Origin of the sequence: Rhizobium sp. BK591, assembly GCF_014195045.1 — a bacterium.
GTDB classification, from domain to species: Bacteria; Pseudomonadota; Alphaproteobacteria; order Rhizobiales; family Rhizobiaceae; genus Rhizobium; species Rhizobium anhuiense.
Window position 1 is genome coordinate 610890 of sequence record NZ_JACIAZ010000004.1, and the last position, 57303, is coordinate 668192.

At 61.2% G+C, this 57303-nt stretch carries 57 protein-coding genes (2 of these 57 running past the window's edge); 41 read left to right on the plus strand and 16 right to left on the minus strand.

The genetic code is table 11. The features are described from left to right. The 4 genes in view from FHX10_RS21165 to FHX10_RS21180 are tightly spaced (at most 21 nt apart) and all read right to left on the minus strand, a layout consistent with a single transcriptional unit that may run on beyond the window. Positions 1-1014 carry the 5' portion of a VOC family protein gene (locus FHX10_RS21165; protein ID WP_184390143.1) on the minus strand. 606 nt of this gene lie to the left of the window's left edge, so only the first 1014 of its 1620 coding nucleotides appear in the window; it begins with the start codon at positions 1012-1014; its stop codon lies off the left edge, out of view. 21 nt (positions 1015-1035) lie between these two features. After that, on the minus strand, positions 1036-2631 hold the full coding sequence (locus FHX10_RS21170; protein WP_097595994.1) for a response regulator: 1596 nt from the start codon (positions 2629-2631) through the stop codon (positions 1036-1038). Positions 2632-2635: 4 nt separating this feature from the next. Beyond that, positions 2636-3061 (minus strand): response regulator, encoded by a 426-nt coding sequence (locus FHX10_RS21175; RefSeq protein ID WP_028755581.1) that lies wholly within the window; start codon positions 3059-3061, stop codon positions 2636-2638. Beyond that, positions 3048-5186, minus strand: coding sequence for a sensor histidine kinase (locus FHX10_RS21180; RefSeq protein ID WP_184390146.1), 2139 nt, complete (start codon positions 5184-5186; stop codon positions 3048-3050). Before FHX10_RS21180 ends, FHX10_RS21175 begins: the two co-directional genes overlap by 14 nt. Positions 5187-5378: 192 nt before the next feature. On the opposite strand from FHX10_RS21180, the gene FHX10_RS21185 reads away from it, so the two are divergent. The 3 genes from FHX10_RS21185 (at position 5379) to FHX10_RS21195 (ending at position 7411) form a co-directional block, all read left to right on the plus strand. Then, complete coding sequence (locus FHX10_RS21185) at positions 5379-5756, plus strand: response regulator (RefSeq protein ID WP_097631201.1); 378 nt, start codon at positions 5379-5381, stop codon at positions 5754-5756. Between the two features lie 482 nt (positions 5757-6238). Further along, positions 6239-6943 carry a helix-turn-helix transcriptional regulator gene (locus FHX10_RS21190; RefSeq protein WP_028755578.1) on the plus strand — a complete coding sequence of 235 codons (705 nt, stop codon included), beginning with the start codon at positions 6239-6241 and terminating at the stop codon, positions 6941-6943. Positions 6944-6973: 30 nt separating this feature from the next. Further along, positions 6974-7411 carry a response regulator gene (locus FHX10_RS21195; RefSeq protein WP_028755577.1) on the plus strand — a complete coding sequence of 146 codons (438 nt, stop codon included), beginning with the start codon at positions 6974-6976 and terminating at the stop codon, positions 7409-7411. A 149-nt stretch (positions 7412-7560) separates the two neighbouring features. Here the strand turns inward: FHX10_RS21195 and FHX10_RS21200 are convergent, their stop codons facing one another. The 4 genes from FHX10_RS21200 to ybaL form a co-directional block, all read right to left on the minus strand. Further along, positions 7561-8277, minus strand: a complete 717-nt coding sequence (locus tag FHX10_RS21200) for a sensor histidine kinase (RefSeq protein ID WP_028755576.1) — start codon at positions 8275-8277, stop codon at positions 7561-7563. 162 nt (positions 8278-8439) lie between these two features. Then, entirely contained in the window at positions 8440-10989 is a 2550-nt protein-coding gene (gene secD / locus FHX10_RS21205) for a protein translocase subunit SecD (RefSeq protein WP_184390148.1), read from the minus strand. Positions 10990-11075: 86 nt separating this feature from the next. Then, positions 11076-11456 (minus strand): hypothetical protein, encoded by a 381-nt coding sequence (locus FHX10_RS21210; protein WP_047613573.1) that lies wholly within the window; start codon positions 11454-11456, stop codon positions 11076-11078. Positions 11457-11510: 54 nt separating this feature from the next. Further along, on the minus strand, positions 11511-13331 hold the full coding sequence (ybaL, locus tag FHX10_RS21215) for a YbaL family putative K(+) efflux transporter (protein WP_184390151.1): 1821 nt from the start codon (positions 13329-13331) through the stop codon (positions 11511-11513). 34 nt (positions 13332-13365) lie between these two features. Here ybaL and FHX10_RS21220 point away from each other — a divergent pair, with 34 nt between their 5' ends. Then, the gene (locus FHX10_RS21220; protein ID WP_028755572.1) at positions 13366-13671 is read left to right on the plus strand and encodes a helix-turn-helix transcriptional regulator; all 306 of its coding nucleotides are present in this window, start codon (positions 13366-13368) and stop codon (positions 13669-13671) included. 6 nt (positions 13672-13677) lie between these two features. Here the strand turns inward: FHX10_RS21220 and FHX10_RS21225 are convergent, their stop codons facing one another. Further along, the gene (locus tag FHX10_RS21225; RefSeq protein WP_184390154.1) at positions 13678-15099 is read right to left on the minus strand and encodes an ArnT family glycosyltransferase; all 1422 of its coding nucleotides are present in this window, start codon (positions 15097-15099) and stop codon (positions 13678-13680) included. A 726-nt stretch (positions 15100-15825) separates the two neighbouring features. Between FHX10_RS21225 and FHX10_RS21230 the strand changes: the two genes are divergently transcribed. The 13 genes from FHX10_RS21230 to visR all read left to right on the plus strand — a co-directional run bounded on the left by FHX10_RS21230 (position 15826) and on the right by visR (position 28078). Further along, the gene (locus FHX10_RS21230) at positions 15826-17454 is read left to right on the plus strand and encodes a globin-coupled sensor protein (RefSeq protein WP_184390156.1); all 1629 of its coding nucleotides are present in this window, start codon (positions 15826-15828) and stop codon (positions 17452-17454) included. Positions 17455-17517: 63 nt separating this feature from the next. Beyond that, complete coding sequence (locus FHX10_RS21235) at positions 17518-17814, plus strand: STAS domain-containing protein (RefSeq protein ID WP_003545491.1); 297 nt, start codon at positions 17518-17520, stop codon at positions 17812-17814. Continuing rightward, positions 17811-18176 carry a chemotaxis response regulator CheY1 gene (gene cheY1 / locus FHX10_RS21240; protein ID WP_003570362.1) on the plus strand — a complete coding sequence of 122 codons (366 nt, stop codon included), beginning with the start codon at positions 17811-17813 and terminating at the stop codon, positions 18174-18176. The genes FHX10_RS21235 and cheY1 overlap by 4 nt, the downstream gene beginning before the upstream one ends. Before the next feature lie 17 nt (positions 18177-18193). Next, entirely contained in the window at positions 18194-20488 is a 2295-nt protein-coding gene (locus FHX10_RS21245; protein ID WP_097595988.1) for a chemotaxis protein CheA, read from the plus strand. A 4-nt stretch (positions 20489-20492) separates the two neighbouring features. Further along, positions 20493-20960 (plus strand): chemotaxis protein CheW, encoded by a 468-nt coding sequence (locus tag FHX10_RS21250; RefSeq protein WP_028755568.1) that lies wholly within the window; start codon positions 20493-20495, stop codon positions 20958-20960. Beyond that, positions 20957-21865 carry a protein-glutamate O-methyltransferase CheR gene (gene cheR, locus FHX10_RS21255; RefSeq protein WP_028755567.1) on the plus strand — a complete coding sequence of 303 codons (909 nt, stop codon included), beginning with the start codon at positions 20957-20959 and terminating at the stop codon, positions 21863-21865. Before FHX10_RS21250 ends, cheR begins: the two co-directional genes overlap by 4 nt. Then, positions 21862-22905, plus strand: a complete 1044-nt coding sequence (cheB, locus tag FHX10_RS21260; RefSeq protein WP_047613585.1) for a protein-glutamate O-methylesterase CheB — start codon at positions 21862-21864, stop codon at positions 22903-22905. Before cheR ends, cheB begins: the two co-directional genes overlap by 4 nt. Beyond that, entirely contained in the window at positions 22906-23295 is a 390-nt protein-coding gene (locus FHX10_RS21265) for a response regulator (RefSeq protein ID WP_003556488.1), read from the plus strand. Continuing rightward, positions 23292-23846, plus strand: coding sequence for a chemoreceptor glutamine deamidase CheD (gene cheD / locus FHX10_RS21270; protein ID WP_028755565.1), 555 nt, complete (start codon positions 23292-23294; stop codon positions 23844-23846). The genes FHX10_RS21265 and cheD overlap by 4 nt, the downstream gene beginning before the upstream one ends. 16 nt (positions 23847-23862) lie before the next feature. Next, positions 23863-24252: a hypothetical protein gene (locus FHX10_RS21275; RefSeq protein ID WP_028755564.1), complete on the plus strand. Its 390-nt coding sequence runs from the start codon at positions 23863-23865 to the stop codon at positions 24250-24252. Between the two features lie 201 nt (positions 24253-24453). Further along, a complete protein-coding gene (gene fliF / locus FHX10_RS21280) occupies positions 24454-26145 on the plus strand; it encodes a flagellar basal-body MS-ring/collar protein FliF (protein WP_184390159.1) in 1692 nt (563 codons plus the stop codon). Positions 26146-26575: 430 nt separating this feature from the next. Next, positions 26576-27322: a transcriptional regulator VisN gene (visN, locus tag FHX10_RS21285; protein ID WP_028755562.1), complete on the plus strand. Its 747-nt coding sequence runs from the start codon at positions 26576-26578 to the stop codon at positions 27320-27322. 9 nt (positions 27323-27331) lie between these two features. Further along, positions 27332-28078 (plus strand): transcriptional regulator VisR, encoded by a 747-nt coding sequence (gene visR / locus FHX10_RS21290; protein WP_028755561.1) that lies wholly within the window; start codon positions 27332-27334, stop codon positions 28076-28078. A gap of 56 nt (positions 28079-28134) precedes the next feature. Here visR and FHX10_RS21295 read toward each other — a convergent pair whose 3' ends face one another. From FHX10_RS21295 to motA, 6 genes are all read right to left on the minus strand, one after another. Beyond that, positions 28135-28578, minus strand: a complete 444-nt coding sequence (locus FHX10_RS21295; protein ID WP_184390162.1) for a hypothetical protein — start codon at positions 28576-28578, stop codon at positions 28135-28137. 5 nt (positions 28579-28583) lie between these two features. Beyond that, positions 28584-29663: a flagellar biosynthesis protein FlhB gene (flhB, locus tag FHX10_RS21300; RefSeq protein WP_097544543.1), complete on the minus strand. Its 1080-nt coding sequence runs from the start codon at positions 29661-29663 to the stop codon at positions 28584-28586. A gap of 314 nt (positions 29664-29977) precedes the next feature. Next, a complete protein-coding gene (fliG, locus tag FHX10_RS21305; protein ID WP_028755558.1) occupies positions 29978-31018 on the minus strand; it encodes a flagellar motor switch protein FliG in 1041 nt (346 codons plus the stop codon). Positions 31019-31046: 28 nt separating this feature from the next. Beyond that, positions 31047-31634: a flagellar motor switch protein FliN gene (gene fliN / locus FHX10_RS21310; RefSeq protein WP_028755557.1), complete on the minus strand. Its 588-nt coding sequence runs from the start codon at positions 31632-31634 to the stop codon at positions 31047-31049. 65 nt (positions 31635-31699) lie between these two features. Continuing rightward, positions 31700-32650: a FliM/FliN family flagellar motor switch protein gene (locus FHX10_RS21315; protein WP_184390165.1), complete on the minus strand. Its 951-nt coding sequence runs from the start codon at positions 32648-32650 to the stop codon at positions 31700-31702. Beyond that, positions 32651-33523 (minus strand): flagellar motor stator protein MotA, encoded by an 873-nt coding sequence (motA, locus tag FHX10_RS21320; protein WP_047613589.1) that lies wholly within the window; start codon positions 33521-33523, stop codon positions 32651-32653. A gap of 255 nt (positions 33524-33778) precedes the next feature. Between motA and flgF the strand changes: the two genes are divergently transcribed. The 13 genes from flgF to fliP all read left to right on the plus strand — a co-directional run bounded on the left by flgF (position 33779) and on the right by fliP (position 42850). After that, positions 33779-34513 carry a flagellar basal-body rod protein FlgF gene (flgF, locus tag FHX10_RS21325; RefSeq protein ID WP_028755554.1) on the plus strand — a complete coding sequence of 245 codons (735 nt, stop codon included), beginning with the start codon at positions 33779-33781 and terminating at the stop codon, positions 34511-34513. A 119-nt stretch (positions 34514-34632) separates the two neighbouring features. Next, positions 34633-36030: a flagellar protein export ATPase FliI gene (gene fliI, locus FHX10_RS21330; RefSeq protein WP_047613591.1), complete on the plus strand. Its 1398-nt coding sequence runs from the start codon at positions 34633-34635 to the stop codon at positions 36028-36030. A 2-nt stretch (positions 36031-36032) separates the two neighbouring features. Beyond that, entirely contained in the window at positions 36033-36575 is a 543-nt protein-coding gene (locus tag FHX10_RS21335) for a flagellar protein (RefSeq protein ID WP_184390167.1), read from the plus strand. 184 nt (positions 36576-36759) lie between these two features. Further along, a complete protein-coding gene (gene flgB / locus FHX10_RS21340) occupies positions 36760-37152 on the plus strand; it encodes a flagellar basal body rod protein FlgB (RefSeq protein WP_047613593.1) in 393 nt (130 codons plus the stop codon). Positions 37153-37156: 4 nt separating this feature from the next. Continuing rightward, a complete protein-coding gene (flgC, locus tag FHX10_RS21345) occupies positions 37157-37573 on the plus strand; it encodes a flagellar basal body rod protein FlgC (protein ID WP_028755550.1) in 417 nt (138 codons plus the stop codon). A gap of 2 nt (positions 37574-37575) precedes the next feature. Continuing rightward, positions 37576-37920, plus strand: a complete 345-nt coding sequence (locus FHX10_RS21350) for a flagellar hook-basal body complex protein FliE (RefSeq protein ID WP_028755549.1) — start codon at positions 37576-37578, stop codon at positions 37918-37920. A gap of 19 nt (positions 37921-37939) precedes the next feature. Beyond that, positions 37940-38728 carry a flagellar basal-body rod protein FlgG gene (gene flgG / locus FHX10_RS21355; protein ID WP_028755548.1) on the plus strand — a complete coding sequence of 263 codons (789 nt, stop codon included), beginning with the start codon at positions 37940-37942 and terminating at the stop codon, positions 38726-38728. A 16-nt stretch (positions 38729-38744) separates the two neighbouring features. Next, positions 38745-39227: a flagellar basal body P-ring formation chaperone FlgA gene (flgA, locus tag FHX10_RS21360; protein ID WP_028755547.1), complete on the plus strand. Its 483-nt coding sequence runs from the start codon at positions 38745-38747 to the stop codon at positions 39225-39227. Continuing rightward, positions 39224-40345, plus strand: a complete 1122-nt coding sequence (locus FHX10_RS21365) for a flagellar basal body P-ring protein FlgI (protein WP_028755546.1) — start codon at positions 39224-39226, stop codon at positions 40343-40345. The genes flgA and FHX10_RS21365 overlap by 4 nt, the downstream gene beginning before the upstream one ends. Continuing rightward, complete coding sequence (locus FHX10_RS21370) at positions 40342-40884, plus strand: MotE family protein (protein ID WP_028755545.1); 543 nt, start codon at positions 40342-40344, stop codon at positions 40882-40884. The genes FHX10_RS21365 and FHX10_RS21370 overlap by 4 nt, the downstream gene beginning before the upstream one ends. Next, entirely contained in the window at positions 40881-41597 is a 717-nt protein-coding gene (gene flgH / locus FHX10_RS21375; protein ID WP_028755544.1) for a flagellar basal body L-ring protein FlgH, read from the plus strand. The genes FHX10_RS21370 and flgH overlap by 4 nt, the downstream gene beginning before the upstream one ends. A 12-nt stretch (positions 41598-41609) precedes the next feature. Continuing rightward, entirely contained in the window at positions 41610-42116 is a 507-nt protein-coding gene (locus tag FHX10_RS21380; RefSeq protein WP_028755543.1) for a flagellar basal body-associated FliL family protein, read from the plus strand. Beyond that, the gene (gene fliP, locus FHX10_RS21385) at positions 42113-42850 is read left to right on the plus strand and encodes a flagellar type III secretion system pore protein FliP (protein ID WP_003556541.1); all 738 of its coding nucleotides are present in this window, start codon (positions 42113-42115) and stop codon (positions 42848-42850) included. Before FHX10_RS21380 ends, fliP begins: the two co-directional genes overlap by 4 nt. 182 nt (positions 42851-43032) lie before the next feature. Here the strand turns inward: fliP and FHX10_RS21390 are convergent, their stop codons facing one another. Beyond that, on the minus strand, positions 43033-44949 hold the full coding sequence (locus tag FHX10_RS21390) for a glycosyl transferase (protein WP_028756334.1): 1917 nt from the start codon (positions 44947-44949) through the stop codon (positions 43033-43035). 445 nt (positions 44950-45394) lie between these two features. Here FHX10_RS21390 and FHX10_RS21395 point away from each other — a divergent pair, with 445 nt between their 5' ends. The 11 genes from FHX10_RS21395 to FHX10_RS21445 form a co-directional block, all read left to right on the plus strand. Continuing rightward, complete coding sequence (locus FHX10_RS21395; RefSeq protein WP_029868420.1) at positions 45395-46300, plus strand: flagellin; 906 nt, start codon at positions 45395-45397, stop codon at positions 46298-46300. A 282-nt stretch (positions 46301-46582) separates the two neighbouring features. Beyond that, the gene (locus FHX10_RS21400; protein ID WP_029868419.1) at positions 46583-47491 is read left to right on the plus strand and encodes a flagellin; all 909 of its coding nucleotides are present in this window, start codon (positions 46583-46585) and stop codon (positions 47489-47491) included. Positions 47492-47736: 245 nt separating this feature from the next. Continuing rightward, entirely contained in the window at positions 47737-48648 is a 912-nt protein-coding gene (locus FHX10_RS21405) for a flagellin (RefSeq protein ID WP_047613597.1), read from the plus strand. A gap of 299 nt (positions 48649-48947) precedes the next feature. After that, positions 48948-49910 carry a flagellin gene (locus FHX10_RS21410; protein ID WP_184390170.1) on the plus strand — a complete coding sequence of 321 codons (963 nt, stop codon included), beginning with the start codon at positions 48948-48950 and terminating at the stop codon, positions 49908-49910. A gap of 204 nt (positions 49911-50114) precedes the next feature. Then, entirely contained in the window at positions 50115-50744 is a 630-nt protein-coding gene (locus tag FHX10_RS21415; protein WP_047613600.1) for a hypothetical protein, read from the plus strand. Continuing rightward, positions 50741-52078, plus strand: coding sequence for a MotB family protein (locus tag FHX10_RS21420; RefSeq protein WP_184390172.1), 1338 nt, complete (start codon positions 50741-50743; stop codon positions 52076-52078). The genes FHX10_RS21415 and FHX10_RS21420 overlap by 4 nt, the downstream gene beginning before the upstream one ends. Before the next feature lie 4 nt (positions 52079-52082). Next, a complete protein-coding gene (motC, locus tag FHX10_RS21425) occupies positions 52083-53372 on the plus strand; it encodes a chemotaxis protein MotC (protein ID WP_029868226.1) in 1290 nt (429 codons plus the stop codon). A 2-nt stretch (positions 53373-53374) separates the two neighbouring features. After that, positions 53375-54814: a flagellar hook-length control protein FliK gene (locus FHX10_RS21430; protein WP_184390175.1), complete on the plus strand. Its 1440-nt coding sequence runs from the start codon at positions 53375-53377 to the stop codon at positions 54812-54814. After that, positions 54762-55319, plus strand: a complete 558-nt coding sequence (locus FHX10_RS21435; protein WP_029868224.1) for a lytic transglycosylase domain-containing protein — start codon at positions 54762-54764, stop codon at positions 55317-55319. The genes FHX10_RS21430 and FHX10_RS21435 overlap by 53 nt, the downstream gene beginning before the upstream one ends. A gap of 280 nt (positions 55320-55599) precedes the next feature. Continuing rightward, a complete protein-coding gene (gene rem / locus FHX10_RS21440; RefSeq protein ID WP_029868223.1) occupies positions 55600-56271 on the plus strand; it encodes a transcriptional activator Rem in 672 nt (223 codons plus the stop codon). A 126-nt stretch (positions 56272-56397) separates the two neighbouring features. Then, positions 56398-57303, plus strand: partial view of a flagellar hook protein FlgE gene (locus FHX10_RS21445; RefSeq protein ID WP_029868222.1) — the 5' portion only. It continues 396 nt past the right edge of the window; 906 of the gene's 1302 nt are visible here — the first part of the coding sequence; the start codon lies at positions 56398-56400; its stop codon lies off the right edge, out of view.

Genomic DNA, 57303 nt, shown 5'->3' on the forward strand with positions numbered 1-57303 from the left:
CAGCTCGCGATAGTTGACGCGCGGCTGGCCGGGCATCGAAAACTGCGGCAGCACCACCTTCAGGTCATGGAGATTGGTGATGGCTTCGGGCGGGGAGAACAGCTTCGTCCCCAGGGCGGCCTGTTCTTCGTCCACGGTCATGCCGGGCTTGTCGGTGGCAAGCTCCACCAGCGTGCCGCCGGGCTCGCGGGCGTAAAGCGAGCGGAAATATTTGCGGTCGTGCATATTGGTCGGCGACGCATCGGTCGCTTCCAGTGCCTTGCGCACCGAAAGCAGCGTGTCCTCGTCGGCGGCGCGGAAGGCGACGTGGTCGATCGTGCCGGTGCCTGGCGCGCCGGACCAGAAGCCGCGCGCATCGCGCACGTCGATGACGTCGCCGGATTGCGACACCAGCCTGTCGATCGTGCCACGATTGGCCTGGAAGCGATAACCGAAATGGGTCTCGAGGAAGCTGCGGCTTTCGGCGGGCTTCTCCGTCAGCATGGTGGCGCCGCGCACGCGCTGGACGGCATGCTCGATCGGGATCGAGGCGCCGTCCCAGGCGGCCGGCGATGCCAGGGTCTTTGTGCCTGCGAGCTTGAGGATGATGTTGTCGGGGTCCTTCAGCCGCAGCACAGGCTCGCCGAATTCGTCGGCCGGCCCCTCCGAGCGCAGGCCGAAGCTCATGGCGCGCGTCAGCCAATAGCCGATGCTGGCGGGATCGATCGACAGGGATATTTCGCTGATCTGGCCGAAGCCCACCCGGCCGGGGGCGCCATCTTCCCAGGCGAGAAAGGTGAGGAGGGAACCCGGCGTCCCCGCCGCATCGCCATAGAAGAGATGAAGCTGCGTCGCATCCTCGTAACCGGCTGTCTGCTTGACGAGCCGCATGCCGAGAAACCCGGCGTAGAAGTCCACGTTCGCCTGCACCTTTCGGGTTACGGCCGTGACGTGATGAATGCCTGATACCATCGAGAGCAGTCCTGATTGAAGCGGCGTCGTCAGGAGCGCGAGTATGAGAGCTGCGAAGGTCATACCGTTGCCAATGACCGTCGCTTAGTTTTGTTCCGCACAAAGTGCAAGCGAATCGCCGCGCTGCAGCAATTCCAAATGTTCGACATCTTCGAGTGCCTCTTCCAGTTGCTGCAGGGTCGGCGGCTTGACCATATAGGCGCGCGCGCCGAGATTTCTGGCCCGCCGCATGTCGGTCTCATCGCTTGAGGTGCTCAGGATGCAGACGGGAATTCGCTTGAGGCGAACATCGGCGGAAAGCGCATGCAGCACCTCGAAGCCGTCCATGATCGGCATGTTGATGTCGAGCAGCATCAGGTCGATCTGCGGCACATCGGCGATGCCGGCACGCTCTTCGAGCAGCCGCATCGCCTCGCGTCCATTGGTGGCGACATGCAGGTTGAAATTCACCTTCTCCCGGCGCATCAGCTTGATCTTCAGAATCTGGATGTCGGCCGGGCTGTCTTCCACCAGCAGCACTTCGGCGAGCCTGCCCGAACCTTCGCCTGGCTGCTCCGCCGGCCTGGCGCTGTGCGGGATGGCCGATGCGACGGCCGGCGCGGGCCTTGCCTCGGCGAGCGGCACTTCGACAACGAAGGTGGCGCCCGGCCCATTTTCCGGCTCGCACCAGATCGAGCCGCCATGCAACTGCGCGATGCGGCGGCAGATGGCAAGGCCGAGCCCGGTGCCTTCGATGCCACGGCCGACGAGGCGCTTGAACGGCTGGAAGATCAGTTCGCGGTGCTCGGGATCAATGCCGGGTCCGTTGTCGCGCACTGTGAGACGGCAGATATCGCGCTGCGCTTGCCCGGTGATGCTGACCTCCGGAACCTTCTGGTCGCAATAGCGGATGGCATTCGACACCAGGTTCTGCAAAAGCTGGGTCAGCAGCGTCGCATCGCCCATCACCTCCGGCAGCGCCCCGCGGATGATGACGGCTCCTCGGCTCTCGGTCTGCTGGCGCAGATTGTCCTCCACCTGGTCGAGCACAGCGGAGAGCGAGACCGGCCTGAGCTCCGGTCCGCCGGAGGCCTCGAGCCTGGTGAAGCCCGAGACCTTGACGATCAGATCTTCCATATGGTCGGCGGCGCTGAGCACGTAATCGAGCAGTTCGCGGTCTTCGGCCGGAAGCGCCGACGACCCGTGCAGGATGCGGCTGAAGGATTTGATCGTCCGCAGCGGCTCCTTCAGATCATGGGCCATGGCGCGCGTGAAGATCTCGAGCGATTGCCGCTTCTGCTCCAGCTTTGCTTCCAGCATGCCGTGCATGATGGCGTTCTGGATGCAGCGATGCAGTGTTTCCGGCGACAGGGAATCCTTTGTCAGATAGTCGCGCGCCCCGCTCTTCATCACCTCGACGGCCACGGTTTCGCTGCCCTGGCCGGTCAGCATGATGACGTTGGCGGCGGGATCGGCCTCCAGGATATCGGCAAGAACGCCGAGACCGTCGCGCCCCGGAAGCGAATAGTCGAGCAGGATGCAGTTCGGCCGTTTCCGGCCGTTCAACGCCAGGCCCTCTTCACCTGTCTCCGCCTCCACGACCGTATAGGCGGTGCTGGAGACGCGGCCCAATATGCGGCGATAGACCTCGCGATCGTCGATATTGTCGTCGATGATGAGAATGCTGCAGACTTCCGCCAATCTGTCAGTCCTCGAGCGGCAGGATCGCGATTTCGAACCAGTATTCCTTCAGCCGCTGGATCGCAGCGAAGAGCCCGTCCAGATCGACCGGCTTCTGCACATAGGTATTGGCGCCGAGCGCATAGCAGCCTTCGATATCGCGCTCGTCGTCGGAGGTCGTGAGGATCACCACCGGGATCTTGCGCCAGCCGGCGTTCGATTTGATCGCCTCCAGCGTCTTGCGGCCGTCAAGGCCCGGCATGTTGAGATCGAGCAGGATCAGCCCCGGTTTCGGTGCCATCACGCCGAGCATGTCGAGCGCTTCCTGCCCCGAGGCTGCCCAGCGGATCGAGTTGCGCAGGTTGGTGCGTTTGAAGGCGCGCATCGTTGCTTCGAAATCGTCTTCGCTGTCCTCGACGATCAGGATTGGTTGCGTGTCACGCTGCTGCATTCTGCCCCTCGCGCTTTCTTCCCAGGGTGAAATAGAATGTCGTGCCGGCGCCGACCTCGGATTCCAGCCAGATATCGCCATTGTGTCGCGCGATGATCTTGCGAACGAAGGTGAGGCCTGCTCCGGTACCATCTTCGGAATCCTGCGACTTTTCCAGCCTTTTGAAAATGCGGAAAATGTCCTCATGGAATTCCTGGGGTATGCCCTTGCCGTTATCTCTAACGAAAAACACGTTGCGGGCAACCGTGCCGTCCTGGCCGACGAACCGGTCGAGGTAACCGATCGAGACGAGCGGCGCCGGCTTGTCGTTGTATTTGATCGCATTGGTGATGAGATTGCGGAACACTTCGGTCAATCGCGGCGCGTCGCAGACCACTTCCGGCAGCCGGCCGTCGATGATGACCTTGGCATGCCGTTCCTCGAGCAGCAGCTCCATCGTCGCGACGACATCCTTGACGATCAGGCTGATGTCGGTGCGTTTGACTGCCAGTTGCTGCCGCCCGAGCCGGGAGAAATACAGAAGGTCGTTGACGAGTTTCTCCATGCGCTGGCTGAGACGTACGAGCCGGTTCAGCCGGCGTACGCCGTCGACGTCGAGCTTGTCTTCGTAGTCCTCCAGGAGGAAGCGGGAGTGGTTGTGCAGGCCGCGCAGCGGTTCCTTCAGATCATGCGAGGCGATATAGGCGAATTCATCGAGGTCGTGGTTGCTGCGCTCGAGTTCGGCCGTATAGGCCTCGAGCTGGGCAAGCGTCGCCTTCATCCGTTCTTCCTGCCGGACGCGCTCGCTGATATCACGCACGATGCCGACGAAGATCTTCGTATCGCCGGTGACGACGGTGCTGATGGAAACATCGATCGGAAAGACGATGCCGTTCTTGCGGCGTCCGGAGACCATGCGCGTCGTGCCGATGATCCGTTCCTCGCCGGTCTGCCGGTAATGGGCGAGATAGCCGTCGTGCTCGGAATGGTAGGGTTCGGGCATCAGCATCTTGATGTTCCGGCCGATCGTGTCCTGCGGGGAGTAGCCGAACATGCTTTCCGCCGCCGGATTGAAGCTCCTGATCGTTCCACGATCGTCGATGACGACGACGGCATCAGGCGTGCCGCGCAACAACGCGCCGAAGCGGACGCGCTCGGTTTCGAGGTTATAGTTGTTGCGCATGAAATAGAAGACGAGGATCGCGATCAGCCAGAGCGTGGCGGCCGTAATCGTGCGGTTGGCGATCTCCTGCCAGAATGTCGCCTCATCGTGCCTGACGGCGAAGAAGCCGAGCATCAGCAGCACGGTGCAGGCAAAGGCGAAGAAAAGCGGCGCGTTCCTGTTGCCGAACCAGAGCGCCGTCAGCACCAGCGGCACGTAGAGAATGCCGTTGGCGACACCCAGCGGCGTATAGAGATCGACGAGAAGGCCGGTGAAGCACACGGCAGCCGGGATCCAGAGCGGGATCTGCGCCCGGTTTGCCGGCTGCATCCACCAGGAGCGGGCGAGAAGCCCCGCGCCGAAGATCACCATGCCGACCGCCGTATGCAGCGCCATCGCTGCATAGGGCCCCCAACGGTAGCCCTGTTCGGCATCGGTGACGTAGCTCGCCAGCGCGATCATGCCGAGCGTCATGACGACGTAGCTCGTCAGCTCCTGCACCACCTGGCTTTTCCTCTCCACCGGGAGCGAAAGCAGCAGCGAAAGATTGGCGATCAGGAAGATCAACGCCGTATTCGGCCCCATGCCGCCGCCGATCTGCACAATGAAAGCGGGGGGAACCAGGAAGCGCGAGATCAACACGTCGACATTGTGGAAAGTCCGGCCGATCGTGACGATTTCCACGAGCCGGGCTGCGGCAAACGCCGCTGCAAGTCCCGCCGTCATCGTAGCCGTTATTCGAAAACGGCGGCCGGTCAGTGTCGAGGCGGCAAGCCCCGTCCCGGAAAGCACGAAGCAGAGCGCAGTGTTGAAGGCCATCGACGGAAAGCCGGGAACCAGCGAAATAATGATCTCGACCTGCAGCAGCCAGCCGGCAAGGGCGGTCACGCCGAGAAGGACCATCAGGCAGCCGACGGCAATCGCAAAGGCACGGTAGTGCCGCCTTCGCTGGTCCTGCAGGTCCACGTCGCTGTTATCCTGCACCCGCCTATTCTCCTTGGTTTGCGCGGTCATTTTTTCCGAAATCAACGAATACTCAATAGGCAAAGGGAAGGCGATGCCGCGCTTTTTGCGAAATGCCTTGCGGTAATATATATCGAACTTTCGTGAAACCGCGGTATCGTGATTTCTAAGGACAGCGACGTTCGTTCGAACAATATCCAATCACGGTGATGGATGCCGACCCTATTTTACGTCGATGACAGCAGGGATGACCTCTTTTATCTCGACTATATCAGCCGGAAGCAGCAGATAGACGTCGATCTATTCTGCTTTTCGACAGCCGATATGGCGCTGGAGGCGTTGGAGGCGCGCGCGGCGGAAGGCAAGGCCGTGCCCGATCTGTTGATCACCGATCTCTACATGCCGCTCGATAGCGGCACTGGCCTGGTGCTGAGCCTGCGCCGGGATGTTCGGTTCAAGTCGATGCGGCTTGCGATCTGCAGCGGATCGGATGCCGATGAGGATCGCGCGCGTGCGCTTGAGGCCGGCGCCGATTTCTATCTCGAAAAACCCCTTGACCTTGCCGCAGTCATTCTCAATCTTGAAGTGTAGGAAACGACGTCAGTCCGGCGGCCTGTTTTCTGCCGCTTGCCTGGAGCATCCGACAAACCGCAATTGACAAGGTCGGGGGCGCAACACAAGATGCAACCGAAGCGAAGGAAATGGAACGCAAAATAAGCGCTGAGAGAACCGATGAACCCGCGTTCGCCGCCACGAACATCAGCCAACCCCTTAGCTGAATGGGTCTATCGGTTCTCTCGCGCTTACGTCTGGCACTGCCTTCTCGCATTCATGGATGTTGAACACGAGAAGATTTACGATACCCAGGTAAGAACTACTGCCCCTCAGTAAAATCTGCCCGTGCATCACCTGTAGTTGAGATAATTGATGATTTCCGCCTTAAATATCGAAAGTCCCCGTTTTCGATATCTCTCATCAAGTTGTCTCGCAATTTTTGTAGCTCTTCGCGTCTAAGACGTATATCCCAAGATTTCGGGATCGGAGGCATCGGCGGGAGGAGAGGAAGAGTGGGAATGAACAATGCCCCGGCAATTCCCTTTCACGCCGGACCGGAACTGAGCCGGGCGATCAACCGCACCGATTTTTTCCGTCTGCTGAAGTCGGCGGCGCAGCATTACAACTTCGACAATTTCGCGCTTGCCCGCATTTCCGAGGCTTCAGCTCCTTTCGGTGAACGCGATATCGTCATCACCAATGTTGCCGAGCGGCGTGTCGGCCTTTTCATCACGACATTGAAGGAAGCGCTCGGGACCGTCCGGGCAAAGTCCGCCCAGTTCCTGGCAACGCCGGTCCATGGCCGGAGCGCGCAGCCGGAAGATCATCCCTCCGAGCTGGTTTTCAACGAGTTCCTGAGCGGCGTCTTTCTGTTCATCCCGCTGTTCACGCCGGAAGGGCGGCGCTATTGCCTCGTGCTCAGCGGCGAGCGTCAGGAGCCCGATCAGAGCGAGATCGCCGACATGCTTCTCGATGCCATGCGCATTTTCGACAAGCTCTACGAGGAAATCCTGACGCCGGAAATGTCCGGACGGCTGACGCAGCGCGAATCGGAAATCGTCAAATGGACGAGCGAAGGCAAGACGTCGGCGGAGATCGCCATCATTCTCGGTCTCTCCGAACATACGGTCAATTCGCACATCACCGCGGCCGCGCGCAAACTCGACGCCGTCAACCGCGTTCATATGGTGGCGATCGCCTTGAGGAATGGTTTGGTGTCGTGAAGTTGGTTTCGGGATTGGGGAAATGAGACGATGATCACCGAAACGGGCCGAAGGAACGCCGTCAAGGTTCTGTTTGTCGACGACGAATTCATCGAATTCCGCGCGCTCAAGAAGAAGATCGCCGATCTCTCCGAGCCGGCCGTCGAGGTCGAATATTCGCCTTCGATCGGTGACGCGCTGGAAAAGATCCGCTTGGAGCGATTCGATCTCATCCTGCTCGACAACCGCCTTCTGCCGAACGCCGATTTCCGCGAAACGGTGCCGGAACTGCGCGGCATCGGCTACACCGGACCGATCGGCGTCGTCTCGACCGATATATCGGGTGGCTATTTCCAGGAATTCCCGGATTACGGCGTCGATTTCCGTATCGGCAAGGACGAAATCGATGCGCAGACGCTGCAGCACATCATCCGCGAATATGTGACCTATGACGTCCCGGATTTCTGGAAGGACGACTACAGCATCTAGAGCAATTCCAGGAAAAGTGCGAAGCGGTTTTTGCCGGGAATTGCGTAAAAACAAAAGGATAGAGCGGTTCGGCGCTCCCTTAAAAGCTGAACCGCTTTAAAGCAATTTCCAGCAAAACCACTGCACGCTTCAGCTGGAAGTTGCTGATTTCAAGCAATAGGAAGGCGGATGATGAAGCGGCTGCCGCTTTCATCCGAATGCTCGAGGCTGATATCGCCGCCCAGCGCCGTCAGAAACTCCCGCGCCGTCGTCAATCCGAGACCGGCGCCCTGAACCGCTCCCGCTTTCGGCAATTTCCAGAAGGGCTCGAATATCCGCTCCCGATAGGCCGAATCGATGCCCGTGCCATTGTCGGAGATGCGGATAAACCAGTCGGTGCCCTCTCGCACTGCCGCAATCGTCACATGCGGTGGCGCTTCGCTGCGATAGGTGAGGGCATTGGTCAGCAGATGCCGCAGCACCAGCCCGAGCAGGGCAGGATCGGTCCGGATGGAGGGCAGGCCCACGCTTTCAAGCGTCGCGCCGCGAACCTCGGTCTCGTCGGTCAACTCGCCCCAGATATTGTCGGCCAGCGCCTGCAGATCCACCTCTTCAGGCGTCACCTGGGGCGTTCCGCCGGCAAGGCTCATCAATGCCTTGGTGAGGCGCTGCGCGGCTTGCGCTTTCTCCAGGATCATCCTGAGGCTCTGCAACTGTTCGCCGTCGAGCGTCTCCTCGAGATCGTCGAGCAGCAGCTCGGCATACATGGCGATGTGGCGCAGCGGCGATTGCAGGTCATGCGAGGCGGTCGCGAGAAAACGCTTGATGCGCTCCTCGCTGTCGCCGGCGACAGCGGTTTCCGGCGGTCTTGTCGGGTTGGATGACATCTGGCGGCTTCCCCGATCTCAATGACAGCGCCGCGTCTCTTCAGGTGCGCAAAGGACGCGGTAACACTTTGAATTGGCACATAATGCAGTCGCCGACAATAGAAAGAGGGCGCCGGCTCTGCAACCGGCGCCCTCTTCAAGGGTACGTTAACAACGAGATTCTCAGGTCGCCGATTTGCGCGGGCGGCCCTGTTCTGGCGGGATGATTTCGACTGCCGCATCGGTTGCCGGTGCCGCCTTGGCATGGCGGCGGCGCCAGTCGCCGAGGAAGAGCAGGATCGGCGCCGCGATGAAGATCGAAGAGGCGCCGGCCACGAGAATGCCGAAGACCATCGGGATCGCGAAGCTCGAGACCGCGCTGCCGCCCCAGATCGCCATCGGCACCAGGGCGAGGAAGGCCGTCGCATTGGTATAGAGGCTTCGTGCCAGGGTCTCGTTGATCGACTTGTCGATGATCTCGCGCAGCGGCATCGACTTATAGAGCCGCATGTTTTCGCGCATGCGGTCATAGACGACGACCTTGTCGTTCACCGAGTAGCCGACGAGCGTCAGGATGGCGGCGATGGCCGTCAAATTGAAGTCGAGGCCGGTGATTGCGAAGAAGCCGATCGCCTTGGTGACATCGAGCACCAGCGTGACGATGGCGCCGACGGCAAACGGCCATTCGAACCGCACCCAGATGTAGATCAGCATCGCGAAGCTTGCGATGACGACCGACAGGATGCCGGCCCAGGCAAGCTCGCCGCTGACCTTCGGACCGATGACATCGGTGCCTTCGACGGTGGCCTTCGGGTCGAGCTTGATGACTTCGGCCTTCAGCTTGGTCACAGCAGCCGTCTGTGCCTCTTCGCCGCCTTCCTGCCGTTGGGCGCGCACGAGAATGCTGTTGTTGTCGCCGAAGGACTGCAGCGAGATTTCGCCGAGGCCGAGGCTGTTCAGCCCCTCACGGAAGGTTCCGAGATCGGCCGGGGCACTGGTCCTGACCGACATCTGGATGCCGCCGCGGAAATCGACGCCGTAGTTGAGGCCGGGGTGAATGAACAGCACGACCGAGGCAATCGACAGGAGCGCCGAAACGGTGACGCCGAAGAAGCGCGCCTTCATGAACTGGATGTGCTTGTCATAGGGGCTGAACGGGATCAGCGGCCTGATGTTCAGCACCTTCAGCCTCTGGCGGCGGGTGATCTCGATCATCGCGACGCGCACGAAGGCGACCGAGGTGAACATCGAGATGATCAGGCCGAGCGCCATGGTCACGGCAAAGCCGCGAACCGGTCCGGAGCCGAAGTAGAACAGGATGGCCGCAGCGATCAGGGCCGTCATGTTGCCGTCGATGATGGTCGAATAGGCACGGCGGAAGCCGGTGTCGATGGCGGCGAAGGCGCTCTTGCCCTTGCGCGTTTCTTCGCGGATGCGCTCGTTGATCAGAACGTTGGCGTCAACAGCAAGGCCAATGCCGAGAACGACACCGGCGATGCCCGGCAGCGTCAGCGTCGCACCGACCAGCGTCAGGGCGGAGAAGGTCAGGATCGTGTGGATCAACAGGGCGACATTCGCCAGCACGCCCCAGGTGCCATAGAGAATGAAGATGAAGAGTGCTACGAGAGCAAAACCGACGATGCCGGAATAAATACCCATCTTGATTGCGTCGGCGCCGAGGTCGGCGCCGACGGTGCGTTCCTCGATGACGGTCAGCTTGGCGGGCAGGGCGCCGGCGCGCAGCATGGCGGCAAGCGTCGTGGCGCTGTCGGCCGAGAAGTTGCCGGAGATCTGGCCGGAACCGCCGGTGATCGGCTCGCGGATGACGGGCGCGCTCAGCACCTTGTCGTCGAGGACGATGGCGAAGGGATTGCCGACGTTCTGGCGGGTGATGTCGGCAAAGCGGGTGGCGCCGGCGCTGTCGAAGCGGAAGCTGACGATCGGCTCATGCGTGTTGGGGTCGAAGCTGACGCGGGCATCCGAAAGGCGGTCGCCGGAGATTTCGACGCGATCGAGGACCGGATAGGACCGGCCTTCATCGTCCTTCAGCATGGTCACGCCAGGTCCCGGCTGGTTGTTCGGCGCCAACATATGGAACGACATCTTGGCCGTGGAGCCGAGAAGTTCGCGCAGGCGCGACGGATCCTGTGCACCCGGAAGCTGGACGAGCACGCGGTTGGCGCCGATGCGCTGGATCGTCGGCTCGGAGACGCCGACCTGGTCGACGCGCTGTCGGATGACTTCGAGGCTCTGCTGAACGGCGTTGTCGACATTGGCGGAAATGCCGGCCGGCGAGAAGCCGACGGTGATCGTGGCGCCGCTTGCGGCGACATCAAGATCGGCCTGGCCGGCGCTGAGACCGGTGCTGATCGGGTTGGCGAGCGTCTTGAGTTCGGTGACGGCGGCATCGCTCTGCGCGGCGTCGGCGAGTGTTACGACGATCTGGTTCTGGCTGCGGACCACGGCTTTCGGCTGGATGCCCTTTTCGCGCAGCACGCGGCGCGCGTCCTGAAGCAGCGATTGCAGCCGCTCCTTGGTCAGGTCGGCTTCGTCGACTTCGAGAACGAGGTGCGAGCCGCCGCGAAGGTCGAGGCCGAGCGACACCTGCTCATGCGGCAGCCATGCCGGAATACGCTGGAGGATGGATTGCGGCAGGACGTTCGGCAGGGCGATCAATAGGCCGAGAAGGATGATCACCGTATAGGTGAACACCAGCCATGGTGAAGTACGCATGTTGTATTCCTTGATATCGAGGGCCGGCGCTCGGGCGCTGGCGGCATGTCGTCAATGGTCGGTCGGAGCGCCGATCGGCGCAAACCTCAGGCAGCGGCGGGCGGTGCGCGCGGCTGATGGGTCCTGGAGACTGCGGCGCGAAGCGAGGCTTCGAATGCCGGAAAAGCGGCTGGCATGGTCCAGCCGGCGAAATCGAGAGCCGGGGCGACGGCAAGGGCAGGCGATCCGGCGTCATGCGCCGCCTGCTTGGGCGCAAGCCTGCGCTCGGTGGCAAGCAATCCGCGCACGGCATCGCGCGCGGTCAGCTGCGGCGGCTGCGGATCCCGCTCGGAAGAGGAGAGTGTGTTGACGGTGACAACAGGCGAGATGATCAGGTTGCCGCCGAGAAGCAGGCCGAGATAGGCAAGAATGGCGACGAGGAGGGAGGCGGCGATACGGCCCGTCAGACGGCGCTGCTCCAGCTCCATCTTCTCCGTCCCGGCCATGTCACTCCCGTATCGGCTCAAAAGCGCGCCAATCTCTCATTCTTTTTCCGGCGGAGGTTCATCCGCAGGCATAATTGTATCAGGCCCAAGTCCGTCTTCATAGGGCACACTCTCATGATGCACTTGGGCGAGCCGGTCAACCATGCCAAGCGCGATTTCGCGCTCGCCCATGATGACGGTGTCGGCGCCATATTGCTTCAATTCATCGACCTCTGCATCGGAATGGGCGCGGGCGACGATGAGGATCGATGGATTGACGCTGCGCGCCTGCTCGGCGATGCGGCAGGCCTCAAAAGCGTTGGGGATGGCGATGGCAATGCTGCGGGCGCCGGAGAGATTGGCGAGATCGAGCGTTTCCCGCATCACCGCATTGCCCGCCAGGGTTTCGATACCCTGCACCTTCAGCTCGCCGATGCGCTTATCGGAGTCCTCAATGACGAGAAAAGGTGTGGCTGACGACTTGAGATTCTGTCCGACGATGCTGCCAACCCGCCCGTAGCCAACGAGAATGGCGTGGCCGCTGAGAGCAGTCGGGTGCACCTCGTCGTCTTCAGACGGCATCTCCTCCTGGGCTGCTATCGCATCTGCAGCGGGAGCAGGGTCGGCCACGACGTCTTCGCGCTTTGCACCATCCAGCAGCGGCCGCATGCGGTCGCAGAGGAAGAACAGCAGCGGATTGAGGATGATCGAAATGATGGCGCCGGCCAGGATCAGGTCGCGGCCTTCCTCCGGCAACAGCCCGAGTTCGACGCCGAGGGCGGCGAGGATGAAGGAGAACTCGCCGATCTGGCCGAGGCTGGCCGAAATCGTCAGCGCTGTGCCGAGCGGCTTCTTGAAGGCGAGCACGATCAGCAGGGCGGCGACGGACTTGCCGATGACGATGATGAAGATGGTGGCCAGAATCGGCAGCGGCTTGTCGATCAGGATATTCGGATCGAACAGCATGCCGACCGAGACGAAGAACAACACGGCGAAGGCATCGCGCAGCGGCAGGCTTTCCTGCGCGGCGCGATGGCTGAGTTCGCTTTCGGCCAGCACCATGCCGGCAAAGAAGGCGCCGAGCGCCAGCGACACGCCGAAGAGCTTCGCCGCGCCGAAGGCGACGCCGAGCGCGATCGCCAGCACGCCGAGCCGGAATAGCTCGCGCGAACCGGTATGGGCGATGCGGTGCATCGTCCAGGGAATGAGCTTGCGGCCGAAGACCAGCATCAGCGCCACGAACAACGCCACCTTCACCAGCGTCATGGCGATCATGCCGCCGATGCCGAGATCGAGGCCGAACAGACGGCTGAGTGCGGCCGAGAGCGGCTCGACAGGAGCGTGACCCTCGCCGCCGATGCTGGCGGCGGCCGGGATCAGCACCAGCGCCAGCACCATGGCGAGATCCTCGACGATCAGCCAGCCGACGGCGATCCTGCCGCGCTCCGTCTCGACCAGCCGCCGCTCCTGCAGCGCCTTCAACAGCACGACGGTGGAGGCGACCGAAAGCGCCAGGCCGAAGACCAGGCTGCCGCCGGTCGGCCAGCCCATGAAGGCGCCGAGTCCCCAGCCGAGCAGTGTCGCAAAGGCGATCTGCACGATCGCGCCGGGCACGGCGATGCCGCGCACCGACAGCAGGTCTTTCAGGGAGAAATGCAGCCCGACGCCGAACATCAGCAGGATGACGCCGATTTCGGCCAACTCCGGCGCAAGGTTCTGATCCGCCACATAACCCGGCGTATGTGGCCCCACAAGCACGCCGGCGATGAGATAACCGACGAGCGGCGGCATCCGCAGCCGATGGGCGAAGGCGCCGAAGATGAAAGCCAGCACGAGACCGCCGACGATTGTCGAAATCAAGGGCGTATCGTGTGGCATCGTCGTCTCCCGATCTGGAAATCCCGTTCGTAATATGACATATATGGTCTATATCGACCAATATGGGCAACTTAAAATCATGGGTCAAGGCGCACGGGAAACAATTCTCACTCCCGCTCTCTGCCGCGCGGCACGCGGCCTGCTCGACTGGACCCAGACCGATCTTGCCGAAAGGGCCGCGGTCTCGCGCAGCACCATTCGCGACTACGAGGGAAGGCACCACGACATCCACCGCGCGACGGAGGCGCAGCTGCGCCTCGCCTTCGAGGAGGGCGGCGTCAAATTCGTCGAGATCGAGGGAGCGGGCACCGGTCTCTGCCTGCCCAATCCAGCCGGCTGAATCGGTTCAGGGCGCCAGGCAGGCGGCAGAGACCTTGTAGGCGGAGAGCGTCTTGCCCTTGTAGTTGCCTTGCGTCGGCTGCCAGCTCTTCAGCACCTCGGGCGCCTCGGTGGCGCAGGTGAGGCCCCCGTCCGTCAGGAAAAGCACTTTGCCGGTAATCTCGGCCGGCAGCGCGAATTCCTGCTCGTAATAGCTCTCCGGAAGGCCCGCCGGCGCCCGCGCATAGATCCGGTAGGATGCATCGCGGAGCGTATAGAAAAGATCGGCGACCATGTCGCGATTGTCGGTGACGATGATGTCGGTGCCGGCCTGACCGGCGAGTGCGGCAGCCTCGCGGCTGACCTCGGCGCGGCCGAGATAGCGCTTCATCAATTCGTCGCCGTTCGGCAGCAGCAACTGCTGCGGAAAGATCGTCGCCAGCGGGAAGAGCAGGCTGGCGATGCCGTTGATGGTGAGCGACAGTTTCAGCCCCTTCGGCCACATCCGGTAAAGCAGCCAGACGGCAAGGATGGTCCCGGCGACATAGGCGGTCACCGCCCAGTTGGCATAGGCCTTGGCGACCGTCGCCTGCAGCGTGATCAGCACCACCACCGGCATCGACAGCCAGACCAGCATCTTTTCCCGGTCGTCGCTCCTGCCCTTGATCATGCGATAGACCGCCCAAAGCATCGCAAAGAAGATGATCGGCCCGACGACGCCGAACTGGGCGGAGAAGAATTCAAGCCCGCGACGGAGATTGACGCCGAGTTCGCTCCAATGGGCGATATCCTGCGTATGCCGCACCGTCGTGTTGTCGTGCTGCAGGTTCCACCAGAGGTTCGGCAAGGCGACGATCGCCGCGACCGCGACCGCGATGATGAAATCCCGAATGGCGATGCGCGCCGCAGGAATCAGCAGGAGGGCAATCGCGCCGCCCGGAACGACGAACAGCACGGCATATTTCGACAGGAAGGCGAGGCCAACCCCAAGGCCCATGACGAGCGCCAGCCCGACCGAGCGTCGCTGCGTCAGGCCGAAATAGGCAAGCAGGGCGATCGCGATGAAGAACAGCAGGATGACGTCGGTCGAGAAGAACACCGAAGAAAGCGCCACACCGGGAAGGGTGATGTAGGTGGCGCCCGTCCAGCCTTCGATCTCCGGCCCGACCAAACGCTTTGCTATCTTCATCAGCACCAATGCAGCCGCCATGTGGATCAGCGGTCCGAGCAGCCTGATCCAATAGATGGCGTTGGAGCCGGAAAACTCGGTCATCGCCCGGATCACCCAGGCGATCATCGGCGGCTTGGAATAATAGCCGAGATCGAGATTCTGCGACCAGAACCAGTACTGCGCCTCATCGACGAAAAGGTCCGTCGCATCAAAATTGAGCAGGACGACGCGCCAGAGCGTGAAGCCGAGAACGATGAGAAGACCAGATCTGGGGGACATGAACGAATAGTTCCGCTGACATGAAAGGCGCGAGTGCGATACACCAAAGGTGCCGGACTGCCAACGGGGAAGGGGCGGTCTACAGCATGTCGCACAAAACTGTGTAGCGGTTTTGCGATAACGACATGCGTTGGAAATAAAGAGCCGGAGCGCGAGGAGCGTATCTGAAAGCGCGACGCGCTTAGAACACCCGAAGCGTGCGGGTATCGCGGTGTGCAGCGAGAAAATCGAGGAGGGCGACGGCTGCAAGCAGCGTCATTGCTATCAAGCAGGAACCCAATCCGAGAACAATCATTGCTCTGTCCTTGTCGACGTCATGTCTTGGTTATCGACCGGCATATACCACGGAGCTTGCGTGTGCCTTGTAGCAGCCATGCAACTCCGCAACAGTATTTGCAGCCAACTGCCTTGAATTGCTTCAAAAGCCTGTCCTGCGAAAGGCTTATTAACCTTCAGGCAAGGAATTAACCATAAACATTGGTTTACACGTCGGAATGGGAAGATGCACTCGTTCCCACCAGGCATGACGCCGTCCCGCCGTACCGGGTTGATCCGGTATCCATCTCTTCAGACAGCTCCGAAACATAGCTGATCAGGGGGCTTCGATCCGCCGGTTGTAACCGGTGGTGAGAACCGTCTCCACGCTTCGCGTTCAACGGATGCTGCGCAGGTTTTTCGCCGGGCCGTCGCCCGGAATGTGGTTGGGGACAGGCATTGAGGCAGGACATGCCATCAGATCAGGCTCGTGGAGCGCAGGCAGGCAGCTTGCGCGACCGCCTGCGCTTTGCCGGTCTCGATGCCGACCAGTGCGAGCTGGTGCGCCGCAACCGGCCGACCCTCGAAGCCCATTTGAAGGCGGGGCTCAGGGACCTCTTCCATCGATTCCAGTCGTTCCCCGACGCCTCGCGCAATTTCGAGAGCGAGCGTCAGGTCGAGCGCCTGCATGATCTGCAGTCCTCGCATTGGGACGTGCTGACGGATGCGCGGTTCGACAGTCTCTATGCCGAGCGCGTCAAGGTGCTCTCCGATACCGAAAACAAGATGGGCCTCGACCCGCGCTGGCACGTCGCCGGCCATGGCGTCATGCTGGAGCATGTCGTTTCCGGTCTTGCCCAGGAGATTGCCGGCCGTCCGCTGTTGCCGTCGGCCAAGCGCCGCGGCCGTGAAATCTCCGATCTGATGACGGCGATCATCCGCATCGTCATGGTCGATGTGGAAATTGCCGTTTCGCTGCGCTTCAACGCGCTGCGCGCCGCCCAGAGCCGCGCGCTCGCCGATCAGCGCGCCGACAACGAGGCTGAGATCGCCCGGATCTTCGGCGATGTCATCGAAGGTCTTTCTGCCCGCGACCTGACACGCCGCGCGCCCGTCGACGGCGACCATGCCGGGATCGCCGCCGCGCTGAATGGCGCGTTGGACGGACTTCAGGCGGAATTTGCCGCGATCACAGAGCGCACGCTCAAAGCCGAAGCGGCGACAGGCTCGCTTGCCGGCCTGTCCAGGCAATTCGCCGGCACGGCTTCCGGTCAGGCCGACCGGCTGCAGCTTTCCGCCGCCGCCCTTGCCGGCATTGCCGGCAGTGTTCGCGACGGTGCGGCCGACAGCCGCGCCGCCGAACAGGCAGCCGCCTCGACGCGCGCCGCGGTCGAGGAAAGCGGTGAGGTCGTCGGTCGCGCGATCAGCGCCATGGCCGATATCGAACAGTCGGCGGAAAAGATCGGCCAGATCATCGGCGCGATCGACGAGATCGCCTTCCAGACCAATCTTCTGGCGCTGAACGCGGGCATCGAAGCCGCGCGCGCCGGCGATTCCGGCCGGGGCTTTGCCGTCGTCGCCCAGGAAGTCCGCGCCCTTGCCCAGCGTTCGGCCGAAGCCGCCCGCGAGATCAAGACGCTGGTGACGACGACCAAGGCGCAGGTCGACGCCGGCGTGCAGATGGTCGGCCGCACACAGGATTCGATCGGCAGCATCGTGCGTCAGGTCACCGACATCAACGCCGCCATCGCCGGCATCGCCACGAGAACCGGCGAACATGCCGCAAGCCTCGACAGCGTCACATCAGACGTCGAGGGTCTGGGCGGCGAGGTGGCGGAGAGTGCCGGCCTGGCGGAGCGCTCGGCTAAGGGCGCCGACCACCTCCACACCGTCATTCTCGAGCTCGGCCAGACGGTTCGCGAGTTCCGCATCGCTCGGGAAAACGCCAATGCCGGGCGCCCGGCGCCGGTTCGCGCCGCACCGCCGCGCGCCATCGAAGCCTCTGCCCGTCCGGCACCGGTCGAAGACGCCTATGAAAATGACGATTTTGGCGTTCCGAAGCCCTTCGCAAGCGTCGGAGGTGGGCGGAATGTTTACTAACCTATCGGATGATTGCCTCAGCTCGTCTTCTCGAGCCGGGGACAAGGGGACAAGGAAAAGCTGATGGCAGCAAAGAAGAGTGGCAAGACGCTGGATTTGACAGCGGTGCTCGACCTCAACGAGGCTTCCGCCTTGCGCGACAAACTCCTCTCCCTCAGGGGCAGCGGCCTTTCGATCGACGCATCAGGCGTCGAACGGATCGGTGCTCTTTGCGCCCAGGTTCTGATGTCCGCCGAGAAGACCTGGGAACAGGACAAGCAGCCGTTCACCTTCTCCAAGGTGTCCGACGCATTTCAGAAAACCATGCAGCTGGTTGGCGTCAATATTGACCACCTGCTTGCCAAGGAGATTCGGCAATGAAGAAAAAAGTTCTTACCGTGGATGATTCCCGCACCATCCGAAACATGCTGCTCGTGACGCTGAACAATGCCGGCTTCGAGACGATCCAGGCGGAAGACGGCGTCGAAGGCCTCGAGGTTCTCGAAGAGTCCAATCCTGACGTCATCGTGACCGACATCAACATGCCGCGTCTCGACGGTTTCGGCTTCATCGAAGGTGTTCGCCGCAACGAGAAATATCGGGCGATCCCGATCCTGGTCCTGACCACCGAAAGCGACGCGGAAAAGAAGAACCGCGCCCGCCAGGCCGGTGCCACGGGCTGGATCGTCAAGCCTTTTGACCCGGCCAAGCTGATCGATGCCATTGAGCGTGTAACCGCTTAAACCCAGGATTTGCTCCTATGGATATGAACGAAATCAAAGAGATCTTTTTCCAGGAGTGCGAGGAACAGCTCGCCGAGCTGGAATCCGGTCTTCTGAAAATGAATGATGGCGATCGCGATCCGGAAACCGTCAATGCGGTGTTCCGTGCCGTGCATTCGATCAAGGGTGGCGCCGGCGCCTTCGGCCTTGATGATCTGGTAGCCTTCGCCCATGTTTTCGAGACCACTCTCGATTGCGTTCGATCCAACAAGCTTGAGCCGACCCAGGACGTCCTGAAGGTGATGCTCAAGTCGGCCGACGTGCTGGCCGACCTGACGAATGCTGCGCGCGACGGCGGCAGTGTCGATGAAAGCCGCAGCCGCGGCCTCGTCAAGGAGCTCGAGGCGCTGGCCAACGGCGAGTTGCCGTCTCCTTCGGCATCGGCCGAGGCGCCCGCGCCGAAGGCTGCCGCAAAGCCCGCGGCCAAGGCCGCTCCAGCGCCGGCCGTCAAGCCGACGGATGACAGCGGCTTCCAGCCGATCCCCTTTTCCTTCGACGATTTTGGCGGCGAAGGCGATGCGGACTCCGACCTGCCGACCTATGAAGTCATCTTCAAGCCGCGCTACGAACTCTATTCCAAGGGCAACGACGCGACCCTGCTGCTGCGCGATCTCTCGCGCCTCGGCGAAATGACCATCTATTGCAACACGGACGAGCTGCCGGGCCTCGAGGAACTCGATCCGGAAGGCGCTTATTTCTTCTGGAACGTCACGATCAAGACGGACAAGGGCGAGGACGCCATTCGCACCGTCTTCGAATTCGCCGAATGGGATTGCGAACTGACGGTGAAGCCGCTCGAGGAAGCAAGGGCTGACGCGACCAGCAACGACGAACTGCCGATGGTGCCGGTTCCCTTCGATCTGTCGATCCTGGATGAAACGGGCGCAACCGAAGACGTTGCCGCCGACGCGCGCGCCGAAGAGACGGCCGCCGCCGTTGCCGCCGCCGAGACCGCCTCCAACGTAACGCAGATGGCCGCAGCCGCAGCCCGTGTCGAGAAGAAGGAATCGGCAGCCGCCGCAGCCGCCGCCGCAAGCGCTGCCGCCCAGAACAATGCCGCCGGTGCCGGCCAGACGATCCGCGTCGATCTCGACCGTGTCGACCGCCTCATCAACCTCGTCGGCGAATTGGTCATCAACCAGGCGATGCTGTCGCAGAGCGTCATCGAGAATGACACGACCGGCACCTCCTCGATCAATATGGGCCTCGAGGAGCTGCAGCAGCTCACCCGCGAGATCCAGGACTCGGTCATGGCGATCCGCGCGCAGCCGGTGAAGCCGGTGTTCCAGCGCATGTCGCGTATCGTCCGCGAAATCGCCGACATGACCGGCAAGTCGATCCGCCTGATCACCGAAGGTGAAAACACCGAAGTCGACAAGACGGTCATCGACAAGCTGGCCGAGCCGCTGACCCACATGATCCGCAATGCCGTCGACCACGGCATCGAAACGCCCGAAAAGCGCGCAGCCGCCGGCAAGAATACCGAAGGCACGGTTCGCCTGACCGCCAAGCATCGTTCGGGACGCATCCTGATCGAGCTTGCCGACGACGGCGCCGGCATCAACCGCGAGAAGGTCCGCCAGAAGGCGATCGACAACGATCTCATTCCGGCCGATGCCAACCTTTCGGACGAGGAAATCGACAACCTGATCTTCCTGCCGGGCTTCTCGACGGCCGACAAGATCTCCGACATCTCCGGCCGCGGCGTTGGCATGGACGTCGTCAAACGTTCGATCCAGGCGCTCGGCGGCCGCATCAACATCACCTCGAAGCCGGGTCACGGCTCGGTCTTCACCATGAGCCTGCCGCTGACGCTCGCCGTTCTCGACGGCATGGTGGTCACCGTTGCCGGCCAGACGCTGGTCGTGCCGCTGACGGCGATCGTCGAAACCCTGCAGCCGGAAGCGGCCGCGATCCACTCCTTCGGTGCCAACCACCGGCTGATCTCGATCCGCAACTCGTTCTGCCCGCTGGTCGATGTCGGCCGCATCCTGAACTTCCGAGCGACCCAGGCCAATCCTGTCGAGGGCGTGGCGCTTCTGGTGGAATCCGAAGGCGGCGGCCAGCGCGCCCTGATGGTCGATGCCATCCAGGGTCAGCGCCAGGTGGTCATCAAGAGCCTGGAAGCCAACTACACCCACGTGCCGGGCATCGCCGCCGCCACCATTCTCGGTGACGGGCGCGTGGCTCTCATCCTCGATGTCGACGCGGTTGTCGGCGCCTCGCGCGGCCAGTCGCTCAAAGCGGAAATGTCGTTAGCAGCGGTAGGGTAAGGGAATGTCGTACACTGTAAAAAATCTGAACGAGGGGGATCGCGAACTGATCGCGTTCCGCATCGGGGATCAGGAATTTTGCGTGAACATCATGTCGGTTCGCGAAATCCGGGGCTGGACCCCGGCGACCGCGATGCCGCACTCGCCTGCCTATATGCTTGGTGTCATCAACCTGCGCGGCGCGGTGCTGCCGATCATCGACCTGGCCGCCCGGCTGGGGATGAAGCCGGCCGATCCGACTGCCCGTCATGTCATCATCGTCGCCCAGGTCCGGCGCAAGGTCGTCGGCCTCTTGGTCGACGCCGTCTCCGATATCCTGACGGTGACCGACGAAACCATCCAGCCGACGCCCGAGATCTCCTCCGAACTCGAGCGTCAATTTGCCCGCGGTATTCTCGCCATCGAGAAGCGCATGATCTGCCTGATCGAACTCGAATCCCTCTTTTCAGAGACCGAAAGCGAAGCCGCATGAGTGTAATGGGCGCAAAAGATCAAAGGCAGGGATCCGACGAGGTCCTGGCGAGCGGAGAATATCCGCTGACGCGCCGCGATCTCACGGAGATCGCCGCGATGATCTATTCGGATGCCGGCATCTTCCTCAACGAGACGAAGGCGTCGCTCGTCTATTCGCGCCTGTCGAAACATATCCGCAATCTCGGCCTGTCCGGCTTCCGGGAATATTGCGACCTCGTCGCTTCGCCGGCCGGCGCCCCGGCGCGCCGTGAGATGCTGTCGCATCTGACGACCAATTTCACCCGCTTCTTCCGCGAAAACCACCATTTCGACCATCTGCGCGACCATGTCCTGCCGGAGCTGCTGCAGCGGGCTAGATCGGGCGGCAGGGTGCGCATCTGGTCGGCGGCCTCCTCCGACGGCCAGGAACCCTATTCGATCGCGCTGACCGTGCTGTCGCTGATGCCGAATGTCGCCGATTACGATTTCAAGATTCTGGCAACCGACATCGACCCGAAGATCCTGGCGATCGCCCGGGCCGGCGCCTATGACGAGAACGCGCTCGAAACCGTTTCGCCGGCCATGCGCAAGCAATGGTTCAGCGAAGTCGAGGTGCAGGGCCGCAGGAAGTTCCAGGTCGACGACCGCGTCAAGCGGCTGATCACCTACAACGAGCTGAACCTGATGGCGCAATGGCCGTTCAAGGGCAAGTTCGACGTCATCTTCTGCCGCAACGTCGTCATCTATTTCGATGAGCCGACGCAGATGAAGATCTGGCAGCGTTTCGCCGGCCTGCTGCCGGAAGGCGGTCATCTCTATATCGGCCATTCCGAGCGTGTTTCGGGCGAGGCAAAACACGTCTTCGACAATATCGGCATCACGACCTATCGCTATACGACCAAAGGTCTCGGGAGGAAGGCATGAGCGCTCCGGCAAGGGTTCTCGTTGTTGACGACTCGCCGACGATGCGCGGGTTGATCACTGCCGTCCTGAGTTCTGATCCTGAGGTCAACGTCATCGGCCAGGCCGGCGACGCGCTGGAAGCGCGTGAAGCGATCAAGCGGCTGAACCCGGACGTCGTGACCCTCGACATCGAGATGCCGAACATGAACGGTCTCGATTTCCTCGAAAAGATCATGACGCTGCGCCCGATGCCGGTGATCATGGTCTCCACCATGACCCATCGCGGCGCCGAGGCGACGCTTGCGGCGCTGGAGATCGGTGCGTTCGACTGTGTCGGCAAGCCGGGTCCGGGCGAACTCAGGCCCTTCGGCGACCTCGCCGAGAAGGTCAAGGCCGCCGCGCGCACACAGCGCCAGTTCTCGCAGCCCACCGCCGCGCCAACGCCACCGCCCTCCGTCGCCGATTTCCGCGTCGGCCGCAAGATCGTCGCCATCGGCTCGTCGACCGGTGGCGTCGAAGCGCTGATCGCCGTGTTGCAGAAATTTCCGGCAAATTGCCCGCCGACCGTCATCACCCAGCATATGCCGCCGACCTTCACCAAGAGCTTCGCCGAACGGCTGAACCGCCTCTGTGCCCCGGTGGTGCAGGAAGCGACCGATGGTGCCCGCCTCGAAATCGGCAAGATCTATCTGGCGCCCGGCGGCGAGCGTCACCTTCAGGTCAGCGGCGCCTCGGCGCCGTCCTGCCGCCTCGTCGACCGTGCGCCGGTCAATGGCCACCGCCCATCCGTGGACGTGCTGTTCGATTCGGTCGCGGAACTGGCGGGCCGCAACGCCGTCGGCGTAATTTTGACCGGAATGGGCCGCGACGGCGCCGCCGGATTGTTGAAAATGCGCCACGCCGGCGCCAGAACGCTCGGCCAGAACGAAAAAACCTGTGTCGTTTACGGAATGCCAAGGGTTGCCCACGAACTTGGCGCCGTTGAGCAGCAGCTGCCGCTGTCTGCCATCGGTGAAGAAATATTGAAAATGACAGCCGCCCGAAAGGAAGGGACCGAATAAATGTCGATCGCGGAGAAAATCAAAGTTCTGATCGTCGATGATCAGGTAACGAGCCGATTGCTGCTCAGCGACGCGCTGACCCAGCTCGGTTTCAAACAGATCACGTCGGCCGGCGACGGCGAGCAGGGCATGAAGATCATGGCCGAGCAGCCGCACCACCTGGTGATCTCGGACTTCAACATGCCGAAGATGGATGGCATCGGCTTCCTGCAGGCCGTGCGCACCAACCCGAACACCAAGAAGGCGGCCTTCATCATCCTCACCGCTCAGGGTGACCGCGCACTGGTACAGAAGGCGGCCCAGCTCGGCGCCAACAACGTGCTCGCCAAGCCGTTCACGATCGAGAAGATGAAAGCGGCCATCGAAGCCGTGTTTGGAGCCCTGAAATGATCACTGAGGGGGCAGCCCGCCGCGTGCACATCATTCAGGGCGAGTACAAGGTTCTGAGCGATCCGAATGCGGTCCTCTCGACCATTCTCGGTTCGTGCGTGGCTGCGTGTCTCAGAGACCCCATCGCCGGCGTCGGCGGCATGAACCACTTCCTGCTGCCCGGTTCGGCGACCTCGCCGACATCAGGCGGCGATGCCACGCGCTACGGCGTGCATCTGATGGAACTGCTGATCAACGGTCTCCTGAAGCAGGGCGCCCGGCGCGACCGGCTGGAGGCAAAGATCTTCGGCGGCGCGAAGACGATCTCGACATTCTCCAATGTCGGTGAGCAGAACGCGGCCTTCGCCGTGCAGTTCCTGAGGGATGAAGGCATTCCGGTGGTCGGTTCCTCCACCGGCGGAGAGCATGGACGCAAGCTTGAATATTGGCCGGTCTCCGGTCGTGCGCGGCAATACCCCCTGACCGGCGCCGAAACGCAGAGAACCGTCGCTCTCGAGCAGCGTCCCGCCGCTCCGCAGAAGCCCGTCGAAACCAGTATCGAATTTTTTTGATGGCGAGGATTTTCATATGACATTTAACCCGGTGATGGAGCCGCCTGCGCCCGTCGAAGCGCTGAGCGACATCCTGATGCGCATCGTTTCGGAACTGCACGACGTTGCCTATCTGATCGAGCGCATCGAGCCACAGCTTCTCGAACTCGGCGGCGCGGAAATCCTGAATTCGCCGGATGCCATGAAGGTCATGCAGGGCATTGATCTCGCCGTGCAGAAATCGCGCGGCCTTGCCGAATTCATCGACACCATCACCGGCGAAATCCCGCACGGCTGGTCGGTCGACGTCGCAACCGCGCTCAGCCTCGTCAAGCTGGCCGAGATGCAGAAGGCATTGGGCGGCGCCACCCGCCACGGCCATTCCCAGCCATTGAGCAAGGCAGCCGGCGACTTCGATTTCTTCTAAAGCACCTCGCGCCAAACCGGATTCATGCGACGCGCTTTTATGCAGGTCGTTATCCCAAAATCACCGTTCTCTTTCGGGCGATGGCATTAGGCCTTTTCGCTCCCGCACACGCTTCACGAAACGCTCGCACAAGTTTCGCCGACTATTCGTCTGATGAGGCAATAAGCCTGCTTTGTCTTTGACGGATCGTGCGAGAACAGAATGAATCTGTTAAATCAATTAGTTCAGATCTTTAAGAACTTCGGCTCCCTGGGCCGAACGCGCCTGATGATTCTTGGAGGCGTCGGTGCCGTTTCCATCGCAATCGTCCTTGCGGCCGCCCTTTTCGTCAACAAGCCGGCACAGGAAACGCTCTATGTCGGTCTGGATTCGCCGGATCTCAATCAGATCAGCATGGCGCTTGCCGAAGCCAACATCGATTTCCAGGTCGGCACGGACGGTTCCAGCATCAGCGTCCCCGCGGGATTGACGGGCAAGGCCCGCCTGATGCTTGCCGAGCGCGGCCTGCCGAACAGCGCCAATGCCGGTTACGAACTTTTCGACAATGTCGGCTCCCTCGGCCTGACCTCCTTCATGCAGGAGGTGACGCGGGTTCGAGCGCTGGAAGGCGAAATCGCCCGTACCATCCAATCGATCTCGGGTATAACAGCCGCGCGAGTCCATATCGTCATGCCGGAGGTCGGAAACTTCCGGAAGGCCGAGCAGAAGCCGACCGCCTCCGTCATGATTCGCGCCAGCGCCACCGCCGGGCGCAGCGCGGCGACCTCGATCCGCCACCTCGTCGCCTCGGCCGTGCCGGGGCTTGACATCGATGACGTGACGATCCTCGATTCCGCCGGTCAGCTGCTTGCATCCGGCGACGAGGCGAGCAACAGCTCGCTGAACCGCTCGCTCAACATCGTCCAGAACGTCCAGCAGGAAGTCGAATCCAACATCGACAAGGCGCTGGCGCCCTTCCTCGGCATGGACAACTTCCGCTCCAGCGTTACCGCCGACCTCAACACCGACGCCCAGCAGATCCAGGAAACGACCTACGATCCCGAATCCAAGGTCGAACGCTCGGTGCGCTCGACGAAGGAAGCCCAGCAGTCGCAGCAGAAGACATCCGATAGCGCGACGACGGTCGAGCAGAACATCCCGCAGGCGGCTCCCGAGGCCGGCGGTTCCGCCGGGCCGGAATCGCAGGACAAGTCCGACAAGCGCGAAGAGCAGACGAACTACGAAATCAACAGCAGGACGACGGCGACGACCCGCAACAGCTACAAGGTCGAGAAGCTGTCGATCGCCGTGGTGGTCAACAAGGGCCGCATCGCCAAGATGGTTGGCGAACCTGCCGATCAGGCCAAGATCGACGCCTATCTTGCCGAGATGCAGAAGATCGTCACTTCGGCGGCCGGCATCGACGCCAAGCGCGGCGACGTCGTCACCGTCACGGCCATGGACTTCCTCGAGAACCAGCTGCTCGAAGACGCCACCGGTGGTGTCCGTGTCATGGACATGCTGAGCCGCAACCTTGCCGGCATCATCAACTCGCTCGCCTTCGTCGCGGTCGCCTTCGTGGTGGTCTGGATGGGCCTGCGGCCTCTGGTGCGCAGCGTCAGCGGCAACGGCGGCGCCTCGGTTCTCGGCGACGCCACGCCGGAAGCGGCCGGCCTCGAGCTTCCCGACTTCGCGCCCGCGGCAGGAGCCTCCGGAGGTGCTCTCATGGACGGCTTCGGGTCCGACTTCGGCTTCGACAGTACCGAGGACCTGCTCAGCCTCGGCGACGACGACGGAAACTTCAACCGTCGCGTCAAGGAAGGCCCGGAACGCAAACTCTCTCGCATGGTCGAAATCAACGAGGAGCGCGCCGCGAAAATCCTCCGGAAATGGGCGATCGACGACGCAGCGTAAGGGAAAGGCCGGGCAACCGGCCTTTTTTTATGTCGGTAGCAGGCACTATGTCCTGCAGCGGGATGTATCGGTTCCCGCAAAGCAAATGACGGCCGGCGCCAGCAATTCGAATAGGATATAGGCCTGACTGCAGTGAATACCGCTTTAGAGAAATTTGTTGAGGCATACTCGCGTAAAACGCGAATCAAGTTGCGGTACAGCCAGAATCACCTTAGCCTCCCCTATATCTTGAAGGGCGCGAATGGTGCTCGAATCAGTGCATGGACGGCAGTTGATGTAAATCCCTAGAAGTCGGAGATGGTGATTTACATCGGCTGGCTTACCCTTAGGTGATTCGAAATGGGATTCGAGCGGGACTTGAATTGAATCCTTTACAGAAAAATTGCTGTTGCACCGAGTTTGATCGTTTCTCAGCCGCAGGACGTTGCCAATGGATATGAACATACTTCAGGCGAGCAAGGGCGAGAGGCAGATGGCGAATTTCGCGAGCGCGGTGGCGCCGGGTCTATTACCCCGCGATGAAGTGATCCAGCGCCTGCACGGTGTCGCCGACACTGGAAGGTTGCAGTCCGGTCTGCGCGCGCTGACGGAGTATGTAGGTGCTTCGCACTATCTTCTGGCGCGCTGCGATCTCATTCAGGAAAGCGGCCTCGATTTCATCGTTTCGTCCGATTGGCCTTTCGATCTGGTCAAGGACATCGCCAATGATCTGGTCAGCGGCTATGCCCGTTCGACCGAGCTGGAAAAATGCATGCAGGTCTTCCAGCCGAATTTTGCTCTTCTGCCGGATAGTGCCGATGTGCCGGACGGCGCCAGCCGCCAATATTGTTCATTGACCTTCAATGTCGGCCGGTCGCGGCTGGCCTTGATGTTCCTGTTCGGCGAAGGGTTCATCCTTTCGCCGGAGCGCCTGCGCGATGTGGGCCTGCTTGCAGGTTATGTCGCGAGCTTCCTCCGCTGCGGTGGCACGAAGGTCGATCGCGATTTTGAATTGACGGACCGCGAGCTCGAATGCCTGTTCTGGATCGCCGAGGGCAAGACCAGCGACGAGATCGCGATGATCCTTGGAATCTCCCGCAATACCATCAACAACTACATCACCAGCGTGATGCGCAAGACGGCGACCAAGACCCGCTCCGAGGCCATTGCCTTCGCCGTCCGCAATAATCTCGTATAGGGGGGATCCATGGCACATTCACCAGGCAGGACGATGAGCAGCGCCGAGCAGCTGCGCATGGTGCGTGTGAACAGGATTTCCAGCCGGTCCGATCTTTTTCCGCGGCTGATCGCCATGCAGAAGCTCGCCGATGCGCAAGGCTTTGCGATCTTCCGCGTCAGCGGCTCGGGCCTTCCGGCAAAGCAGCGCCTGGTCTGCGAGCTCGAGAACTGGGGCTCTTCCAATGCCGGTTTCGGCAAGGCCTTCATCGATGCCTACAGCGATATCCTTCTCGACCATATCGACAAGTCGCTGCTGCCGCTCTCATGGGCCGGCGGTCACGATCGCGCGGCGCCCGGCCCGGCCGACTTCTCGCCGTTCATGACGCGGCTGCAGAACGGTATTCTGCCTTTCTCCGGCCTTGCCTTTCCGGTGCGGCTCGGCGCCGTCGGCAATGGTTTCATCCTCTTCACCGGCGATGAGATCGATCCGTCGAGCGATACCATCGTCGAGTTGCACGGTCGCTGCTGCCATATCATGATGGATCTGCTCTCGCTCGATGAACGCCGCACGGCTGCCGCCGAGGCGTTGAGCGAACGCGAGATCGCCTGTCTGCAGCTTGCCGGCGACGGCCGCATCAGCGAAGAGATCGCCGACAAGCTCGGCCTGTCGGTGCACACCGTCAACGCCTATCTCGGCTCGGCGACCATCAAGCTCGATTCCGTCAATCGTATACAGGCGATCGCCAAGGCGATCCGGCTCGGCTACATCAGCTGAACCCGCGCCGTTCTTCTATCCAATGTGGATGAATGCTCGATTGTCTTGAGAGGACGTCAGCCGGCCAGCGCCCGAGGCGGTTGGTTGACGTTGTAACGGGCTTCCCGGAGGCTCTTTTCGAGAAAGACGGTATTCTCGTCAGGATCGGTCGATGGATCCTGGAAAGCGATATGATTGATCTCGATGCCGGCGTGATCTTCGGCAAGGGTGAGCTGGGCATAGACGGTGACGCCGCGTGGCTTGATTTCCAGATCGAGAACGACCTCGGGCTTACCGCCCCACTCCAGCGTATAGTTGCCGCCCAGGCCGAAATTCACGGTGCCCGGATGGAAGAAAAGCTCCGCTGCCGACGCGACGAGATCGGAAAGGTTGCCGTAATACTCGAAGCGCAGCAGTGAAATAAGGTCAGAGGCATCCAGAAGGCGCAGTTCCGTTGCGACCGGGCTGATCGCAACGGCGAGGATCTTTTCACGCTGGGTAGAGTGGGGGCATTTTTTCATTCGGCTTATCTTACCCGTTTGTTCTTGGCGTCTGCGGCGTAGACCCGGTGGATCAGCTCCGCAACGGCCTTGTAGAAGACTGACGGTATGACACTATCGATCGAGACTTGCGCAAACATGGAGCGCGCAAGCGGAGGATCCTCGAACACCGGTATGCCGTTCTGCTCGGCGATCTCCCTGATTTTGAGCGCGACGAGGTCCTGGCCCTTGGCCAGCACCACCGGTGCGTCGTTTTCTTCACGCGCGTAACGCAGCGCCACGGCATAGTGCGTCGGGTTGGCGATGACGAGCGTCGCCCGGTGCACGTTGTTGATCATGCGCCGGCGCGCGCGGTCGCGCATCAGCGAGCGCTGCCGGCCCTTGACGAAGGGGTCGCCCTGCGCCTGCTTGTTTTCTTCCTTCACCTCGTGGCGTGTCATCTTCAGTTCGGTGAACCAGTGATGGCGCGTCCAGAAAAGATCGGCAATCGCCACGATCGCGGTGGCGATCAGCATGACGATGATGATCTTGCGCATCGCCGTCGTCGTCCGCACGAGGATGGTCTGTGGATCGGAGAACATCGCGTCGATCGAGCTGAAATATTCGCTTCTCATCACGAAGAACAGGATGATCCCGACGATGACGACCTTGAACAGCGACTTTCCGAATTCGATGAGGCCGGGCAGGCTGAACAGCCGCGTCCAGCCTTTGACAGGGGAGATGCGCGAGAACTGCGGCCGGATACGTTCGAGCACCGGTGTCGGCAGGTTCTGGAAGACGGCGGAGGCGATGCCGAACACCATGAACAGGATGAAGGCGGGCGCCACCAGCGCCGCACTTGCCCAGCCGATCCGGACGAACAGCGATAGGATATCCGGCCCCGTCTCGATTTTCCATTGGTCGGGCTGCTCGAAGATGTCGCGCAGCGTTTCCGTCATGCGCCCGACGCTGTCGGGGAGGAAGAACACCAGATAGATGTAGGTGGCGAGAATGGTCGCGAAGATCGACAGCTCGCGCGAAAACGGCACGTTGCCTTTTTCCGCGGCATCGGTTTGCTTTTTCGCGGTCGGGGCTTCTGTTTTGCTGTCCTTGTCATCGTCTGCCAAGTCGCGGCCCTCCGTCAAAGAAATAGGCTGCAGCTAATGCATGCCGCCCAAAAATGTGCAGCGGTTTTGGGATGACGACATGCATCAAAACAAAGACCCAAAGCGCGTCGCAGGAACCGGGTTCTCTGCGACGCGCTTTGGAGCGCAGCCTATTGCTGGAAGGGTAGTCGCCTGTGGCACGGCGATCAACAGCTGCCGTACGGCATGCCGGATTTGTCAACAGTCTCGAAGTGCCGATGCAGGTCGCGGGAAAACGACGTGCACAATAGACGGAGTGAAAACGAGTTGCATGAAGCAGCGCACTGCGACGCGTTTTAGGCGGCTGCCGAAGCGTCGCCTTCCTTCTCCTTGAGTTCGATCTGGCCGGAATTGGCCAGGCGAATCGCTTCCTGCGCCACGGCGCGGCGGGCAATCGCGATCTCGCGCGGATTGACGCCGCCCATGCCGCTCTGCAGATCCGATTCGATCATGCGGCGCTGGCGTGGGCTGATGGCCGAGAGAACCGATTCGCGGATCTCGGGGGGCGACCCGCGCAGCGCGACGGTGAGCACATCCGTCGAAATGTCGTTGAGCAGCAAGACGCGGCTGCGCTGCGGCATGTACATGAGGTCTTCGAAGAGGAAGATCTTCGGGCGGACCTTGTTGACCGATTCGCGGCTGATCGATTCGAGCGAGGTGAGCAGCGTGTCGACCTGCGGCTTGTCGAGTTCGTTCATGAGATCGGCGACCTTCGTCGAGCCGGCCGCATTGCGCTCTGCCTCGACCTCGGCAAGCAGCGTCATGACCTGGTTCTCGATGATCTGCGCGGCCTTCGGGCTGACCGTCTTCATGTTGACCGTTCTGTTCATGATGTCGGCGCGACGATTGTCGGGAAGCTGCAGCAGCACCTTGGCGCCGAAGTTGGAAGGCATCATCGAAAGAATATAGGCGACGGTCTGCGGATGTTCGCGCAGCAGGAACTGTGCGACGAATGTCGGCTCCGCTTCGCTGAGGCGATCCCAGATCGAGGTTTCGTAGGCTTGGAATGCGGTGCGACGGCCAAGCAGGCTGTCGACCTCGTCGGGCGTCAGGCCTTCTTCGAGAATGGCCTCGATCGCCTTGGCGTTGTCCATCAGTCCGGCGCCCTCGGTGAAGAGGTCCTCGAACTCGGCGACGAGCAGCAGCAGTTCATCCGGCGGAATGGCACGAAGCGACTGGGCGGATGAGATAATGGTCTGAAGTTCGGCCTGGGTGAAATACTTCAGCAGCCGGCCGGCGACGCCCTTTCCCATAGCGAGAAGAACAGCCGCCGCCTTTTCAGCCTGGGTCAACGGTTTCCCGGCTAGCGCGCCGCCGAAATCGTCAAAGTCCATCATGGTCTAACCTCTCCGTCCCACACAGGGATCAGGCTTTTTTCGTACTCAAAACTTCTATCAGTTTCACACCGAATCGCGTGTCGTCGTGATCAAGCACCGTAATTTCGCCGCGTGCAATCCTGCGGCCGTTCACCATGATCTCGACGGGTTCGCCGATCTTCTTGTCGAGGGCGATGGTCGCCCCTTCATTGAGGTTCATCAGGCCGGAAACCTGCATGCGGCTGGTGCCGAGCATGATCTGGACATCGATCGGAATGTCCATGATCAGATCGAAATTGGAATTCAAAGCGCTGCCGAGCGGAGCCGGCGAGCCCTCGAAAGAGGCGCTGCTGCCGAAATCCATGCCGGCAGCCTGGCTGGCATTGCCAGCGCCGAAATCGCCGCCGAAGTCGTCGCTGCCGAAGGGGCTTTCCGAAGCCTCGCCGCCGAAGGCCGCCAGGTCCGTTCCTGTCGCGAAGGGGTCGCTCTGCAGGTCGTCGCCAAACTGCGGCAGGTCGCCATCGGCATCCTGCTTCAGCACGCCGCGCAGATCGTCGATCGCCTGGTCGAGATCCGCTTCGCTGCCCGGAATATCCAGGGAGAGGTCGCTGTTCTGCTGTGTTTTCTTCGTAGCCATGAAATCACTATTCCAGTTGAAACTTGCCTCAAACTGCCTTTGCAGCCCAAAAGCCAGAGAACCGATTAATTCATTAAATGACGGATGAGCTCGTCATCCGAGTTCATCGTATCCTTGACGCGGACCATGTAGTTTTCGCCTGAACGCCCGAACTCGCACACATACAATTCCTTGCTGTTGGCGCTGACCTCGACGCGCACGTCGCCGCTGTCGCGGAATGGAATGACGTCGCCGACCATCAGCTTCGATATCGTGCGCAGCGTCAGGTCCTGCAGCCTGATCTTGGCCTCGAGCGTGACATGCGAGCGGCGGACCTGGTCGCCGAGCTGTTCGGTCCATTCCGCCGAGCTGCTGCCGGCTTGGCGCTTCGGCTTCGGCGGCGTCACCTTGGTCTTGAGCAGCGCCGTCTGCGGAACGATCAATGCGAATTCCGAAACGATGCCGGCAAGGGTGATCGACATGTTGATGGCGGCGGCGAACTCGTCCGGGCGATCCTCGGCCGGGCGGGCGCGTGTGTCATGGGAGTGCGGAGCCGAAAGGCTCGGTTCGAAGCCGCCCGGCGCGTTGACGGCCGAGCGCAGCACCTTGGCGATCTTGTCGAAGACCATGACCGCCAGATCGAGTTCGATGATCGAAAGCACCCGGTCGGCAGGTTCTTCGATCGTATCGGCGGTGGCGCCGAGCAGGTGCTCCATCAGCGTGATGACGAACCCGTTGCCGCAGACAAGCGTAATGTTCTGCGACCAGTTGCGCAGCGTCGCGTCGACGAGCGTGACGTTCGCACTCAGGTCGTCGACCAGATGGTTCTTGTAGCCGATCTCGCAGCCGAGAAAGTTGACCGTCACGTCGAGCCCGGTCTCGCTTTTGATGACGTCGGGAAAGAATTCGCTGTAGATTTCCCCAAAGGAGCTGCAGATCTTGGCGACCCTGCCTTTGTCGCCAAGCCCGCCTGTCAGTTTGGCGAGAAGGGCAGGATCCATAGCCGGTTTGTCGTGCGAAGCATTGCTCATGGTCATTTAAGCCGCCTTGTTTTCGCCGCCTGGGTTCATCATTTCCTGTTCGACCGCATCGATGGACGGACGCTCGTAGGCCGAAATCGTCTTGCGGCCGTATTCGAGAGCGACCTGCGGCACCGACCCGTTCATATAGGCAAGTAGTGTCTGCTTGACGATGACGTAGAGGCGGTGCTGCTTGTTGCGCACGACCTTGATCTGCGAGACCAGCGGCGAGCAGACGCAATAGGACAAGAGAATGCCGAGGAAGGTGCCGACAAGCGCCGAGCCGATCAGGTGACCGAGCACTTCAGGCGAATCGTTGATGTGGGCCATCGCCTTGATGACGCCGAGAACGGCCGCGACGATGCCGATGGCCGGGAAGGAATCGCCCATGATCTGGATCGCGTGGTAGGGCTTCATCTTGTCGTGCATGATGGTGTTGAGCTCTTCATCCATCAGCGCCTCGATTTCGTGGCTGCGGGCGTTGCCGATGATGATCAGCCGCACGTAGTCGCAGATGAACGCGGTCAGTTCCTTGTTCTTCAGAACGGTCGGAGCCGACTGGAAGATCGTCGATTCGGCCGGATTGTCGATATGGGCTTCGATTTCGTTGCGCGACTTGGTGCGCAGGTCGCGCATCAGCGAATAGAGCACGCCGAGCGTGTCGAGATAATTGCGTTCCTTCGGCACGGCGTGCTTGAAGGCTTCGCCGAGCGCCTTGCCCGAATCCTTCACCACCTTCATCGGGTTCGCCATGATGAAGCTGCCGAGACCGGCGCCACCGATGATGACGAATTCGAAGGGCTGGAACAGGGCGTCCACGTGGCCGCCCATCGCCATGAAGCTGCCGATGACACAGCCGCAAGTCACTATAAATCCGATAATGATATTCATCGTCAGCCCAATCTGAACGTTACTTTTCTCTAAGACGGATAGGATTTCTGCCTTGCGTGAGGCTGATGAAAAGGCCGCTCGCAAGGCATTTCCACGTGCCAGCTTCGCGCAAGCATCTGCCGTCAGTCTAAAGGAGACGAATGGGTGTCCGCACCCGTTTTCTGAGATGCCGCCTCAGCGAAATCCCGGCCGAACCACTCAAGACGACGCCCGGCTTTTCGTTCCGTTCATCGCCAATGCTTGGAGCTTACCGACATGCAATCCGGTCTTTATGTTTCTCTGTCGTCGCAGATGGCCCTCGAAAAGCGCCTGAACACCATCGCGGACAACATGGCGAACGTGAACACCACCGGTTTTCGCGCCACAGAGGTGAAGTTCGACGAGATGGTGGCGAATACCAAGAACAAGCTGAATACCAAGGTCGCCTTCGTTTCCCAGGGCAACGACTACCTGAACGAAGGAAATGGCGAACTGCAGCATACCGGCAACATGCTCGATTTCGCCATCAAGGGCGATGCCTGGTTTGCGCTCGATACGCCGGCCGGCCGCGTGCTGACAAGGGACGGGCGCTTCACGATCAAGGATACCGGCGAACTCGTGTCGATCAGGGGATATCCCGTTCTCGACGCCGGCGGCGCGCCGATCCAGCTCAACACCAAGGGCGGCGAGCCGGCCGTCGGCACCGACGGCATCATCTATCAGGCCGACCGCCAGGTCGCTTCGCTCGGCCTGTTCGAGGCCGATATCAGCAAGGGTTACCTGCGCTACGAAAACAGCGGCATCATGACCACCGACCAGCCGCGCGCCGTTGTCGACCGCTTCAATATCGGTGTCGAGCAGGGCTATCTCGAAAACTCCAATGTCAACGCCATGCGCGAGATCACCCAGCTGATCGAAGTCAACCGCGCCTTCGAAAGCGTTTCGTCGCTGATGCGTGACAGCGAGGATTCCTTCAAGGAAGCCGTCCAGACGCTTGGGGGCAGCCGTTGATGCATGTCGCCCAAAAGTGTCCGGCGGTTTTGGGAGGACGGCATGCATAAGAGCAGAGATCCGAAATACACCGCATGCAGCATGCTGCACGCGGTGTATTTCAGGGCGGGATTTGAAGCATGAGCACCAAGCTACTGTCCGAGGACGGCCTTTCCCCGAAACTGGCGCATCTCGCAGGCCTCGTCGAGCGCTATGCATCGCCGGAGTTCGCCGTCGCCCATGGCGGTCGCGTGCAGACCATCGCCGCCGGCCATTACACGGTGCGCGGTCTCTCCCGCCATGTTCGTCTCGGGGAGTTCGTCGCCCATAAATCGGCGACCGGCATCCATCTCGGCGAGGTCGTGCGCGTCGAGCCGGACCTGATCTATGTCTGCCCGATCGAACCCGGCGAGCCGATCGGCATCCACGATACGGTCATCCGCAAGGGTGCCTTCCGCATTTCGCCGTCGGACAGCTGGTGCGGGCGCACCGTCAACTCGCTTTGCGAGCCGATCGACGGGCTGGGTCCGATCACCGAGGGCCTCGATCGCCGCTCGATCTCCAACACCGCGCCGCCTTCGATGACCCGCAAGCGTGTCCAGACCGGCTTCAAGACCGGGGTGCGCGCCATCGACATCTTCTCGCCGCTCTGCCTCGGACAGCGCCTCGGCATCTTCGCCGGTTCCGGCGTCGGCAAGTCGACGCTTCTGTCCATGCTCGCCCGCGCCGATGCCTTCGACAAGGTTGTCATTGCTCTCGTCGGCGAACGCGGCCGCGAGGTGCGCGAATTCATCGAGGATACGCTCGGCAGCAATATGAAGAAGGCGATCGCCGTCGTCGCCACCAGCGACGAGAGCCCGATGCTGCGCAAGATGGCGCCGCTGACGGCGGTCACCATCGCCGAGCATTTCCGCGACAAGGGGGAGAACGTCCTCTTCATCGTCGACAGCGTCACGCGTTTCGCCCATGCGATCCGCGAAGTGGCGACCGCCTCCGGCGAGCCGCCGATCGCGCGCGGTTATCCCGCGTCCGTCTTCACCGAACTGCCGCGGCTGCTGGAACGCGCCGGTCCCGGCCCCGAGGGCGCCGGCACCATCACGGCGATCATCTCGATCCTCGTCGACGGCGACAACCACAACGACCCGATCGCCGACTCGACGCGCGGCATTCTCGACGGTCACATCGTCCTGCAGCGCAGTCTCGCCGAAGAAGGGCGTTATCCGCCGATCGATCCGCTGGCCTCGATCTCGCGTCTCGCCCGCAAGGCCTGGACGCCGGACCAGGAAAAGCTGGTGTCGCGGCTGAAAGTGCTGATCCACCGCTTCGAGGAGACGCGCGACCTGCGCCTGATCGGCGGTTATCGCCAGGGCGCCGATCCCGATCTCGACATGGCGGTCAAGCAGGTGCCCATCATTTACGACGTCCTGAAGCAGTCGCCGGGCGACCGTGACTCGCCCGATGCCTTTGCCGATCTCGCCGGCGCGCTCAAGGCCGCAGCCGGCATGGGCAATCAGGGCGGACAGATTCAGAGGAGATAGACGTGGCTGAATTCGACGACGAACGCATCGCTTCCTTGAAGCAGCGCAGGAAGACCGCCATGCTGGATCGGCTTCTGACCTTCACCGGCCTGGCGCTGGCCGGCGCCGCCGCTTTCTTCCCCTGGTATGTGTTCTTCAACGAGGACAAGTTCGGCATCAACGTCGCCGCCAGCGGCAATTCGCGCGACCTGCCGGATTGGCCGGCCCGCAACGTCTTCAGCGTCTCGCCGCTTGCCATGGTCAACAAGAACGAGGGAGAGAAGAAGGCTCCGCTGGTCGATCCGCTGACGACGGCGACGGTCTCCGATCTCGGCAAGGAGCGCGATGGCGGCCCCATCCTGGAGGATCAGCCCTTTCCCGGCAAATCTTCCTTCCGCCTGCTGCACGTCTCCAATGGCCGGGCGCTGATCGAGGATACCTCGGGCATGTATGTCGTGCGCATCGGCTCGATCCTGCCCGACGAAAGCCGCCTTGCGGCCCTCGAGCAGCGCGACGGAAAATGGGTGATCGTCACCTCCAAGGGCGAGACCTACCAGAACAATTGAACCTGCCGCAGGTGCCGAACACGACAGGGGCTCCGCCGCGAACCGGCCGGAGCCCGGTTTCTTTTTGGAGCCCGCTTTCTTTTAGCCGCGGCCTTCTCCGAAAAGCGGCTCGAAGCCTGAATTCCCGTAAGTCCCACGCAAGATTACCGCACTAGGTTCGGGGCAGTAAAAACGGAGAGTTCCCATGCAACCGATCCAACTTTTCGACTTGGCTTCGCGACAGGCGGAATGGCTGACGGTCCGTCAGCAGGTTGTTGCCAGCAACATCGCGAATGCCAATACCCCGAAGTTCCATGCCAAGGATGTCACGCCTTTTGACGCCGTGCTCGACAAGTCCGATATCACCATGGCGCGCACCAATCCGGCGCATCTGAGCGGCAATGATTTCAGCGACAGCGGCGATATCGACGTCAAGGATGCAGCACTCGACCAGGAAATCGGCATCCAGGAATCCGGCAATACGGTCGGTTTGGCCGAAGAGCTCTCCAAGTCGGGCGATATCAAGCGCCAGTACGATCTGAACACCTCGCTGGTCAGTTCCTTCAACCGCATGATGTTGATGACCGTCAGGAAGTAAAATCATGGATCCGCTTTCAGCAGCAATGAAAATCGCCGGTTCGGGACTCGAGGCGCAGTCGACGCGTCTGCGCATCGTCTCGGAGAACATCGCCAACGCTCGCTCGACCGGCGACACGCCCGGCGCTGACCCCTATCGCCGCAAGACGATCACCTTCGGCCAGCAGATGGATCGCACCAGCGGCGTTGAGACGGTCAACGTCAAGAAGGTCGGTGTCGACGAAGGCGACTTCAGCACGGAATTCGACCCCAGCAATCCGGCTGCGGACCAGAAGGGCGTCGTCAAGCTGCCGAACGTCAACATCCTCGTCGAGATGGCCGACATGCGCGAAGCCAACCGCTCCTATGACGCCAATCTGCAGACGATCAAGCAGACCCGCGATCTCATCTCCTCCACGATCGATCTCCTGAAGAGCCAATAATAATGATCAGCAGCGTCCAGAATGTCAGCAACCTTTCGATGACCCGCGCGCTTGGCGCCGTCGACACCGAAAATTCCGCCTCGTCGTCTGCCGCCGCCACCATGCCGGGCACCGCCGGTGCGGCTAATGGCGTGAGCTTCGCTTCCGTCATGGGCAACATGGCGAGCGATGCGGTCAGCAGCCTGAAGGGTGCGGAAAGCATGTCCTTTGCCGGGATCAAGGGCACGGCGACGACGCGTGAAGTCGTCGATTCCATGCTCCAGGCCGAGCAGACGCTGCAGACCGCGATTGCCATCCGCGACAAGGTCGTCTCGGCCTTTCTCGAAGTCACCAAGATGCAGATGTAACTGATTTGAGGACGAACACATGAGAGCGCTCGCCATCGCAGCAACGGGCATGGATGCCCAGCAGACCAATCTGGAAGTCATCGCGAACAACATCGCAAACATCAACACGACAGGTTTCAAGCGCGCCCGCGCCGAATTCTCCGATCTTCTCTACCAGACCGAACGCGCCAAGGGTGTCGCCAACCGCGCCAATCAGGCCGTCGTTCCGGAAGGCGCCAATATCGGCCTCGGCGTCCAGACCTCGGCAGTGCGCAACCTGCATCTCCAGGGCGAACTGACCCAGACCGGCAACGATCTCGACGTGGCGCTGATCGGCAAGGGCTTCTTCCAGATCCAGTCGACCGACGGCACGACGCTTTATACCCGCGCCGGCGCCTTCAACAAGAACGACCAGGGCCAGCTCGTCACCATTGACGGCTACGAGGTTCTTCCCGGCATCACCATTCCGACAGGCTCCACCGAGCTGACCATCAGCCGCTCGGGCGAAGTCTCGGCGAAGCTGCCGGGTGCGACGGATGCGACCGTGCTCGGTCAGCTGACGCTTGCCGACTTCGTCAACGAGGCGGGCCTCCAGCCGCTTGGCGACAATCTCTTCCAGGAAACGGCCGCCTCCGGCGAAGCCGTCATCGGCAATCCCGATGAGGAAGGTTTCGCTTACATGAAGCAGGGTTATCTGGAATCGTCGAACGTCGATCCGGTGAAGGAAATCACCGAGCTGATCTCGGCCCAGCGGGCTTACGAAATGAATTCCAAGGTGATCACCACCGCTGATGAAATGGCCTCCATCGTCAGCAAGAACCTGAAGTAAAGGGAAGGGCCGAAACATGATGTTTTGCCGGGCAGGACACATCTCAGGATGGGTGGCGGCAGCCACGATCGCAGTCGCGGGCATCTTCTTGCCCGCGGACGTGGATGCCGGCATGGGTTATGCCGTTGTCCCGACAACGATCATCTACCCCGGCGACATATTGTCGGCCAGCCAGCTGCAGGAGGTCGAGGTTACCAACCCCAACCTTGCCGGCGACTATGCCAAATCCGTTTCACAGGTCGAAGGCATGGTCTCCAAGCGCACGCTGTTGCCGGGCCGGACGATATCGGTTTCGGCCCTGCGCGAAGCCTATACGGTGACGCGCGGCTCTTCGATCCGCCTGGTCTTTACGCTCGGCGCGATGACCATCTCGGCTGCCGGCACACCGCTCGAAGACGGTTCGACCGGGCAGGTCGTGCGCGCACGCAATATGGATTCCGGCGTCATCGTCAGCGGCACGGTGCTTGCGGACGGCACGGTCCATGTGAGGGCAAAATGAAATTGTTCTTCCGTTTCTTAACCCTTGTCGCGGTTGTCGCCATGAGTTTGGCCGATGTCGCGCCCGCCTGGGCGCTGACCTCCCGCATCAAGGACATCGCCTCGCTTCAGGCCGGCCGCGATAACCAGCTGATCGGCTACGGCCTGATCGTCGGCCTGCAGGGAACCGGCGACGGCTTCCGTTCCTCGCCCTTTACCGAGCAGTCGATGCGGGCGATGCTGCAGAATCTCGGCATCTCGACCCAGGGCAGCCAGTCCAGCGCCAAGAACACCGCGGCGGTGATGGTCACCGCCAACCTGCCGCCCTTTGCAAGTCCCGGCAGCCGTATCGACGTCACGGTGAGCTCGCTCGGCGACGCCACCTCGCTGCGTGGCGGCACGCTCGTCATGACATCGCTGTCCGGCGCCGACGGCCAGATCTACGCCGTCGCGCAGGGTGCCGCCATCGTTTCCGGCTTTCAGGCGCAGGGCGAGGCGGCGACCGTGACCGAAGGCGTCACCACTGCCGGCCGCGTGCCCGGCGGCGCCATCATCGAACGCGAACTGCCGTCCCGCTTCAAGGATTCGGTCAATCTCGTCCTGCAGCTGCGCAACCCCGACTTCTCGACGGCGATCCGTATTGCCGACATCGTCAACGGTTATGCCTCGGCGCGGTTCGGCGGCCCGGTCGCCGAAGCCAAGGATTCGCAGGAAGTGGTGATCCAGAAGCCGCGCACGGCCGATCTCACCCGGCTGATGGCCGACATCGAAAATCTCATCGTCGAAACCGACACGCCGGCCAAGGTTGTTATCAACGAGCGCACGGGCACGATCGTCATCGGCTCGGACGTCCGTGTCTCGCCGGTCGCCGTCAGCTACGGCACGCTGACGGTTCAGGTCACAGAGACGCCTCAGATCATCCAGCCCGAACCCTTCTCGCGCGGCCAGACCGCCGTCCAGCCGCAGACCGATATCACGGCCGAGCAGACCGGCGGACGCGTCGCCATCATCGATGGGCCCGACCTCAGGACCCTCGTCGCCGGTCTTAACAATATCGGCGTGAAACCGGATGGCATCATCGCCATTCTCCAGGGCATCAAGTCGGCAGGCGCCCTGCAGGCGGAGCTTGTGCTGCAATGATAAAGATCATCAACCCTGACATGACGGTCCTGCAACTGCTGCGCCGGCTGGCGCTGCCGGCCGCGGGCCTCGTCCTTCTGTCGATCCCCGGCGCATTCGCACAGGAACATGCGCCCGCTGGCGACATCACCTCCCAGGACGAGATCAAGCAGTTCTGCACCAACATCGCCGATCCCGCCCGCGACCAGCGTTACCTCTTGCAGAAGCAGGAACTGGAAAAGCTTCGCGCCGACATCGATGCCCGCATGGCGGAGATGGACAAGCGCAAGGCCGAATACCAGGACTGGCTGAAGCGGCGCGACGATTTTCTGAAGCAGGCGGAAGCCGGACTCACCGAAATCTACAAGAAGATGAAGCCTGATGCGGCCGCACTCCAGTTGCAGGACATGAAGATTGAGGTCGCCTCCGCCGTGATCATGCGGCTCGGTCCGCGTCAGTCGAGCCTCATCCTCAACGAGATGGACCCGCAAAAGGCCGCGGTTATCGCCAGCGTCATCGCCAGTGCGTCCGATCCCAATACCTCGAAGGATCCTTCATGAATATGCGTTTCCCGGCCGCGATCGCCGCCCTCGCGCTCCTTGCAGGCTGCCAGTCTCCGACGGCGGTTAGCGAGATCGGCCGTGCGCCCGCCATGAGCCCGATCGGCAGCGGCCTTGCCTACGGCCAGACGCCGCAGATGGCGCTTTATCCGAAGCAGCCGCGCGCCGTGGCGCAGGGCTATTCGCTGTGGAGCGATTCGCAGGCCGCCCTGTTCAAGGATGCGCGCGCGCTCAACGTCGGCGACATCCTGACCGTCGACATCCAGATCAACGACAAGGCCTCCTTCGACAACGAGACCAACCGCAGTCGCACGAATTCGAGCGGGATGAACTGGGACGTCAACGCCCAGATCTTCGGTTGGACCCCCGAGTCCAAGACGGACCTTACCTATGGCTCCGACACCAGCACTGACGGCAAGGGCAAGATCGAGCGCACCGACAAGATCACCCTGCTTGTCGCTGCCGTCGTCACCGGCATTCTCGAAAACGGCAACCTCGTGATATCGGGCTCGCAGGAAGTCCGTCTGAACCAGGAACTGCGCATCCTGAACGTCGCCGGTATCGTTCGTCCGCAGGACGTCAATTCCGACAACCAGATCTCCTACGACAAGATCGCCGAAGCCCGCATCTCCTACGGTGGCCGCGGCCGCCTGATGGAAGTGCAGCAGCCTCCGCGCGGCCAGCAGGCCGTCGATCTTTTCTCGCCGCTTTGAGGCTGAACGACGATGGCAGAGCCAGACGCAAGCGCAGGTCAAGCGAAGAAGAAATCCGGCGCGCTGATGACGATCATCGGCATCGCCGTCCTGACCCTGCTCGGCGCCGGCGGCGGCTGGGCGGTCGGCACGATTGTCGCGCCCAACGTCAAGGGCGCCAAGGAGGCCGAGCAGGCCAAGGAAGCCGAGGCCAAGAAGAAGGCCGAGGAAGGTCTGGCGCGGATTTCGACCGAGGCCAACAACATCGTTCAGCTCGAGCCGATCACGTCGAACCTTGCCTACCCCTCGGAAAACTGGGTGCGACTCGAAGTCGCGCTGCTGTTCAACGGGCCGCCGGATGTCAAGGTTTCCGAGGATATTCATCAGGATATCCTCGCCTATATCAGAACCGTTTCCCTCCAGCAGATCGAGGGGCCGCGGGGCTTTCAATATCTCAAGGATGACATACAGGAACGTGTTGACCTTCGCTCGCAAGGGCGGGTATCGAAGGTCATGTTCAGGACATTTGTCATCGAATGATTCGTCTCATAGTTTTCCTTGCCGCCATGATGGCGGTACCGGAACTGGCGGTGGCACAGCAGCTGCCGACTGACTTATTGAACGTGCCGGTCGATGGCTCGGTTGCCGCCTGGATCATCCGCACTTTCGGCCTGCTGACCATTCTTTCGGTCGCGCCGGGCATCCTGATCATGGTGACGAGCTTTCCGCGCTTCATCATCGCCTTCTCGATCCTGCGTTCAGGCATGGGTCTCTCCTCGACGCCCTCCAATATGATCCTCCTGTCGCTGTCGCTGTTCATGACCTTCTACGTCATGTCGCCGACCTTCGATCAGGCCTGGCAGAACGGCGTGCAGCCGCTGCTTGCCAATCAGATCAACGAGACCGAGGCGGTCCAGCGTATCGCCGAACCCTTCCGCACCTTCATGGCGGCCAATACCCGCGACAAGGATCTGGCGCTCTTCGTCGATCTGGCGCGCGAACGCGGGCAGAATATCCAGACGACCGATCCGATCGACTACCGCGTGCTGATCCCGGCCTTCATGATTTCCGAGATTCGCCGTGGCTTCGAGATCGGCTTCCTCGTCGTGCTGCCGTTCCTCGTCATCGACCTGATCGTCGCCACCATCACCATGGCGATGGGCATGATGATGCTGCCGCCGACCTCGATCTCGCTGCCGTTCAAGATTCTCTTCTTCGTACTGATCGACGGCTGGAACCTGCTCGTCGGCAGCCTGGTGCGCTCGTTCAGCTGAGCGGCTGCCGCTAAAACGTGCTGCGCAAAGCGCGCAGCGGTGCTGCGATCACAACATGCGTAAAAGCCAGGACCGGAGTGCGGGAGCGAATCTGAAAGATTGCGACGCGGCTTTAGCCTTCACCAATGAAAAACCCGCCGGAGCGATCGCCCCGGCGGGTTTTTCGTGGCGGTTGAAAAGCCTCACTCGGCCGCGAATGGCCCCGTGCGCGGCGGCAGCGCCGGAATGTCCATGTGATCGGGTGCAAGACCCTGCTTGGCACGCTCGGCCATGATTTCATAGGCCTGCTCAAGATGGTTGCAGAACCGTTCGGCATCGAAGAGCGGCGCAATGTAACGCTTTTCCTTGAGATGCGCCTTGTATGCGGCGATCCGTCCGGGATTCTGAGCCAGCTCGACGGCCATATCCTCATAGGCCTGCAGGTCGTCTGCGACGAGGTCGGGCAGGTCGATGGCCCTGAGCAGGCTCTCGCTGACGCGTGAGGCGAAGTTGGTGCCCTTGACGGTCAGAACCGGCAGGCCGCCCCAGAGCTGCTCCGAGGTGGTCGTGTGGCCGTTGACGGGGAAGGTATCGATGCCGATGTCGGCCGCCTGCTGACGGTCGATGTGTTCTTCGTAGGGTGCGCGCGGGCAGAAGATGATCCGCTTGGCGGAGATCCCCGCCGCCTGGAATTGCTTCAAGAGGTTGGCCTGGTTGCGCGGCGTGTTCGCCATCAGCCAGAGCACGCTGTTCGGCGCACGCTTGAGAATGCGGCACCAGCTGTTGATCGTCTCCGGCGTAATCTTGCGGTTACCGTTGAAGGACGCAAAGATGAAGGCGTCTTCCGGCAGGCCAAGCTGCTCGCGGGTGACAGGGCGCGGCTTCGGGCGATGCATCGGGTCGTTCGGCTGATAGCTTTCCGGCAGCCGGCAGAATTTCTCATGGTAGAAGGGCTTGGCCACCTCGGGCAGCACCGAATGGTCGCCGATGACGTAGTCGAGGTCGATATTGACCGTGCTGCCGGGGAAGCCGAGCCAACCGACATGAACCGGTGCGAGCGGCAGGTTGAAGGCCGGCGCGCGGCTGCCCGAAGTATGGCCCTTCAGGTCGACCATGATGTCGATATTGTGCTCGCGCACCACTTCCAGCACCGCCTGATCGGAGAAGCCGTGAATGGTGACGACCCGGCCCCAGCGGCTGCGGTCGGTCGTGTTGTGCTTGAGGTACTCCGGGCCTGTATGGCAGAAGAGCGTCACCTCGAACCGGTCCTTGTCGTGCAGTTCGAGGATGCGCTGCAAGAGCTTCATCGTCGCATGGCGATCCCAGAAGTCCGATGACATGTAGCCGATCCGGATCTTGTCCGACCAGCTGTGCGGCTGGCTGCGACGGAAGGCCACCCGTTCCGGATTGAGGGGGGTGGTGCCGATCGTCGCATACCGGTTGAAGTCCTCATTGCCGCACCAGTGCAGATGATAGAACGGGTTGTCCTTGCGCAGGATCTCGATATCGCCCTTTGCAAGGGCCGCGTCGATTACTGCCTGATGCTTGCTCGCCTCTTCGAACTCGTTGAATTCGCGGGCGAAAACAAGGTGAAGGAAGCGGAATGCCAGATTGCCGGGAAAACGCTTGAAGATATTGCGCGCCAGGTTCTGGTTGGTTGCGTCGTTCAGATCGTCGCTCAGCAGCAGCGCCGCCAGGCGCATATGCTCGGGATTGGAGCTTTGCGACAGCACCGTCTTGAACGGGCGGATGATATCCCGCTGCTGGCGCTTCAGATAGATCGCTGTGATGATGAAGGCGAGCTCCGGGTCTTCCTGCGCCTTGGCGAGGTTTCGCATGGCGATCAGCAGAGCATCGTCCTCGTTGCCGGTCTCGTAATGCAGCTTGGCAGCCTGTTTCTGGTATTCGTAGGAATTCGGTCCTTCGCAGTTGCCGGCCAGGCCATAGGCTTTCGCGGCATCGGCCTTGAAGCCGAGCTGCACGAGGTTCTTGGCCAGCAGCGCATAGGTCTTGGCGTCCTGCTGGATATCCATCAGCTGGTTGAGCGTTGCCAAGGACTGTGTGTAGCGGCCCATCTGGTAATCCTTGGATGCCGCAGAGAACGAAACTTTGCTGTTCAAAACCCAACTCCGTGAAGGAAATGTTCTGGCGTCGATCGCCGCGGCACGGACGGGCCGTCCTCCGCAAAACGAGCGGATCGGTCCGATGGTGCTATCCCGGCGCCTGCCACATTGGCATTCGAAGCTTGCTTGAAACCGGTGCGCTTGGCGAACCTCTGTTTTCGCGGGGAAATGCCGACTTTTGCCCAGGGAAAACGCTTGGTTTTCAAGAGAATTAGAATGCAAAGGAATATATTCAGCAAGCATTAACTATGGCCCGCGAGGAGCCGGCCTGGAGCCTGTATTTTTAAGGAGTTGGCAAGCATTGGCTGCGAGATTGCCCTGGACATGACGGGTTTGGGCCAAACAAAAAAGGCGCCGAGTAGCATGAAGCTGGTCCGTCATCGCCGGTACTATAGTCCGGTATGTCCTCCTTTTTGTATCTAGTTTTCCAGGGGACAGACTTATGACAAGCATTAACACGAATACTTCCGCGCAGGCCGCTCTCCAGACGCTGCGTAACGTTAACCAGAACCTCAACAACACGCAGAACCACGTTTCGTCTGGTTACCGCGTTGAAAAGGCTTCGGATAACGCTGCTTACTGGTCGATCGCAACGACCATGCGTTCTGACAACAAGGCCCTCTCGGCTGTCTCCGACGCTCTCGGCGTAGGCGCTGCAAAGGTCGACACCGCTTACACCGCCATGGACAGCGCCATTGACGTCGTCGGCGAGATCAAGGCGAAGCTCGTTGCTGCGACTGAAAATGGTGTCGACAAGGCCAAGGTCCAGGAAGAAATCAGCCAGCTGCAGCAGCAGCTCCTGAGCGTCGCGCAGTCGGCTTCCTTCAACGGCGAAAACTGGGTTGCCGGCGCCTCCGGCACCAAGAGCGTTGTTTCTTCGTTCGTCCGCGACGGCTCCAACGCCGTTTCGATCACGACGACCGACTACGTTCTCGACAGCGGCTCTGCGGGCAACGTTCTGTTCGGCATGAGCGGCGGCTCGGTCGAAACCTCCACGGGTATCCTCGGTACTTCGACCGGTGCGACTGGTTCGATCTACGCAATGGACATCACCAACTTCACCGCCGGCCAGATCCAGTCGGCTCTGACCAACGTTGAATCGGCTCTGAAGGCCATGACCAGCGCTGGCGCTGCTCTCGGCTCGCTCTCCAGCCGCATCGACGCCCAGGACAACTTCGTGTCCGCTCTGAGCGACTCGATCGACTCCGGTGTCGGCCGTCTGGTCGACGCCAACATGGAAGAAGAATCCTCCAGGCTCAGCGCGCTCCAGACCCAGCAGCAGCTGGCAATCCAGTCGCTGTCGATCGCGAACTCCTCTTCGCAGAACATCCTGTCGCTCTTCCGCTAAGACCGGTCGGCACAAGATTTCCAAGTTTCGCGGCCGGGTCATCCCCGGCCGCGAAATGTTTTAATATAAGGTTAATGAAAATCCTTCTAAGTCTCAGATATTTTTAAGATATTTCCAATTCGAATTCAGCTTTCCTTAACCATCTTGCTGTTTTCTAGGCCCATCGAAACGGCGAGTTAACCTTAACAAGAATGGTTAACAGGCATGATGCTGATCGCTGTGGGCCGGCCCAAAATCCGGAATGTCCCTTCTTAAAATCTGCCAACAAGGGGCAAGCAAACTATGACGAGCATCAACACCAATAACGCTGCAATGGCAGCCCTCCAGACTCTCCGTGGCATCAACCAGGGTCTCCAGGAAACCCAGGCTCACGTTTCGTCCGGCTATCGCGTCGGCAAGGCTTCCGACAACGCTGCTTACTGGTCGATCGCAACGACCATGCGTTCTGACAACAAGGCCCTCTCGGCTGTTTCCGACGCTCTCGGCCTCGGCGCTGCAAAGGTCGACACCGCTTACTCCGCCATGGACAGCGCCATCGATGTCGTCGGCGACATCAAGGCGAAGCTCGTTGCCGCCACTGAAAACGGCGTCGACAAGGCCAAGGTCCAGGAAGAAATCAGCCAGCTGCAGCAGCAGCTCCTGAGCGTCGCGCAGTCGGCTTCCTTCTCCGGCGAAAACTGGGTTGCCGGCGCCGACGGCACCAAGAACGTTGTTGCCTCCTTCGTCCGTGACGGCTCCAACGCCGTTTCGGTCGTGATGACCGACTACGTTCTCGACAGCGGCTCCATGGGCAACGTTCTGTTCGGCATGAGCGGCGGTTCGGTCGAAACCTCCACGGGTATCCTCGGCACTTCGAATGGTGCGACCGGTTCTGTCTACGCAATGGACATCACCAACTTCACCCTCGGCGAAATCCAGTCGGCTCTGACCAACGTTGAATCGGCTCTGAAGGCCATGACCAGCGCCGGCGCTCAGCTCGGCTCGATCTCCAAGCGCATCGAACTGCAGGAAAACTTCGTGTCCGCTCTCAGCGACTCGATCGACTCCGGTGTCGGCCGTCTCGTCGATGCCAACATGGAAGAAGAATCCTCCAAGCTCAGCGCACTGCAGACCCAGCAGCAGCTGGCCGTCCAGTCGCTGTCGATTGCGAACTCCTCTTCGCAGACCATCCTCACGCTGTTCCGCGGCTAATAACCCTCGGAAACATCAGCCCGCCGGTCTCCGGCGGGCACTGGTATCGAGCCGCGCTTCGATGGAGCGCGGCTTTTTTAATGTCTGTTAACGATCCATTAACCATAATGCTGTTTTCTGCGTCCAACGAGACGGTGAGTTAACCAAATTTAAGAACCGGTTAACAGGCATGAAGCTGATCCCCGTTCCCGGTGGCCTTCCGGAATGTCCCTTTTTTCTTTTTGCCGACGAGGGGCAATCATTTCATGACCAGCATTTTGACGAACGTCGCGGCGATGGCCGCTCTCCAGACACTCCGCGGCATCAACGACAACCTTGAGGACACGCAGAACCGCGTATCATCGGGTTACCGCGTCGAAAAGGCTGCTGACAACGCCGCCTACTGGTCGATCGCAACGACCATGCGTTCGGATAACAAGGCCCTCTCGGCTGTTTCCGACGCTCTCGGCCTCGGCGCCGCCAAGGTCGACACCGCTTACTCCGCCATGGACAGTGCCATCGACGTCATCACCGAAATCAAGGCGAAGATCGTCGCTGCAACCGAAAAGGGTGTCGACAAGGCTAAAGTTCAGGAAGAAATCAGCCAGCTGCAGCAACAGCTCCTAAGCATCGCGCAGTCGGCTTCCTTCTCCGGTGAAAACTGGGTTGCCGGCGCTGACGGCACCAAGAGCGTCGTTTCCACTTTCGTCCGCGATGGCAACGGCAATGTCTCGGTCAAGACGACGGACTATATTCTGGACACGAGCTCCGCGGGCAACGTTCTCTTCGGCATGGACTCGACCGGCGCGATCGAGACCAGCTCCGGCATTATCGGCACATCATCCGGTACGATCGGCTCGATCTACTCGATGGACATCACCAACTTCGATTCGCCTGAGATCTCCATGGCCCTGACGTCGATCGAGGCAGGCCTCGAGGCGATGACCAAGGCTGCATCGCAGCTCGGCTCCATTTCCACTCGCATCGAGCTGCAGGAAGGCTTCGTCAGCGCGCTCAGCGATTCGATCGACTCCGGTGTCGGCCGCCTCGTCGACGCCAATATGGAAGAAGAATCCTCCAAGCTCAGCGCCCTGCAAACCCAGCAGCAGCTGGCCATCCAGTCGCTGTCGATCGCCAACTCCAGCGCTCAGAACATCCTCACGCTGTTCCGCAGCTAAGTCAGGCGCTGAAGCTGGACCGAATCTTGCGCCATCGTCTGGCAGCACGCACAAAGCCTCCCGGACCGCGCCCGAAATGGCGCGGTTCTTTCTTTTATATCAATGTCTTGATCGAAATTTCGGTCGACGCGCCAGGCTCGGTGCCGCACTCTTGCCCAACAGGTTGATATCGAGTTAACTACGCCTTGAGTTGATTTGCTTTTGCGACACGCCGGTAGAAACCCTGCCGGAGGCATGATGCCACTTCAGTCGCCGCCGGCAATCCGGCCTGCCCTTTCACCTTATTCCGAGACCTGTCGATGACCGTTAAGATTACCAGCGCGGCCGCGGTGAATGCGCTTTCGGTGCTGCGCAGCATCAACAAAGAAGCCAGCCAGACCCAGCAGCAAGTGTCCTCGGGATATCGTATCGAGACGGCCGCCGACGATGCGTCCTATTGGTCGGTCGCAACCGTCATGCGTTCGGACAGCACCAATCTCGGAACGGTCGGAGATGCGCTCGGTCTTGGCGCTGCCAAGGTGGATGCGACCTATACGGCGATGAACTCGGCGATCGATCTCATGAGCCAGATCCGCGCCAAGCTGGTTTCGGCAAGAGAACCTGGTGTCGATAAGGACAAGATCAACGCCGAGATCAGCGAATACAAAGAGCAGTTGCAGACGGTCGTCGAATCGACGTCGTTTGCGGGGGAAAATTGGCTGCTGAACGGCGACACTGCTGCACCGCCGACATGGTCGGTCATCTCGGGTTTCGTGCGCGCTTCGACCGGCGAATATCAGGCCCAGACCATCGACTTCCCATCGTCGCAGACCATCCTCATCGACAAGAACAGTGCGAGCGGCGGCCTGCTGACCAAGGCGGTCGATGCCAACGCGATCAATAACTCCGGCACGACGTCGCGGAATTATTATCTGCTGGATGCCGGCTCGACCACGCCGGCGACGGGTACGGAAATTGCGATCGACGGCAACACGACCGATGCGCAGCTCACCGACATGCTTGACGTGACCGAGGCGCTGCTCTCCTCGCTGACGACCACGGCGGCATCCATCGGCGTGATGAAGACACGCATCGACGATCAGATAGACTATACCGTCGATCTGTCCGATTCGATCGACAAGAGCGTCGGTGCGCTCGTCGATACCGACATGGACGAGGCTTCGATCCGGCAGAAGGCAATCGAAACCCAGAAGCAGATGGCCGTCGAAGCGATCTCGATCCTCAATACGGCCGCAAGCAAGATTCTGATTCTGCTGGAATAGGGAATGGGCGCGATCACGGGTGGCGACCGCGCCATTCATCCTCGCGCAAGTTTGACTTCCTAGTTTCCGGCATGAAGGCATCGTCCGAATCCGTGCCGGCGCAAGGTCAGGCCCTTGCCCGTTTCGAAGGGAGATGTCGGCGCGCAAGGACATTTTGAGCGGGAGCGGGCATGTTGCATGCCTCCCGGATGCTGGATGGTTTTTATGAGCATTTCGCTTTCCCGGTATTTGAAGGATTTCGGCGAACCGGAACCGTCACCGCCGGTCCTCGACATGGACGATTTCGGCGGCGACATGTTCCCCGAAACACCGAGCGAACCGGTGATCGACGTCGAGGCGGAGCGCCGCGAAGCCTATGCGGAAGGTCATGCCGCGGCCACCGCGGAACTGACCGAGAAACACGCGCTGGAGGCGCGGACGCTGGCTGAGGTCCATGCGCGTCAACTCGAGGAGCTGAAGCTTCGCTACGAAGTCGAGGCGGCAGCAGTCATTGCATCCCGCATCCGCGATATTGCCGAAGAACTCGCTCAGCTGGTCAGCGCCGGCGCCGCCGCCGCCATCGCGCCAGTGATGACGGAAGCGCTTGCCGCCGAAGCTGCCGAAAACCTCGCCACCCTGCTGCGCGACGCGATCCTTGAAGGCGCCGCTGGAACGATCGTCGTCAGGGGACCGACCCGGCTTTTCGACATATTGAAGGCCGAGCTCGGCGAACATGCCGAGGCGGTTCGCCATTTTGAGACCGACGATATCGATCTTGCCGTCGAAATCGGTGATTCCGTCATCGTCACCCGTATGTCCGCCTGGGCGGCCAGCTTGAAGAAAGTTCTCGAATGAGCGAAGGCGAAAACCACCACCACGGCAAAAACGAGATCATCATCGTCAAGAGACATGGCGGCGGCGATCACGATGGCGCCCATGGCGGTGCGTGGAAAATTGCCTATGCCGACTTCATGACGGCGATGATGGCGTTCTTCCTGGTCATGTGGCTGGTCAATGCCGCCAACGAGGAGACCAAGGCGTCGGTCGCGACCTATTTCAATCCGATCAAGCTCTCCGACGAAAAGCCGACCGAGAAGGGTCTGAAGAAGCCTGTCGATAACGCCGAAGGCGAGGAGAAGCAGGAGAAGTCGAAGCAGAAGGAAGAAGATCCGAACGACGGCAAGGCCGCGGCGGATGGTGACGACCAGACATCGACATCAGGCGACCAAACCAATTATTCCGAGGCCGATTTCTTCGAAAATCCCTATTCGGTTCTCGCCGAGATCGCCCAGGAAGTCGGCCAGCAGGCCAATGTCAGCGCCAAGGGCGACGGCGGCGCCGCCGATTCCGGTCCGGCCACCGGCGCCGATGGCGGCGAGGCCTATCGTGATCCTTTCGATCCGGATTTCTGGACGAAGCAGGTCGAGGTCACGACGGCCGGCAAGTCGGCGCCTCCCGGCAAGAGCGACCAGCAGGCGGTCGAGAGCGGGACGACCGAGATCGCCAAGCTCGAAGACACCAAGCCGATACCGCTGACCACCGATCAGAAGGGTGCCCCGGAAACCAAGGAAACGAAGGAAGCCAAGGAAACGAAGGGCGCGGTCGAAGCCAAGGACGGCAAGGCGCCGGCCGGCAAGTCTGCCAACGACAAGAAGGCGGAAGCTCAGAAAGACGCCGAACATCAGAAGGATGCGGATAAGAGCGCTGATGAGGCCGTGCAGCAGCAGAAGGAAGCAGAGCAGCTGCAGGAGCAGATCGCCCAGCAGATCGGCGGCGTTGCCGGCAAGCTCGCCGAAGGCCTGACCGTGACGGCGTCCGAAGGCGGGTTGCTGGTCAGCATCTCCGACCAGAGCGACGATTCGATGTTCAATATCGGTTCTGCTGTTCCGCGCCAGGAGATGGTGCTCGCCATGGAAAAGATCGGCGCGATCCTGAAGGAGAGGGGTGGCGCGGTCGCCATCCGCGGCCACACGGACGGGCGCCAGTATAAGGGCACCCAGAACGAGAACTGGCGGCTTTCGATGGACCGCGCCCAGAGCGCCTACTACATGCTCGTGCGCGGTGGGCTCGACGAGAAACGTATCTCCCAGGTCTCCGGCTTCGCCGACCGTCGGCTGAAGTTGCCGACCGACCCGTTCAACGCGACCAACCGCCGGATCGAGATCCTGGTGCAGGCGGATAAGGGATAGTCGGATGGCGCGTCGGCAGCATCGCTATATCGGATGTGTGGCCCTCGGCCTGGCGATGCTTTCGCCGGCCGCAGGCAAGGCGCAGGATCCGGACGATCTTGCGCCGTACAAGATGCTGCGATCGTTGCAGTTCGTGCAGGACTCCGTCGTCACCGGCGATCATTCGGCCGGCGAGATGCAGCGCTTCATGCTGGGGACGATCGACGAGCGGCTGCGCACCGTCGATACTTCGGTCTTCGATGACGACCGCAATGTCGATGCAGCGCTGATCTATGCGATGAGCGGCGGCAATCCCCAGACGCTCGAATATCTGATCGCCCACGACGTCAACGGCTATTTCGACAATCGCGTCACCGATGTGCTGCGCAAATATCTGAGCGGCAAAGGGCTACTCGTCGCCAAGACGCTGGAGGAGACGGCCCGGGAATATCGCGACAAGAAGATCGGCCCCTATCTTGCGCTGATCGGCGGCAACGTGCTGATCGCGACGAAACCGGCAGACGCGCTGGATCTCTACGACCAGGCGCGTCTTGCAGCACCCGGGACGATCGTCGAGGAGGCGGCGTTGCGCCGCTCGGTCGCCATCTGCGTCGACAAGGGGATGCTCGATAAGGGAATGGCCTATTCGCAGCGTTATGTCAGACGCTTTCTGCATTCGCCCTATGCCAGCCAGTTCGCCGATCTTTTCGTCACGCTCGTCGTCAGTCACGATCACGACGTGAAGCCGCAGGATGTCGTCGACATCCTGTCTTTCATGGATGCGCCGCGCCAGCGTGAGGTCTATCTGCGCATCGCCCGTGCTGCGGCGATATCAGGTAAGCCGGAGCTGACGCATATGGCGGTCGAACGGGTGCAGTCGCTTGGCGCCGACACCGACAATGCCTTCGGGCCGCTTGCGAATTTCTATGGCGGCATGGCCGGCCTTCCCACAGAGGATGTCGACCGGGCGGCAAAGAATGTCCGCGGCATCGACGGCAACACGCTTTCGCCGCGGGACCAGGCGCTACAGGAGGCGGCGCGATCGGTCGCCGACCAGATCCTGCGCGCTCCCGATCCGGCAAGCTTGAGGCAAGCATCCACTCCTAACACTGATCATCAAGAAATCACTTCTGAAAAGGCTGCGGCGATAGCGACGCAACCGGAAGCGCCAGGCGCGCTTCCCGAGCCTGTTCCGGGAGGTGTGGCATCGACTGGCCAGAGCCAGGATACCGACCCCTCATTCAACGCATTTGTGACGACCAATCGATCCAAGCTCGACGAGATCGACGGTCTTCTGGCGCAGGAAGGCAATTAATTATGATGGATATCAGCGTCTCGGGCGGAGCCTCCGGTGCGGAGTCGGCTGCGGTTGCGAAATCCGCGCGGCCGGCCGGAAAAGATGATGCCGCCGGCCAGAAGAACGGCTTCTTCGACGTGCTTGCCAAGGCAGGCAGCAATGCCGTCAATGACGACACCGACGATGCGCAACCGGATCAAGGGACGGCTGCCGATGGCGCCGCGGAGAAAGTGGCGCGGACGATCCGCGGCCGCAGCAGCGCAAAGCCGTTGGTCGATCTCAGTGACGCCGCGCTGAAGGCGCAGGCGGAGGTGTCGCCGGAAACGATCGCCAATGTCGAAAAGGTTGCGGCAAAGCCCGCAAAGGCCGGGGTCAAAATGCCGGCCGATCTCGCCTTCGGCACGCTCGATCCGAAAGACAGTCCCGCAGACGAGGTGGTGCAGACGGCCAAGAGCGGCAAGCACGCCAAGGCCGACGCATTGGAAACCGATACGGACCAGGACAGCGACGAGGATGACGGCGGCATTTCCGACGTCCTCGGCTTGCTGAAGCAGGAACCTGCCGATGGCGCCGTCGCTTTGCCGGCGGCGACAGCCGCCCACCATCTGTCCGCCAAGGCCGGTGAGGCCGGACCGGCCGACAAGAAACTCGATGGGGTCGACGCCAAGGCGGGCGGCCATGCATCCGATGCTCTGGCGGCCGTCAGCACCAACGTCGAGAGCGGCAAGGCGGATGACGTGAAGCTTCCCGGAACGGAGAGTGCCGAAGCGACAGATGGCAGGACATTCAGGATCAGCCGTGCCGATGGCCGCGGCGTATCGATGGATGTCCACATCGGCACTGATCAGGCCGGGGCGAAGGATGGCGCAAAGAAGGCCGATGTCGAAAATGTTTCGGTACTCGAATCGCGCCGCTATATCGGCCTGATGCAGAATTCGAATTCCGCCGCCGTGACCGCTGCTCTCTCCGGCGATTCCGAATGGGCGCGCGCCATGGAACCGAGCTCGGCGCTCTCCAACGCGGCGGAATGGACGAGCACCGGCAAGGTGGTCAATACGCTGAAGATCCAGATGAACCCGCTCGATCTCGGCCTGGTGACGGCGACCATGCGCCTTTCCGGCGACGCCCTGAACGTCGACCTCAAGGTCGAAACGGGGGCGGCCTATCGTCAGATGAAGGAAGATCACGGCAAGATTCTCGAAGCTCTGCGCAGCCAGGGCTACGCCGTCGACAACGTCACCATCAGCATGGCGCCGGTCGAGCGTGCCGATACCGGCAACCAGGCGGGCAGCCAGGCCTCCCAGCAGCAGTCGCTCCCCCAGCAGGGGCAGGGTGGCGAGGCGCGCGAGCGTCACAATCAGACGGCACGGACGGATGGAGGCTTCAATGGCGCAGGCGAGACTGATATTGAAGACGCTCGTACTGGCGGCAGCAGCGGCACTGGCGGCGTTTACCTCTGAGGCATCAGCCTCCACCGGCGCCTGCGAACGCGAGATCCAGTCGGCCGCTGCCAAATATGGTATCCCCGAAGGCATCCTCTATTCAGTCGGTCTGACGGAGACCGGCCGCAAGGGCTCGCTCTATCCCTATGCCATGAACGTCGAAGGCAAGGCGATCTTTCCGCCCTCGGAACAGGATGCGATGCGGCAATTCGACGTCGCCCGCAGCAGCGGCGCGAAGCTCATCGACATCGGCTGCATGCAGATCAACCACTATTATCACGGTGAAAATTTCGGCTCCGCCGAGGATATGTTCGACCCACACCGCAACGTAGAGTACGCGGCAAAATTCCTCCGCAACCTTCATGATCGGCACGAGACATGGACGATGGCGGTAGCCAGATACCATGCCGGACCCAACAACGATCCGGCGCAGAAGCAATATGTCTGTCGCGTCATCGCCAATCTGGTTGCCACAGGCTACGGCAAGTGGACTCCCAATGCGAGTAACTTTTGCCGAAATTAATGCAACCAAAAATGGAAGAGGCATATTGTGACGAAACTGTGTCACAATATGGCGGGAATCCGGCACGAAACCCGTGTGCAAGCCATAATTAACCGGGCGTTAACTTTTCCACGAAATTTTGGTGTGCATATTCAATCATACCCACTAGATATAGATCAAATCGGACCCAAGATCTTAATCAATTATTAATTTCTGCCATTAACTTTAACGAGTTGTCGCCGATTCGTGCGATTCGTACCCATAGATCATCGAAGTGCCACACTGATTCGGAGGCGGACGAATGATCGTAGTGGTTGATGAGCGTGAGCTCGTGAAAGATGGATACACATCTCTGTTCGGCCGTGAGGGCATTCCCTCCACCGGCTTTGATCCAACGGAGTTCGGCGAGTGGGTACAGACCGCTGCCGATTCCGATATAGCGGCAGTCGAGGCTTTCCTGATCGGGCAGGGCCAGCGCAACCACGAACTGCCCCGGGCGATCCGGGATCGGTCGATGGCGCCGGTGATTGCGGTCAGCGACCAGCCCTCGCTCGAAAACACCCTTGCGCTTTTCGATTGCGGCGTCGACGACGTGGTGCGCAAACCGGTGCATCCCCGCGAAATCCTCGCAAGAGCGGCTGCGATCCGGCGCCGGCTGAAGGCGATCGCCAACTACACCGAGATCGGTGGGATCCGCGTCTTCTCGGATGGCCGCGACCCCGAGATCAACGGCGAGGTCTTTGCGCTTCCCCGGCGCGAGCGCCGTATCCTCGAATATTTGATCGCCAATCGCGGTCGCCGGGTCACCAAGACCCAGATCTTCAACGCCATCTACGGCATCTTCGATGAAGAGGTCGAGGAGAACGTCGTCGAAAGTCACATCTCGAAGCTGCGCAAGAAGCTGCGCAAGAAGCTCGGCGTCGATCCGGTCGATTCCAAGCGTTTCCTTGGCTACTGCATCGATTGGGCCTGATTTTGCCGGCCGGGTGGCGGCGCCCGGCTGAACCTCGATATTCGGCCTCGCCGCGCGCATGACAGACAGCTTCACGCAAGGCCCGACAAATACTCTCGAGTTTAACAGGTAAAACGAGGTTTTCAGATGAGCATTTTCGGCAGCATGAAGACGGCAGTATCGGGGATGAACGCGCAGGCGAACCGCCTCAGCACCGTCTCCGACAACATCGCCAACGTTAACACCACCGGCTACAAGGCTGTGTCGACAAGCTTCTCGTCGCTGGTTCTGCCCTCCTCGAACGGCAATTACAATTCCGGCGGCGTTCAGACCTCCGTGCGCCAGGCCGTCTCCGACCAGGGCGATATTTCCTACACCACCTCCAGCACCGACCTTGCGATCTCGGGCGACGGCTTCTTCATCGTCCAGGGTGCGGACGGCACGCCGGTCCTGACCCGCGCCGGCGATTTCACCAAGGACGACGAAGGCAACCTCGTCAATTCAGCCGGCTTCCAGCTGATGGGCTATTCGTATGACTCCGGCGCCCCTGCCGTCGTCGTCAACGGTTTCGACGGCCTCGTTCCCGTCAACGTCACCCAGAATGGCCTGACCGCCATCGCCTCGACCTCAGGTGTCTTCACAGGCAACCTCAATTCCAACTCCACTGTTGTTACGGCTAATCTCCCGAGCGATAACGGTACTAGCGGCACCACAACGACCGACACCAAAAAGGTCTCGATGGTCGCCTATGACCGTCTTGGCAACAAGGTGATGTACGACTTCTACTTCACCAAGACCGCGCAATCGGCAACGCCGACGACACCTCCCGCGACCGCCAGCACTTGGGAAGTTGCGATTTTCCGCAATGCCGATGCGGCGACGGGTGGCACGACCTCCTTCCCGTATACCACGACAGGCGGCACCGTCGGCCTGGGAACACTCGAGTTCGACGCCGACGGCGCCTTGGTTACGGGTGGCGCCGTCACTATTAGTGATCCGGTGACCGGCCAGGACATCGACATGGATTTCTCCGGCCTCACTCAGCTCGGCGCC

Excerpts from the sequence above, each read along its gene's own strand:
- FHX10_RS21175 (WP_028755581.1), bottom strand. The coding sequence starts at position 3,061 with ATGCAGCAGCGTGACACGCAACCAATCCTGATCGTCGAGGACAGCGAA.
- FHX10_RS21185 (WP_097631201.1), top strand. The coding sequence starts at position 5,379 with ATGCCGACCCTATTTTACGTCGATGACAGCAGGGATGACCTCTTTTAT.
- FHX10_RS21190 (WP_028755578.1), top strand. The coding sequence starts at position 6,239 with ATGAACAATGCCCCGGCAATTCCCTTTCACGCCGGACCGGAACTGAGC.
- FHX10_RS21195 (WP_028755577.1), top strand. The coding sequence starts at position 6,974 with ATGATCACCGAAACGGGCCGAAGGAACGCCGTCAAGGTTCTGTTTGTC.
- FHX10_RS21200 (WP_028755576.1), bottom strand. The coding sequence starts at position 8,277 with ATGTCATCCAACCCGACAAGACCGCCGGAAACCGCTGTCGCCGGCGAC.
- secD (WP_184390148.1), bottom strand. The coding sequence starts at position 10,989 with ATGCGTACTTCACCATGGCTGGTGTTCACCTATACGGTGATCATCCTT.
- FHX10_RS21210 (WP_047613573.1), bottom strand. The coding sequence starts at position 11,456 with ATGGAGCTGGAGCAGCGCCGTCTGACGGGCCGTATCGCCGCCTCCCTC.
- ybaL (WP_184390151.1), bottom strand. The coding sequence starts at position 13,331 with ATGCCACACGATACGCCCTTGATTTCGACAATCGTCGGCGGTCTCGTG.
- FHX10_RS21220 (WP_028755572.1), top strand. The coding sequence starts at position 13,366 with ATGACATATATGGTCTATATCGACCAATATGGGCAACTTAAAATCATG.
- FHX10_RS21225 (WP_184390154.1), bottom strand. The coding sequence starts at position 15,099 with ATGTCCCCCAGATCTGGTCTTCTCATCGTTCTCGGCTTCACGCTCTGG.
- FHX10_RS21230 (WP_184390156.1), top strand. The coding sequence starts at position 15,826 with ATGCCATCAGATCAGGCTCGTGGAGCGCAGGCAGGCAGCTTGCGCGAC.
- FHX10_RS21235 (WP_003545491.1), top strand. The coding sequence starts at position 17,518 with ATGGCAGCAAAGAAGAGTGGCAAGACGCTGGATTTGACAGCGGTGCTC.
- cheY1 (WP_003570362.1), top strand. The coding sequence starts at position 17,811 with ATGAAGAAAAAAGTTCTTACCGTGGATGATTCCCGCACCATCCGAAAC.
- FHX10_RS21245 (WP_097595988.1), top strand. The coding sequence starts at position 18,194 with ATGGATATGAACGAAATCAAAGAGATCTTTTTCCAGGAGTGCGAGGAA.
- FHX10_RS21250 (WP_028755568.1), top strand. The coding sequence starts at position 20,493 with ATGTCGTACACTGTAAAAAATCTGAACGAGGGGGATCGCGAACTGATC.
- cheR (WP_028755567.1), top strand. The coding sequence starts at position 20,957 with ATGAGTGTAATGGGCGCAAAAGATCAAAGGCAGGGATCCGACGAGGTC.
- cheB (WP_047613585.1), top strand. The coding sequence starts at position 21,862 with ATGAGCGCTCCGGCAAGGGTTCTCGTTGTTGACGACTCGCCGACGATG.
- FHX10_RS21265 (WP_003556488.1), top strand. The coding sequence starts at position 22,906 with ATGTCGATCGCGGAGAAAATCAAAGTTCTGATCGTCGATGATCAGGTA.
- cheD (WP_028755565.1), top strand. The coding sequence starts at position 23,292 with ATGATCACTGAGGGGGCAGCCCGCCGCGTGCACATCATTCAGGGCGAG.
- FHX10_RS21275 (WP_028755564.1), top strand. The coding sequence starts at position 23,863 with ATGACATTTAACCCGGTGATGGAGCCGCCTGCGCCCGTCGAAGCGCTG.
- fliF (WP_184390159.1), top strand. The coding sequence starts at position 24,454 with ATGAATCTGTTAAATCAATTAGTTCAGATCTTTAAGAACTTCGGCTCC.
- visN (WP_028755562.1), top strand. The coding sequence starts at position 26,576 with ATGGATATGAACATACTTCAGGCGAGCAAGGGCGAGAGGCAGATGGCG.
- visR (WP_028755561.1), top strand. The coding sequence starts at position 27,332 with ATGGCACATTCACCAGGCAGGACGATGAGCAGCGCCGAGCAGCTGCGC.
- FHX10_RS21295 (WP_184390162.1), bottom strand. The coding sequence starts at position 28,578 with ATGAAAAAATGCCCCCACTCTACCCAGCGTGAAAAGATCCTCGCCGTT.
- fliG (WP_028755558.1), bottom strand. The coding sequence starts at position 31,018 with ATGATGGACTTTGACGATTTCGGCGGCGCGCTAGCCGGGAAACCGTTG.
- fliN (WP_028755557.1), bottom strand. The coding sequence starts at position 31,634 with ATGGCTACGAAGAAAACACAGCAGAACAGCGACCTCTCCCTGGATATT.
- FHX10_RS21315 (WP_184390165.1), bottom strand. The coding sequence starts at position 32,650 with ATGACCATGAGCAATGCTTCGCACGACAAACCGGCTATGGATCCTGCC.
- motA (WP_047613589.1), bottom strand. The coding sequence starts at position 33,523 with ATGAATATCATTATCGGATTTATAGTGACTTGCGGCTGTGTCATCGGC.
- flgF (WP_028755554.1), top strand. The coding sequence starts at position 33,779 with ATGCAATCCGGTCTTTATGTTTCTCTGTCGTCGCAGATGGCCCTCGAA.
- fliI (WP_047613591.1), top strand. The coding sequence starts at position 34,633 with ATGAGCACCAAGCTACTGTCCGAGGACGGCCTTTCCCCGAAACTGGCG.
- flgB (WP_047613593.1), top strand. The coding sequence starts at position 36,760 with ATGCAACCGATCCAACTTTTCGACTTGGCTTCGCGACAGGCGGAATGG.
- flgC (WP_028755550.1), top strand. The coding sequence starts at position 37,157 with ATGGATCCGCTTTCAGCAGCAATGAAAATCGCCGGTTCGGGACTCGAG.
- FHX10_RS21350 (WP_028755549.1), top strand. The coding sequence starts at position 37,576 with ATGATCAGCAGCGTCCAGAATGTCAGCAACCTTTCGATGACCCGCGCG.
- flgG (WP_028755548.1), top strand. The coding sequence starts at position 37,940 with ATGAGAGCGCTCGCCATCGCAGCAACGGGCATGGATGCCCAGCAGACC.
- flgA (WP_028755547.1), top strand. The coding sequence starts at position 38,745 with ATGATGTTTTGCCGGGCAGGACACATCTCAGGATGGGTGGCGGCAGCC.
- FHX10_RS21365 (WP_028755546.1), top strand. The coding sequence starts at position 39,224 with ATGAAATTGTTCTTCCGTTTCTTAACCCTTGTCGCGGTTGTCGCCATG.
- FHX10_RS21370 (WP_028755545.1), top strand. The coding sequence starts at position 40,342 with ATGATAAAGATCATCAACCCTGACATGACGGTCCTGCAACTGCTGCGC.
- flgH (WP_028755544.1), top strand. The coding sequence starts at position 40,881 with ATGAATATGCGTTTCCCGGCCGCGATCGCCGCCCTCGCGCTCCTTGCA.
- FHX10_RS21380 (WP_028755543.1), top strand. The coding sequence starts at position 41,610 with ATGGCAGAGCCAGACGCAAGCGCAGGTCAAGCGAAGAAGAAATCCGGC.
- fliP (WP_003556541.1), top strand. The coding sequence starts at position 42,113 with ATGATTCGTCTCATAGTTTTCCTTGCCGCCATGATGGCGGTACCGGAA.
- FHX10_RS21395 (WP_029868420.1), top strand. The coding sequence starts at position 45,395 with ATGACAAGCATTAACACGAATACTTCCGCGCAGGCCGCTCTCCAGACG.
- FHX10_RS21400 (WP_029868419.1), top strand. The coding sequence starts at position 46,583 with ATGACGAGCATCAACACCAATAACGCTGCAATGGCAGCCCTCCAGACT.
- FHX10_RS21405 (WP_047613597.1), top strand. The coding sequence starts at position 47,737 with ATGACCAGCATTTTGACGAACGTCGCGGCGATGGCCGCTCTCCAGACA.
- FHX10_RS21410 (WP_184390170.1), top strand. The coding sequence starts at position 48,948 with ATGACCGTTAAGATTACCAGCGCGGCCGCGGTGAATGCGCTTTCGGTG.
- FHX10_RS21415 (WP_047613600.1), top strand. The coding sequence starts at position 50,115 with ATGAGCATTTCGCTTTCCCGGTATTTGAAGGATTTCGGCGAACCGGAA.
- FHX10_RS21420 (WP_184390172.1), top strand. The coding sequence starts at position 50,741 with ATGAGCGAAGGCGAAAACCACCACCACGGCAAAAACGAGATCATCATC.
- motC (WP_029868226.1), top strand. The coding sequence starts at position 52,083 with ATGGCGCGTCGGCAGCATCGCTATATCGGATGTGTGGCCCTCGGCCTG.
- FHX10_RS21430 (WP_184390175.1), top strand. The coding sequence starts at position 53,375 with ATGATGGATATCAGCGTCTCGGGCGGAGCCTCCGGTGCGGAGTCGGCT.
- rem (WP_029868223.1), top strand. The coding sequence starts at position 55,600 with ATGATCGTAGTGGTTGATGAGCGTGAGCTCGTGAAAGATGGATACACA.